The sequence below is a fragment of the Actinosynnema sp. ALI-1.44 genome, assembly GCF_001984155.1.
Lineage (GTDB): Bacteria > Actinomycetota > Actinomycetes > Mycobacteriales > Pseudonocardiaceae > Kibdelosporangium.
Map to the genome: position 1 here is coordinate 173,015 of NZ_MTQO01000042.1, position 57,671 is coordinate 230,685.

10 protein-coding genes, 2 pseudogenes and 1 riboswitch (2 of these 13 running past the window's edge) are annotated in these 57,671 nt (G+C 68.4%); all 12 genes and pseudogenes read right to left on the minus strand.

Annotation, left to right across the window (positions count from 1 at the left end):
* Positions 1-1,170, minus strand: partial view of an AMP-binding protein gene (locus ALI144C_RS17070; RefSeq protein WP_076988113.1) — the 5' portion only. The gene continues 333 nt to the left of window position 1, outside the view; 1,170 of the gene's 1,503 nt are visible here — the first part of the coding sequence; it begins with the start codon at positions 1,168-1,170; the stop codon falls past the left edge of the window.
* Positions 1,167-1,415, minus strand: coding sequence for an acyl carrier protein (locus ALI144C_RS17075; protein ID WP_076988114.1), 249 nt, complete (start codon positions 1,413-1,415; stop codon positions 1,167-1,169). The genes ALI144C_RS17070 and ALI144C_RS17075 overlap by 4 nt, the downstream gene beginning before the upstream one ends.
* Positions 1,402-2,373, minus strand: coding sequence for an ACP S-malonyltransferase (locus ALI144C_RS17080; RefSeq protein WP_076988115.1), 972 nt, complete (start codon positions 2,371-2,373; stop codon positions 1,402-1,404). The genes ALI144C_RS17075 and ALI144C_RS17080 overlap by 14 nt, the downstream gene beginning before the upstream one ends.
* Before the next feature lie 15 nt (positions 2,374-2,388).
* On the minus strand, positions 2,389-3,276 hold the full coding sequence (locus ALI144C_RS55495) for a hypothetical protein (RefSeq protein ID WP_076988116.1): 888 nt from the start codon (positions 3,274-3,276) through the stop codon (positions 2,389-2,391).
* Between the two features lie 172 nt (positions 3,277-3,448).
* A complete protein-coding gene (locus ALI144C_RS17090) occupies positions 3,449-6,520 on the minus strand; it encodes a non-ribosomal peptide synthetase (RefSeq protein WP_076988117.1) in 3,072 nt (1,023 codons plus the stop codon).
* Positions 6,517-7,356, minus strand: coding sequence for a hypothetical protein (locus ALI144C_RS55500; RefSeq protein WP_168211272.1), 840 nt, complete (start codon positions 7,354-7,356; stop codon positions 6,517-6,519). Before ALI144C_RS55500 ends, ALI144C_RS17090 begins: the two co-directional genes overlap by 4 nt.
* Before the next feature lie 115 nt (positions 7,357-7,471).
* A complete protein-coding gene (locus ALI144C_RS17100; RefSeq protein ID WP_076988132.1) occupies positions 7,472-8,368 on the minus strand; it encodes a proline iminopeptidase-family hydrolase in 897 nt (298 codons plus the stop codon).
* Positions 8,369-8,385: 17 nt separating this feature from the next.
* Positions 8,386-17,472, minus strand: a pseudogene (locus tag ALI144C_RS57490) (type I polyketide synthase); the annotation flags it as partial.
* Positions 17,473-17,539: 67 nt separating this feature from the next.
* Positions 17,540-20,485, minus strand: a complete 2,946-nt coding sequence (locus tag ALI144C_RS57495) for an SDR family NAD(P)-dependent oxidoreductase (protein WP_237774179.1) — start codon at positions 20,483-20,485, stop codon at positions 17,540-17,542.
* Positions 20,471-20,535, plus strand: a riboswitch (guanidine-III (ykkC-III) riboswitch). (Overlaps the previous gene by 15 nt.)
* 376 nt (positions 20,536-20,911) lie before the next feature.
* A pseudogene (locus tag ALI144C_RS59065) lies at positions 20,912-28,288 on the minus strand (type I polyketide synthase); the annotation flags it as partial.
* A gap of 10 nt (positions 28,289-28,298) precedes the next feature.
* Complete coding sequence (locus ALI144C_RS56740) at positions 28,299-44,675, minus strand: type I polyketide synthase (protein ID WP_076988121.1); 16,377 nt, start codon at positions 44,673-44,675, stop codon at positions 28,299-28,301.
* 8 nt (positions 44,676-44,683) lie between these two features.
* On the minus strand, positions 44,684-57,671 hold the 3' portion of the coding sequence (locus ALI144C_RS57520; RefSeq protein ID WP_237774184.1) for a type I polyketide synthase. Its footprint extends 8,435 nt past the window's final position; only the last 12,988 of its 21,423 coding nucleotides appear in the window; its start codon lies beyond the right edge, outside the window; the stop codon is at positions 44,684-44,686.

The following is a 57,671-nucleotide window of genomic DNA, read 5'->3' on the forward strand; positions in this document are numbered from 1 at the left end:
GCCGAGGTAGCCGAGGACGTCCCCGTCCAGGCGGCGGACCCGGTCGCCGGTGCGGTACCAGCGTTTGCCGTCGACGTCCTCGAACCGGCCCTGTTCGTCGGCGGGGTCGAGGTAGCCGCCGGTGAGCTGCGGCCCGGTGACGCAGAGCTCGCCTTCGTCGGCGGCGGTGGTGCCGTCCGCGGCGCGCAGCCGGTACTCGTGTCCAGGGTGGACGGCACCGATCGGGACGACGCCGTTGACCTCGACGGCGCCATCCCACCGGTATCCGGTGATGGTCACAGTCAGTTCTGTTGGCCCATAAAGGTTCTCGACCTTGGATGCCGGAGCGGCCACGCTCCAGTCGGCGGCGTCGCCGGTCTTCAGCGCCTCACCGGCGAAGAACGACCAGCGCAGGCCGGACAGCGCGCCGGGTTCGAGCACACCGGCCTTGCGCACGTACGAGATCACGCTCGGCACCGAGAACCAGACGGTGATGCCTTCCTCGGCGAGGAACGCGGGCAAGGACAGCAGCGCGGACGAGGGCAGCGCGACGGCCGTCGCCCCCGCGTCCCATGCCGCGAACAGGTCGAACAGCGCGCAGTCGAAGGTCAGGTCGAAGGTCTGCGAGAACCGGTCCGCCGGGCCGAAGTCGTAGCGCTCCGCCAGCAGCCGGAAGTAGTGCGCGGTGTTGCCGTGGGTGATCCGGACGCCCTTGGGGCGCCCGGTGGATCCCGAGGTGAACAGGATGTACGCCGTGTCGCCCGGTTCGGCCGACGCGGGCTCGGCCAGCGGCGGGCCGACCGGCTCACCCCCAGGAACGAGCACGGGCAGGTCGACGGCCAGCCCAGGCAGGGCCTTGGCGCCCTGCTCGTCCACGATCAGCGCCCGCACCCCCGCGGCCTCGATGGCGGCCAGGTTGCGCACAGCCGGGAACTCCGGGTGCAGCGGTACGACGGCCGCGCCCACGTACAGCGCGGCCAGCACACCGATGTAGGCCTCTGCGCTCTTGTTCGCGAGCACACCGACAGCGGCCGGTGCCTGCCCGCATCGGGCGAGCAGGTCCCCGGCCCAAGCGAGCGCCAGTTGGTGCGCCCGCGTGTAGCTGATGTCGTGGCCGTCCACCCGCAGCGCGGCTCCGTCCCCGGACACGGCCAGCCCGTGGAGGAACCGCGCCTGTAATGCGTGCGTCATAGCGAGGGGGCGAGCGTGCTCGTGATCGTCCGCCAGAGCACGCCCGGGGTGGCGAAGGTCTCCACGTTCAGCGCGCTGTCGGCGAACCGGAAGTTGTACTGCTGTTCCAGCGACACCATCGCACTGACGATCCCCATCGAGTCAAGGCCGTGCTCGCGCAGGTCCAGGTCCTCGGTGAGCGCCTCGTCCGGTGCGAGGAAAACGAGGTGGTCACGCAGTACCTGCTCGAAATTACTGTCCCACATGGGATCCCCATTCCTCTTGGTCGATCGGAGCCGGTCGCTTGATCGGTCTCATGGCGCGCCGCACGTCGATGGGCAGCACCTCGAAGGCGCGCACCGAGCAGTCGGTGCGTCCGAACAGGCTGTCCGGGCCGGACACACACAGCCTGTCCACCGAGAGTTCACGCAGCACCCGCACGACCTGCGGCCAGCGCACCGCTTCGACGACGCCGTCGAGCAGCAGGGTGCGTACGCCGTCGGCGGTCGTGACGATCCGTCCGTCCTGATCGGACACGATCGGCAGCCGCGGGTCGGCGAACGTGAACTCCGCGGCGACCTCGGCTGCCAGTGTCCGGCGCAGGTCGTCGAACGCCGACGAGTGCATCGGCGGCCGCATCGTGTAGAGCGGCAGCCCGCCGATCCCCTTGACCCCGGCGAGGAATCCGTCCAGAGCGGATTCCCGCAACGAGACCATGAAGAAGTCATCGTCGAGGTAGCACGACATGTCGTACCACTCGCCGCGCTCGTCGAACCCGGCGAGCAGCTCGGCCAGTTTGTCCGGCGCCGTGCGCGCGATCGACTGCGTGACGACGTCGCTGTGCCGTTCGCGGAAGTACTCAGCCTCGCGGCGGGCGAACAGCGCGGTCAGCCGGACTGCTTCCTCGAACGGCAACGCACCCGAGTAGGCGGCGACCGTCTTGGCGCCGAAACTGGGACCGGTGCACACCAGCGGCTCGATCCCTTGCGTTTCTCCGGCCCACCGCGCCAATGCGACACAGGTGACGAGGAACGCCAGTTGCGCCGCCTCCGAGTAGTCGTCCTCGTCCGCGATCAGCCGCTCGACGAGCGAGTACCCGGCCACAGCGTCGGCGGCTTTGCGCAGGGGCCGCGCGAAGGGGTTGACCATCAGGAACTTCCCGACCTCGGCGACCCGCATCGGCCCCATGCCCGGGAACACGATGGCGGTGGTGTCGAGTGTCATGGCGAAGCTCCCGTATCAGCTGAGGACGTCGTACTGCCAGAACTCGGTGCCCACCACGACGGGCTCCTCGAACAGCGCTTCTGGGTCGGCGGGGTCGAACTTGCCGGAGTTGCGGTAGCCGAGCAGCGTTCCGTCCGGTTTGGTCACGAGCAGGTCCGGCGCGCCGTCGAGATCGATGTCCGTCAGGCACAGGAAGACGTACTCGTTCCAGCCCTTGGCCACGGTGTACCAGGTGCCTTCGCCCGCTGTGGCGGAGTGCGCGAGGTCGTGGTCGTCGGCGAACTCGAAGATGTCGATGTCACCGTTCTCCCGGCGCACTACGAGGTCCAGCTTGCCGTTGCCGGTGAAGTCAGCCATGGCGAACGGGAAGTCGGTGGGCGCGACGGTGGTGAGCCGGTGCGGGGTCTTGTCGTAGGTGTCGTTGGCCACGATGGCCCCGCCGTGGGGGAACCAGTCGACGTTGCCTTCGTTGACCTCGCGGCTGACGGTGTCGTCCGAGCCGTTGCCGGACACGTCGGCGAGCGCGACGGTCTCCCACACCCGGCCGTCGTCACGACGTCCCGACACGCGGATCGGCGTGTCGCTGAGCGTCTGCAGCCCGTCGAGACCACCGTTGTTCTGGTAGAGGAACAGGCCCCATTCGCCGTCCTCGCCCGGGTTGACGCCTTCCAGGCTGAACGCGATCACGTCCGCGGGGCCGCTGCCGTTCTGGGCGGCGCGCAGGAAGCCGAACCGCTGCCAGCCCATGTCCTTGGCGATCAGCACCGGCTCGCCGAAGGTCGACGTCCCGTCGAACTTCCCGCTGTGCGGCAGTACGAAGACCTCACCGGTGGCGTTCTTGCGCACCAGCAGGTCGGGCTTGCCATCTCCGTTGAAGGAACGGCTCGCACCGTTTCCCAGCATCGCAACCACTAGAGAACGCTCCACTTCGTCAGGCATACGCACGCGCGGCGGACAAGCACGCGAAGACAACATCACAGTCGCGGGAGGACGGTGTCACCTCAACCGAGTCTCACACCGCTACCAGCAAGTTTGAACCCCTACGCCGAACGCTAAGGGGACCCCAGGGTTCGGATCATCCGAACGCCGCCCGCAGCCTCGGCGCGAGCGCGGCCGGTGAGGGCTGTTCGAACAGTTCGGTCAGTTTCGGCCGTACTCCGGTCTCGGTCTCGATCCGCTGCACCAGTTTGGCCCCCAGCAGGGAGTTCCCACCGCTGGCGAAGAAGTTCGACTCCGCGCCGACATCGTTGCGGCCCAGTGTTTCCCGCCAGAGTCCGACGAGGACGTTGACCAACTCGTCGGCGTGGTCCGCAGGTGTGGCGTCGGCCTCGCCCGGGCGTTCACGCTCGTCGGCGAGCCGCGCGAGCGCGGGATAGTCGACCTTGTCGTTGCCGGTCATGGGAAACGCCTCGATCTCGAAGAACTCCGCCGGGACGGACGGCAGTGGGAGCGAGGCACGCGCGTGCTCCCACAGGTCGCCCGGCAGGTCGCCGCCGCGTGGAACCACGAACGCGACCAGCGACGGGTTGTCCGTGGCGGCACCGGCGAGCAGCACCGCCGCCGCGCGCACCCCGGCGTGCGCCAGCAGCACGGCTTCGACCTCGCCGAGTTCGATCCGGTTGCCGCGCAGCTTGATCTGCCGGTCGGCCCGGCCGAGCAGCTCCAGCCTGCCGTCGGGCAGCCAACGGCACAGGTCACCCGTGGCGTAGAACCGGCCGTACTCGGGATGCTCGCCGAACCGCTCGGCGGTCAGCTCGGGACGGCCGTGGTAGCCCTCGGCGACACCGCTGCCCGCGACGCACAGCTCGCCACGAACGCCGACCGGCAGGTGCCTGCCACCGGTACCGGCGACGAAAACCTGGGTGTTGGCCAGGGGTTTGCCGACGTCGACACGGCTGGCCGAGGGATCGACGATGCCGCTGGTGGACCAGATTGTCGTCTCGGTCGGCCCGTACACGTTGCGCACGCGGCACCCGGTGGCGGTCAGTCGCCGTGCCACCGCGAGCGGCAACGGTTCACCGCCGCTGAGCAGTTCCCAGCCGGTGAGCGCGCCCGCCGCGTCGTCGAGCACCAGACGCCACGTGGTCGGAGTTGCCTGCATGATGCCGCTTCCGGCCTGCTCCAGCACTTCCCGCAGGGCACGGCCGTCGGTGCGGGCGTCGTCGGGGGCGACCACGATTCGGCCGCCGGACACCAAAGGAAGGAACAGCTCCAGTGCCGAGATGTCGAAGCTGAACGTAGTCAGCCAGAGCATCGTGGTCCGGTGGTCGGCGTCGAGTGCGTCGGCGAAGTGCCCGATCAGGTTCGCCAGCGCGCCGTGGCTGACCAGCGTTCCCTTGGGCAGGCCGGTGGATCCGGAGGTGTAGATGAGGTACGCGCGGTCCGCTGCCGCGGGTTCGGTGGTGCTCACCTCGGCGGGCGGCGCGGTGTCGACGTCCGGCAGGCACAGCACGGGCAAGTCGCCGGGCACTTCGATTCCGGCCCCCGCCAGGGCGATCCTCGCGCCGGAGTCCGTGAGTTCGTAGGCGATCCGCTGCGCCGGGTGGTCCGGGTCGAGAGGCAGGTACACCGCTCCGGCCAGCCAGACGCCGAACGCGGCGGCGGCGAGTTCGGGGCCGCGGCGGCCGGTGAGCGCGACGACATCGCCAGCGCCGACGCCGTGCTCGGTGAGCTGGTCGCGTACGGCGGCAGCGGCGTTCCACAGTGTCCGGTAGTCGATCCGTCGGTCACCGTCCACAACAGCCACTTCGGCTGGGTTCGCGCTGACCGCGTCGGCGAAGCCGGACAGCACGGTGTTCGGGGTCACCGACCGGGTCGTCGCGTTGGCCGCACCGATCACCGCGCGGTCACGGTCGCTCCACACGTCCAGTTCCCCGACCGGACGGTCGAAGTCCTTCTCCAGGCTCAACAGCAGTGCTTCGTACCGCTCGATCATCGACTCGACGTCGGCGGTGTCGAACACGTCGGTGTAGAACGCCGCACGCACGCGCAGGCCGTCCTGGAGGGAGCTGACGAAGAACTCCAGGTCGAACTTGCTGGCGCCGTTCTCGATGACGAGCTGTTCCACCTGGCGGCCACCGGCGGTCAGCGGCGCGGACCCGCCCATCGGCGCGTAGTTGAAGACGTGCCGGAACAGCAGGTTCCGCCAGGCCGACCCGGCGCGCGGGATCGTCTCCACCAGGTCGTCGACCGGGTAGTCCGCGTGTTCCATCGCGGTGAGGAAGGTCCGGCGGAGCTTGACCACAAGAGCACGGAAGGGCTGCTCGTTGTCGACCGCAGCGCGGATGGTCAGCACGTTGATGTGGTAGCCAAGCGCCCCAACGGTAGTGCGATCTCGCACGCTCACCGGGGAACCGACGGTCAGGTCGGGCCCGGCGCCGTGGGCGGCCAGCAGGACGTAGTAGGCGGCGAGCAGGATCACCGCTTCGGGCGCGCGCAGTTCACGTTGCAGCCGTGCCACGATCGTCTTCACCGCAGGGGAAAGGTCGCGCGTGACGACCTGCCCGGTGAGCGTGACCTGTGACCCGGCGGACCGTTGGCAGCCCAGGTCGAGGTCGGTTCCGGTGAACCCGTCCAGCTGTGCGCGCCAGAACACCTCGCTCTTGGCCGTGGGCTCGGGCTCGGTCCACACACCCATCGGGGTGCACAGCTCGGCCGGTGGCTGGTGGCCGGACACCAGCGCGTCGTAGATCCGGGTGAACTCGTGCAGCAGGATCATCGTCGACACGCCGTCGAAGATGGAGTGGTGCACGGCGAGGCAGAACACGTCGCCGTCCGACCGCGGCACGTATGCCGCGCGCAGCAAAGGCGTGCCGTCACAGCGGAACGGCGCGGCGATGAACGGGCGCAGGTCGTCGTCCACTGTGTCCGCGACTGGATCCAGCACCGCGATCTCGATGTCGAGCGCGGGCAGCAGTTGCTTGGTCAGCTCGGCGTCGGTGGCGTGGAAGACGGTCCGGAGCACTTCGTGCCGGGCCAGCACCACGTTCAGAGTATCGGTCAATGCGGACAGCCGCAGCTCGCCGTCGATCCGGAAAGCCATGGACAGGTTGTTCACGCCGGAGTCGGGCACAAACGTCTCCAGCAGCCACAGCGCGTGTTCCTTGCGGCTCGCCGGAACTGTGCCCGCCTGTGCGACCGCGCTCATCGCTGGTCCACGCGCAGCAGACCGGTGATCGCCTCGGCGACCCGGTCCGACCGCAGCAGCTCGGGGTGCTCCACGTCGACCCGCAGCTCCTTCGCGACCAGCGCGGAGTCCGAGCCGTCGGCGGTGCGGTGGGGGTTGAGTCCGCTCTGCGGGCTGGTGGAGCTGATCGCGGTCGCCGAACGCCACGCCGATTCGACGTCCAGCTGCGCCGCGATGGACAGGTAGGAGATGAAGGCACCGAACATGCCCAGGATCTCGCCGGAGCTCGTCTCGTCGAGGCCCATGTCGGCCAGTGTCTGCTTCGCGACCGGCAGGAACAGGTGGAACAGCTCGGCGGCGAACCGGGTCACGTCCGGCGGCTGGACCTCGGCGAGCCTGGCCGCCTCCGAGCGCAGCATGGTGACCTTGTCCTGGGGGAAGACCCCGGCGAGGTTGCCGATCATCTTCTCGAACTGCCAGTACAGCGTGCCGACCGTCGCCTGCTCCGGGTCGAGCAGGATCAGCGCGGGCGGCTCGTCCTGCCGGGCGGCGATCCGCTCGGCCAGCGCCGCGCCGTAGACGGAACCGACGCAGAACCCGAGGATCCCGCGGACGGTGACGCCGCTCCCGGCGAGCTCGGCGTCCCATCGTTCGATGTAGTCGGAGCCGGTCAGCCCGGACCCGGGGGTCACCTGCGGCGGCACGGTCTGCCAGAACGCCTGGCCTGGCTCAAGCCGGGGTGCCAGATCCGCGAACCCGGCCTCCGGCCTGCCGGTCACCGGGAAGTCGACCGCGAGCACGACGTCACGGTCGCTGCCGCCGGACAGCACAGTCCAGGAGCTGAGTTGGGTCTTCACGAGTACTCCCCAGATTTGGGCGCGACAACAGGCGCGCTGGAAACATAACGACAGACGGGCAAGGCCAGGAACCCCTAGCCGGGGACCCCTACACCACCCCTAGAACCGCGGGTGATCAGGCGATCTCAGCGAGGAATTCGAGCATCAGGGAATCGAACAACTCAGGTTGTTCGACGTGCGGCATGTGGCTGGATTCCGGCAGGACCTCCCACCGCGCGCCTTTGATCTCGTCGGCGAACGGCCGGGCGGTGGCCGGTGTGGCCTCGTCGTGCCTGCCGGTGATCACCAAGGTGGGCACGGTGATGTCCGGCAACTGGTCGACCACGGAGAAGTCCTTGAGCGTGCCGATGACGTGGAACTCGTTGGGGCCGTTCATGGTGCTGTAGACGGTGGGGTCGTCGAACATCTCCATGAAGCTCGCCCGCACCTCCTTCGGCCACGGCTGCACGCGGCAGAGGTGCCGGTTGTAGAACGCCATCGTCGCCTCGAAGTACTCCTTGCTGTCGGTGGTGCCCGCCGCCTCGTGACGGCTGAGCACCGCCTGCACCTCGGCGGGCAGTTCGGCGCGCAGCAAAGCCGTTTCGGCCCGCCAGGTGACCATCGACGCGGGCGAGTTCGCGATCACCAGCCCCCGCAGCCCGGCCGGCTGGGTCGCCGCGTGCGCCGCACCGAGCATGCCGCCCCACGACTGGCCGAACAGGACGTAGTCCTCGATCACGCCGAGCCCGTCGAGCAGGTTGTCCAGTTCGTCGAGGAACAGCTGCGGCGTCCAGAAGTCCTTGCGGTGGTGAGGAAGGTGGGTTGAGCCGCCGTTGCCGAGCTGGTCGTAGTGCACGACCGGCCAGCCGTGCCCGGCCAGTTCGGCCAGGCGCAGCAGGTAGTCGTGGGTGTTGCCCGGACCGCCGTGCAGCACCACCAGCGGCGGTTTGCCCGAGCCGAGGTCACCGGTGACCCGGTACCACGTCTCGTACTGGCCGAAAGGGAGCTTCCCGCTCTTGACCGGAGCATTCATGACAACCTTCTCCCTGTTCACGCCAGCGCTCCGCGGAGGTACTCGGCCAGCGCGTCCGGCGTCGGATATTCGTAGATGACATCGACGGGTATTTCGATCTCGGTGAGCGCGATGAGCCGATTGCGCAGTTCCACCGCGGCCAGCGAGGACAGGCCGAGGTCGAAGAACTCGGTGTCCGGCTCGACCGCCGCGCCCGAGCTGTGGCCCAGCACGGCGGCGATCTCCCCCACCAGCACTTCGAGCAGCACACCGTGCTTGTCCTCGTCGGGCAACGGCACCAGCCGGTCGCAGAGGGCGACCACGGTGGTCTCGACGGCTGGTTCAGTGGCCGGTGCGAGCTCGGTGAGAACTACGTCGGCTTCGTCCGCGAGGGCCGACCGCACGGCCTTGCTCAGCAGTTCGTCCCGCGCGGTGCCCACCGCGATCGTGGTCGCCGGTCGCCCGGCGGCTCGGCGACGTGCGGCCCACGCGCGATGGGCCGCGTTGTCCTCGCTGTCCGAGAACAGCGCGACGGTGCTGAGGCCGTCGGTCAGCTCGACCGGAACGTCCGGTTCGGTGTGCAGCACGGCGGTGATCCAGCCGGTCGCGAGGGCGGCTTCGGCGTCTGCGAGGGTGACCGTCACGCCACGTTCGCGTAGTTCGGCCGCGAGGTCGTCCCCTCCTCCGGCCAGGACCAGGTCAGTGGCCTCGCAGTCGGCAGCCCACCGGGCCACTCGGGCGCCGAGCGCACCGCCTGCGCCGGTGACCAGCACCGGCCCGGTCGCTCGCCACGACGCGGCCGGAGCCTGCGTCTGCTCGAGTTGCCTGGCGAACGCACGCCCGGCGCGGACAGCGATCCGGTGTTCGGTGGTTCCGCTCGCCAGGACTCCAGCGAGCCATGTCGCCGCTCGCTGATCGAGCTGCTGGGGAAGGTCGACGACAGTGGTGGCCCTGTCCCACAGCTCCGCCTGCACGGGGTCCGGGAGGGGTTCGTTCGTACCGACCCGGACCGCGCCTCGTGTCACCGTCCACGTCTCAGCCGCATCGGTTCGCAGCTGGAGTAGCCCGACCGCGTCTGGGTCGGTGACCACGATGACGTCGGCACCGCGGGCGGTCAGCGCCGCGGCACAGTCCTGGATGAACGGGGCGTCCTCGGGTACGACGATCCGCCAGGTCCCGGACAGCGTGGTGGTGGTGTCCGGGATCGCCACCCAGCCGAGGTGGTGGCGGAGCTTCGCGGCGGCGGTGTCGTCGGCCTGCTTGCGCCGCCAGGTCGCCAGGACCGACAGCACAGCCTCGAATTCCACGTTCGTGTCGACGTCGAGCACCTTGGCGAGGGCCGTCGGGTCTTCCCGGTCGACCGCGTCCCAGAAGAGCTGGTCCACACTCGTCACGTCGGCCCGTGGCGCCGGTTTCGGCCAGTAGTGCTGCCGTTGGAAGGCGTACGTCGGCAGGTCGACACGAATAGCCTGGTAGGGCGCGAAGAACGCCTTCCAGTCCACGGTGACGCCGTGGATGTGCAGTCGTGCCAAGGCGTGGACGAGGGCGGTCTCGGTGTCGCGGTCACGGCGGAGCGTCGGCAAGAACGTCGCAGGGACGGTGTCCGGGCCCATCACCGACAGGACCGCGTCCGGGCCGATCTCCAGTACCGTGCCCACCTCGACGGTCAGAGCCCTGACAGCATCCGCGAACCGGACCGGCTCCCGAACCTGACGCACCCAATAACCCGGGTCACTCCACTCATCCGACACCACCGCACCGGTCACGGTGGAAACACACGTAAGACTCGATGCCCCGAACCCGATACCCGAGATCGCGTGCGCGAAGTCCGCCAGCATCGGCTCCATCAGCGCTGAGTGGAACGCGTGACTCACCCGCAACTTCCGGGTCTTCACATTCCCCAACGCACCGACAACCTGATCAACCGCGGACCCGATGCCGGACAACACCACGGAGGCCGGGCCGTTGATCGCCGCGATCGACACACCCTCAACCAACAGCGGGGCCACGGCATCCTCACTGGCGGCGACCGACACCATCGCGCCACCCTCAGGCAAAGCCTGCATCAACTTCGCCCGAGCCGACACCAGCGCACACGCGTCCTCAAGCGACAGAACCCCGGCCACGTGAGCAGCGGCGATCTCACCAACCGAATGGCCCGCGACCGCTTCGGCGTCCACTCCCCACGCCTTCAGCTGACGCCACAACGCCACCTCGACCATGAACAGCACCCGCTGCGCGATCCCGGTAGGGTCCACCACCGCGTCGGGGTCGGTCACGATCGTGGGATCCAGGTCCATCAGGGCGCAGATCTCGTCGACTGCCTCGGTGAACACGGAGAACCGCCCGTACAACCCGGCAGCCATCCCAGCCCACTGCGCGCCCTGACCCGTGAACACGACAGCCACGCGGCCGGAAACCCCACCGGAAACCGGTTCGACGGAGTCCAGGCCCGCCAGCAGCTCGTCGCGTGACGAACCCACCAGCACGGCCCGGTGCTTGAACGCGGTACGGGCGGTGAGCAGTGAATAGGCCACGTCCACCGGAGACACCGCCGGATCGCCGGAAATCCGGGCCTTGAGTCGCGCGGCCTGTTCCCGCAACGCCTCCGGGCTCTTGGCCGACAGGACCCACGGCACCACGACCGGTTCCTGCGGCCGTTCAGCCACAGCAGGGGCAGGGACTTGTTCGAGGATGACGTGCGCGTTGGTGCCGCTGATGCCGAACGAGGACACCGCCGCCCGGCGTGGACGGCCGTCGACGTCCCAGCGGCGCGATTCGGTCAGGAGCTCGACGGCGCCCGCACTCCAGTCGATGTGCGGCGAGGGCTCGTCCACGTGCAGCGTCTTGGGCAGCACGCCGTGCCGCATGGCCTGCACCATCTTGATCACGCCTGCCACGCCCGCGGCCGCCTGGGTGTGTCCGATGTTCGACTTGATCGACCCCAGCCACAGCGGCTCGTCGCGGTCCTGGCCGTAGGTGGCCAGCAGCGCCTGCGCTTCGATCGGGTCACCCAACTCGGTGCCGGTGCCGTGTGCCTCGACGACGTCCACATCGGACGTTGTGAGCCCGGCGCCGGACAGCGCCTGCCGGATGACCCGCTGCTGGGCCAACCCGTTCGGGGCGGTCAGGCCGTTCGACTCACCGTCGGAGTTGACCGCGGAGCCCCTCAGCAGCGCCAGCACCTCGTGTCCGTTGCGCCGCGCGTCGGAAAGCCGCTCCAGCACGACGATCCCGACGCCCTCACCCCAGCCCGTCCCGTCGGCCGCAGCGGCGAACGACTTGCACCGACCATCCGCGGCGAGGCCGCCCTGCCGCCCGAAGTCGGCGAACGCACCCGGGGTGGACAGCAAGGTGACGCCACCGGCAAGCGCGAGCGAGCACTCGCCCCGGCGCAACGCCTCGGCCGCGAGGTGCAGGGCGACCAGCGAAGACGAACACGCCGTGTCGACGGTCAGCGCCGGTCCCTGCAAGCCCAGTGCGTAGGCGACCCGGCCGGACAGCACACCGCCCGACGTGCCCGTGCCGATGAACCCGGCAGCGTCGCCGGACACACCACCCAGCTGTGTCAGGTAGTCGTGGTACATCAGGCCGCCGAACACCGCGGTGTCGCTGCCGCGCAGGGTGGCCGGGTCGATTCCGGCCCGTTCGAAGGCTTCCCACGCGGTTTCGAGGAAAAGCCGGTGCTGGGGGTCCATCACGAGTGCTTCGCGCGGGCTGATCCCGAAGAACCCGGCGTCGAACCGGGCCGCGTCGTAGAGGAACCCGCCTTCCCGGCAGAAGTCGCCAGCCATCGGCGGCAGGTCCCAGTTCCGGTCGGTGGGGAACGCCGAGATCGCGTCACCGCCCGCTTCGACGAGCTGCCACAACTGGTCCGGCGAGGCGACCCCGCCGGGGAAGCGGCAGGCCATCCCGACGATGGCGAGGGGTTCGCCGGGACCGGCCGAACGCCGGGTGGTCGTGGCGACGCTTCCCCCGGCCCCGGACAGCTCCCTGACCAGGTAGTCGGTGAGGGCCAGCGGTGTCGGGTAGTCGAAGACCAGGGTGGCCGACAGCCGCAGACCGGTCATCGAGTTGAGCAGGTTGCGGAAGTCCACGGCGGTGAGGGAGTCGAAGCCGAGGTCGCCGAACGGGCTGGCCGGGTCGATCGCGTCGACGGAGTGGCCGAGCACCGCGGCGGCGTGCTCGCGGATGAGGCCGAGCACGATCCGGTGCTGCTGCGCGGCGGGCGCCGTGGCGAGCTTGTCCCGCAGCGACGCGGCACCGGCCGCGGCGCTGTCCACCAGCCTGCGGTTCGGGGTCGGCACGATCCCTTCGAGCAGCGGTGGCAGCAGGCCACGTGACGCCATGCCACGCAGAGCGGCCAGATCCAGGTGGACGGGCGCCAGTACGGGCATTCCCGTCGCCAATGCCTGATCCAGCAGCGAACACCCTTCGTCGTCGGACAGCCCGACGACCCCGGACCGCGCCATCCGCGCCAGGTCGGCGTCGGCCAGTTTCCCGGTCAGTTCGCTCAGCCGGGCCCACATGCCCCACGCCAGAGCCGTCGCGGGCAGGCCGTCGGCCCGGCGCCGCGCGGCCAGTGCGTCCACAAAGGAGTTGGCAGCGGCGTAGTTCGCCTGGCCCGCGGGGCCGAACGTGCCCGCGAGAGACGAGAACACCACGAAGGCCGAGACGTCGGGGCATAGCTCGTGCAGGTTGAGCACGGCGTTCACCTTCGGACGCAGCACCGGGTCGAGGCGTTCCGGGGTGAGCGACGTGAGCAGGGCGTCGTCGAGTGCTCCCGCTGTGTGCACCACGGCGCGCAGGGGCCGGTCGGCGGGGATCTGTGCGAGGACCGCGGCCAGCGCGTCCCGGTCGGCCACGTCGCAGGCCACCAGCGTCACCGAGGCACCGAGGTCGGTCAGGTCGTCGACCAACGCGGCGGCAGCCGGGGACTCCTTGCCGCTGCGGGACAGCAGCAGCAGATCGCGGGCGCCGTGCGTTCCGGCGAGGTGCCGTGCCACCAGGCCGCCGAGGGTTCCGGTGGCTCCGGTGATCAGCACCGTGCCGTCTTCGACGTCCCAGTGCGCAGCCTCTGTCGGCTGTGTCCGGACGAGCCGGGGCACGTGCCGGGTTCCGTTGCGGACCGCGGCCTGCGGCTGCTCCCCGGCGAGGTCGGCGGGACCCGGTGTGGTCGTGTCGAGGTCTAGCAAGGCGAACCGGCCCGGGTGCTCGGTCTGCGCACTGCGGAGCAAACCCCAGAGCGCAGCGGTGGCAAGGTCGAGCGGTCCGATGTCCGTGGGCACGGCGTTGTGGGTGACGACCACCAGCCGCGCGGGGTCGAACCGTTCGTCGGCGAGCCAGGCCTGTGCCAGTTCGAGCACCGATGCGGTGATCGCGCGCACCGAGTCGGCCAGCTCGCCTTCCGGTGCCTCCGGCGTGACGAACACCTGTTGCGGCAGTGCACGTCCGTTGTCCACCGCGGTACCGAGTGCCGTGAGGTCGGTGAAGGTCTGGGCGCCGAGGCACGCGGCCAGGCCGAACGGGTCACGACCGACCACGACCGAGTCGATCTCGTTCGCGACCGCGTCCACGGGCTTCCACTCGACGTGGAACAGGTTGCCGCGCTGCCGGACCTCCTGCGGGCCGGGCGCCTGCCGCAGCACGAGGGAGTCGATCGCGGCGACCGGCTCACCGGCGTGGTCGGCCACGCTGATCGAGAGCGCGTTCCCTCCGGTGGGCGAGATCCGGACACGCAACGATGTGGCACCCGTCGCGTACAGGGCCACGCCACGCCACGCGAACGGCAGCCAGGGACCGGTGCTCTCGTTGCCGTCGCCGGTGCTGGCGATCGGCTGCACGGCGGCGTCGAGCAGCGCGGGGTGCAGGCCGAACCGGGACGCGTCGACACCTGCGGGCAGGGCGACCTCGGCGAAGACTTCCTCGCCACGGCGCCAGATTTCGCGGACGCCACGGAAGGCGGGGCCGTATTCGACGGTCATCGCGGCGAACCGCTCGTACAGCTCCGCCGCTGCCAGGGGTTCGGCGTCCGCTGGCGGCCATTCGGCGAGGTCGGCGTTCGCGCTCGGCGCGTCGGGGGCCAGCACGCCGGTGGCGTGCAGGGTCCAGGTCTGTTCGGTGAGGGGACCGTCGGTCGACGACCGGATCCGCACCGGGCGGTGCCCGTGCTCGTCCGGGGCGTCGACCCAGACCTGCAACTGGACCGCTCCTGGTTCGGGGAGTACCAGCGGTGCTTGGAGAGTGAGCTCTGCCAAGGTGGGGCAGCCCACTTCGTCACCGGCACGGATGGCCAGGTCGACGAGGGCTGTCCCGGGGATCAACAGGTGCCCGGCCACGCGGTGGTCCGCCAGCCACGGCAACTGGTCCACCGACACACGCCCGGTCAGCAGCACCCCGCCGGTCCCGGGGATCGAGACGGCCGCACCCAGCAGCGGGTGCTCCACCACAGCCAGCCCCAGCCCCGAGGCGTCTCCGCCGGGGCCACCTGCGGAGGGCCAGAACCGCTGACGCTGGAACGCATACGTCGGCAGCGGCACGCGCCGCGCATCGGGCCACTGGGTGAGGTATTCGGCCCAATCCACCGGCACACCCGCGGCCCACAGTTGCCCCGCCGAACGCAACACCTGGGTCATGTCGCCCTGGTCACGCCGCAATGTCCCTGCCACCACGCCGTTGTCGGCGATAGTGTCGCTGATCGCGGTGGTCAGCACCGGATGTGCCGAGGACTCGACGAAGGTGGTGTAGCCCTGCGAGTGCAATTCGGTGATTGCTGCGGAGAACTGCACTGTGCGGCGAAGGTTGTCCACCCAGTACTGGGCGTCCATCTCCTGACCCGACAACCACTCACCAGTCACCGTGGACACCACAGGAACCGCACCCTTGACCGGCGTGATCGGCCGCAAGATTTCCAGCAACTCATCGCGGAGGGTTTCCACCTGAACGGAGTGCGAGGCATAGTCCACTTCGATCCGGCGTGCCCGCACACCCCGCCGCTCACAGTCGCTGATCATCTGGTCGCAGGCCGCGACCGTGCCGGAAACCACGATCTGCTCAGCGCCGTTGACAGCTGCGATCGACGCGCCCGAAGCCACACACACTTCTTGCGCGATTTCCAGCGGACACGACAGCGAGACCATCCCGCCTTTGCCCGCCAGCTTCAAGATCGCCCGACTGCGCAACGCCACAACACGAGCGCCATCTGCAAGTGACAACGCACCCGCGACACACGCAGCAGCGATCTCCCCTTGAGAATGGCCAACCACAGCAGCAGGAACCACACCCAACGAGCGCCACAGCTCAGCCAGCGACACCATGACTGCCCACAACACCGGCTGCACCACGTCGACACGAGCCAAGGCCGCCGGATCGGCCACCACCTCACGCAGCGACCAGTCAACATGCTGTGCCAGCGCCTCAGCGCAATCCTGCATCCGCGCGGCGAACACCGGAGACGATTCCCACAACGCGTCAGCCATCCCGACCCACTGCGAACCCTGACCCGGGAACACCAACACAACCCGGCCACCCGGCCCGGCAGCGGTGGGAACCACGTCATCGAGAGCCGCCAGCAGCTCGTCCCGCGACGAACCCGCGACCACAGCGCGTGATTCCAGCACAGCGCGCGACGACACCAGCGAGTAGGCGACGTCCGCAATGGACAGATCGGGACGCTCAGCCACGAAGGACTGGAGACGGGCCGCCTGTGCCCGAACGGCCTCCGCGTTCTTCCCGGAAAGGATCCACGGCACCGCACCGGAAACCGGCGCGGGCGCCGCACCGGGAACCTCGGGCGCCTCCTCCAGGATGACGTGTGCGTTCGTGCCACTGAAACCGAACGAGGAAACACCGGCCCGGCGCGGACGCCCCGGAGATTCCCATACCCTCGGTTCGGCGAGGAGTTTCACCGCTCCTGCCGACCAGTCCACGTGTTCCGTGGGCTCATCGACGTGCAAGGTCCGCGGGAGGTGCCCGTGGCGCATCGCCTGAACCATCTTGATCACGCCAGCCACACCAGCAGCCGCCTGGGTGTGCCCGATGTTCGACTTGATCGACCCCAACCACAACGGCTCAGCGCGATCCTGACCATAAGTGGCCAACAGGGCCTGCGCCTCGATCGGGTCACCCAAGGGAGTGCCCGTGCCGTGCGCCTCCACCGCGTCCACTTCGGACGGCGCGATCCCGGCACTGGCCAGCGCCTGCCGGATCACCCGCTGCTGCGACGGGCCGTTCGGCGCCGTGAAGCCGTTCGACGCGCCATCCTGGTTCACCGCCGACCCGCGCACCACCGCCAGGATCTGGTGGCCCAGGCGTTGCGCGTCGGAGAGCCGCTCCAGCAGGAGCAGCCCGACGCCCTCGCCGAAGCCGGTACCGGTGGCGTCCGCGCCGAACGCACGGCAACGGCCGTCCATCGCCAGGCCGCCGAGGTGGCCGAAGTCGATGAACTGGCCAGGGGTCGAGATCACCGCGACGCCACCGGCGACCGCGAGGGAACACTCGGCCGACCGCAGCGACCGCATCGCCTGGTGGATCGCGACCAGCGACGACGAACACGCCGTGTCCACAGTGACCGCGGGACCCTCGAACCCGAAGGTGTAGGAGACGCGACCGGACAGCGCCGCGCCGCCGACGCCGGTCATCAGGTAACCCTTGGCCTCGCTGGTGATGCGCTGCACCACGGTCAGGTAGTCGGCGCTGCTGGCGCCGACGAAGACACCGGTTCGGCTGCCGCGCAGCGAAGTGATGTCGATCCCGGCGTCCTCGAAGACCTCCCACGAGGTCTCCAGGACCAGCCGCTGCTGCGGATCCATGGCCAGTGCCTCACGCGGCGAGATCCCGAAGAACGCGGGGTCGAAGTCCACCGCGTCGTAGACGAACCCGCCCGCGTCCAGCAGCGGGGACGGCTGGCCGTCGACGCGGGCCTGGAACTGGTCCAGGTTCCAGCCCCGGTCACGCGGCAGGGTCGAGATCGCGTCCCGCCCGCTGTGCACCAGGTCCCAGAGCCGCCCGGGATCGGTGATCCCGCCGGGGTAACGGCAGGCCATGCCGACGATGGCGACCGGCTCGTTCGGGGCATCCTCGGCCTCCTTGAGCCGCTGGCGGGTCTGGTGCAGGTCCGCGGCGACTTTCTTCAGGTAGCCGACGAGCTTGTCGTCCTCGGTCATCTGCTTGTCGTCCCTCTGTCGGCGGCCATCAGGAGATGCCGAGTTCGTTGGTGATGAAGTCGAGGACCTCGTCGGTGGACGCGGTTTCGAGGCGTGTGGACACGTCCTCGTCCGCAGGGGTGACGGTCGACTCCTGCCAGCTCGCGAGCAGGTCCTGCAACCGGGCGGTGATGGCGAGACCCGTTTCGGCGTCGACCCGTAGACCGGCCAAGGTGGACCGCATCCGGTCGAGCGAGCCGAGCGCTGCCGCCGCCGGATCGGCCGCCGCGGGCGCCAGTTGCCGTTTCAGCTCGGCCGCGAGCGCGGCGGGGGTCGGGTAGTCGAACACGAGTGTCGCGGGCAGCCGCAGACCGGTCGTGGCGTTGAGCCGGTTGCGGAACTCGACGGCGGTCAGCGAGTCGAAGCCGACCTCGCTGAACGCGCGTTCGGCCTGGATGGCGTCCGTGCTGCTGTGGCCGAGCACGGTCGCGACGTTTCGGCAGACGAACGACAGCAGCGTCGCGTCGAGTTCGTCCGGCGACAGGCCGGTCAGGCTCTGCTGGAAGGTTTCCGCGCCCCGCGCATCGGTGTGCACGGTCCGGCGCGCGGTCGATGTCACCAGGCCGCGCAGCAACGGCGGCACGGCGTCGGCTGGCATGTCCCGCAGCTGCCGAGTGTCCAACCGGATCGGCACGAGCAGCGCGTCGTCCATGTCGAGCGCGCGGTCGAACAGCCCGAGGCCCTCGTCCATCGGCAGCGCGGCCACGCCGGACCGCGAGATCCTTGCGACGCCGTCGTCACCGAGGTGCCCGGTCATCGCACTGGCGTCCGCCCACAGGCCCCACGCCAGCGATGTCGCGGGCAGGCCCTGGGTGCGGCGGCGCTGCGCCAAGGCGTCCAGGAAGGTGTTCGCCGCGGCGTAGTTGCCCTGTCCGGGACCACCGAAGACACCGGCCGCCGCGGAGAACAGCGTGAACGACGCCAGGTCCTGGCCTTCGGTCAGCTCGTGCAGGTTCCACGCCGCGTCCACCTTGGGACGCATCACGACGTCGAGCCGTTCCGGGTTCAGCGACGAGATCACGCCGTCGTCGAGCACACCGGCCGCGTGGACCACCGCTGTGAGCGGGTGTTTCGCGTCCACCGAATCGAGCAACTCGCTTAGCGCGGCCCGGTCGGCCGCGTCACAGGCCGCCACCCGCACGTCGGCGCCGAGCGCGGTCAACTCCTCGGCCAGTTCGGGAGCGCTGCCGGTGCGGCTGGTGAGCAGGAGGTTGCGGGCGCCGTGCCGGGTGACGAGCTGCCGGGCCACGGCAGAACCGAGCGTCCCGGTGCCGCCGGTGATCAGCACAGTGCCGTCCGGGTCCAACGCGCGCGGCACGGTCAGCACGATCTTGCCCGTGTGCAGGCCCTGGGTCATGTGCCGGAACGCGTCGGCCGCGTCCCGGATGTCCCACGTGGTCACCGGCAACGGCTCGAGCGCGCCCTGTTCGATGAGCGCGAGCACTTCCCGCAGCACCACCGCGGTGGCGGGCGGGCCGATCTCGCTGAGGTCGAACGTCCAGTACTCGACACCGGGGTACCACCCCGCGATCTCGTCGGGGTCCCGGACGTCGACCCGGCCGAGCTCGACGAATCGCCCGCCGCGCGGCAGCAGGCGCATCGAGGCGTCGACGTACTCCCCGGTCAGCGAGTTGACCACGAGGTCGAACCCGTCGCCACCGGTCGTCTCGGCGAACTCCGCTTCGAAGTCGAGGGTTCGTGAGGAGGCGATGTGGTCCTCGTCGAGCCCGGCGGCCCGCAGCGCGGCCCACTTGCGGGGGCTCGCTGTTCCGTACACGTCGGCGCCGAGGTGCCGGGCGAGTTGCACGGCTGCCATGCCGACCCCGCCCGCGGCGGCGTGGATCAGCACCGACTCCCCTGCCTGGAGGTCCCCCAGGTCGACGAGCGCCTGGTAGGCGGTGGCGAAGACGATCGGCGAGGCGGCGGCCTGCTCGAAGGTCCAGGAGTCGGGCATCTTGGCGAGCATGCGCCGGTCGGCCATGGCAACGGTCGCGAAGGCGTACGGGAACATGCCCATCACCCGGTCACCAGGGGCGAGGTCGGTCACCGCCGAACCGACCTCGAGCACGACGCCTGCGGCTTCTCCGCCGATACCACCCGTGCCGGGGTAGATGTCCAACGCGATCAGCGAGTCGCGGAAGTTCATGCCCGCGGCGCGCACGGCGATCCGCACCTGGTGTTCGGTCAACGGCTCGAACGCGCGCTCGTTCGGCACCAGCACCAGGTTGTCGACCGTGCCCCGCTCGGAGAGGTCCAACCGCCAGTCCTGGACACCCGGCGGCGGCACCAGCCGCCCCGACGAGGTCGCCCTGGCCAGCCGGGGCGCCTGATAGCGGGTACCGCGGCTGACCAGGTCGGGTTCCACGTCGGTCGGCGCCGCGGTCAGCACACCCGGGCTGGTTGGCGCCGAGTCAAGGTCGAGCAGCGCGAGACGTCCAGGGTTCTCCGAACGGGCGCTGCGCACGAGGCCCCAGACCGCGGCGGACGCCAGGTCGGGTGCGCCCCCACCCCGGCCCGTGCTCACGGCGTTGCGCGTGACGACGACGAGCTGTGCCTGCTCGAACCTTTCGTCCGCCAGCCATTCCTGGATCAGCCGCAACACCCGCGCGGTGGCCGAGCGCACCGCACCGGGGACCTGTCCGCTCTCGTCTGCCGTCGACACGAAGACCCGTTGCGGGATTCCGGCGTCCGCGAGTGCGGTGAGGTCCGGGTACGCGGTGACGCCGAGGACTGCCGCGAGCCCGAGCGGGTCCGCCCCGACCACGGCCACCGGGCCGGAGTCGGTCACCGGCTCGTCGGCCAGAGTCTCCCAGGTGAGCCGGAACAAGTGGTCCTGCCCCGAATCGACCTCCGGCAGCGCACCCATGGGGCGGAGTGCCAGTGCGGCCACCGAGGCCACGGGCTCTCCGGCGTGGTCGGCGATGTCCACGGACACCGCGTGGTCCCCGGACGCGACGAGCCGTACCCGTGCCGAGACGGCTCCGCTTGCGTGCAGCGAGACACCTTGCCAGGCGAAGGGAAGCCAGGGTCCGCCCACGCCGTCGCTCGACGCTGCCATCGGGTGCAGTGCGGCGTCGAACAGGGCGGGGTGCAGAGCGAAGCGGGAGACGTCAGTGCCTTCGGGGAGTTCGACCTCGGCGAAAGTCTCGTTGTCGCGACGCCAAACCTTGCGCATGCCTGCGAAGACCGGGCCGTAGGAGATCCCGATCTCCTCGAACCGCCCGTACAACTCGGCCGGTGCCACGGCAACCGCTCCGGCTGGTGGCCATTCGCGTAGCGCCTGTGGGACAGCGGGTGCGGTGCCGAGGATTCCGATGGCGTGCTGGGTCCACGGGGTGGTCGGGTCGTCGAGCCGGTGCGCCCGCGAGTAGATCCGGACCGGTCGTTGTCCGTGCTCCTCGGGGTCGTCGACCCAGACCTGCAACTGCAACGCCCCGGTTTCGGGGAGCACCAGCGGTGCTTGGAGAGTGAGCTCTTCGAGGGTGGGGCAGCCGACTTCGTCACCGGCACGGATGGCCAGTTCGACCAGGGCCGTGCCTGGGACCAGCAGGCGCCCGGCGACACGGTGATCAGCCAGCCACGGCACCAAGTCCACTGACACGCGCCCGGTCAGCAGCACCCCACCGGTCTCCGGAATCGGAACGGCCGCTCCCAGCAACGGGTGCTCCACCACACCCAGGCCGAGACCCGAGGCATCTCCCCCAGGACCGCTCACGGTGGGCCAGAAACGCTGACGCTGGAACGCATACGTGGGCAGATCGACTCGAGTCGGCTTGTGAGGGGCGAGGAAAGCCGCCCAATCCACCGATCCGCCCGCGGCCCACAGTTGCCCCGCCGAACGCAGCACCTGGGCCATGTCACCCTGGTCACGCCGCAATGTCCCGACCACCACACCGTCAGCGATCGTGTCGCCAATTGCCGTGGTCAGAACCGGATGCGCCGAGGACTCAACGAAAGTCGAGTAGCCCTGAGCTTGCAAGTCCGCAATAGCTGCGGAGAACTGCACCGTGCGCCGAAGATTGTCCACCCAGTACTCGGCGTCCATCTCTTCGCCCGACAACCACTCACCCGTCACCGTGGACACCACAGGAACCGTGCCCTTGACCGGCGTGATCGGCCGCAAGACATCTAGCAACTCATCGCGAAGACCTTCTACCTGAGGCGAGTGCGAGGCATAGTCCACCTCGATCCGGCGTGCCCGCACCCCCCGCCGCTCACAGTCGCTGATCACATGATCGCACGCCGCGACGGTCCCAGAGACCACGATCTGTTCAGCCCCGTTGACAGCCGCGATCGACGCACCCGCGGCCCCGCACACCTCTTGCGCGATTTCCAGCGAGCAAGACAGCGAGACCATCCCACCCTGACCAGCCAACTTCAAGATCGCCCGACTGCGCAACGCCACAACACGAGCACTATCACTCAATGACAGTGCACCAGCAACGCAAGCAGCCGCGATCTCACCCTGAGAATGGCCAACCACAGCAGCAGGAACCACACCCAACGAACGCCACACCTCAGCCAACGACACCATCACAGCCCACAACACCGGCTGCACCACATCAACACGAGCCAACGCCACCGAATCAGCCACTACCTCACGCAACGACCAATCAACGTGGGGCGCCAACGCCTCCCCACATTCCCGCATCCGCACGCCGAACACCGGAGAGGACTCCCACAGAGCATCAGCCATCCCCACCCACTGCGAACCCTGACCAGGGAACACCAACACAACCCGGCCACCTGCCCCGGCAACCGCAGCAGGGTCGTCCAGCAGCGCGTTCAGACTCGCCAGCAGCTCATCGCGGGACGAACCCACTGCCACCGCACGCGACTCCAACGCCGCACGCGAAGAAACCAGCGAATACGCGACATCCGCGACCGACACGTCAGGCCGATTTTCCACAAAGGACATAAGCCGCTCGACCTGGGCCCGCAGAGCATCCGAAGTCCTACCGGACAACAACCACGGCACCGCACCACTGGAGACCGGCACGTCCGCCACAACCTCAGCGGGCGCCTCCTCCAGGATGACGTGAGCGTTCGTACCGCTGAAACCGAAAGAGGAAACACCGGCACGACGCGGGTGGCCTGAAGGCTCCCACGCCCGTGACTCGGACAGGAGCCGCACCGCGCCAGCCGACCAGTCCACGTGCGGGGTCGGCTCGTCCACGTGCAGGGTCTGCGGCAGGACACCGTGCCGCATCGCCAGCACCATCTTGATCACACCGGCAACACCAGCAGCCGCCTGGGTGTGCCCGATGTTCGACTTGACCGACCCCAACCACAACGGCTCAGCGCGATCCTGACCATAAGTGGCCAGCAGAGCCTGCGCCTCGATCGGATCGCCCAGAGTGGTGCCGGTGCCGTGTGCTTCCACCACATCCACTTCGGACGCGGGAACACCGGCATTGGCCAGGGCCTGCCGGATCACCCGCTGCTGCGACGGACCGTTCGGGGCCGTCAACCCGTTCGACGCGCCGTCCTGGTTGATCGCCGAACCCCGCACCACAGCCAAAACCTGATGCCCGTTGCGCTGAGCATCCGACAACCGCTCCAGCAGGACCACACCAACGCCTTCGGACCAGCTCGTACCGTTCGCGTCGGCGGCGAAGGCCCGGCAACGGCCGTCCGGGGCAAGCCCGCGCAGACGGCTGAACTCGATGAACGCACGCGGAGTGGTCATCGCGGTGACGCCGCCCGCGGCGGCGAGCGTGCACTCGCCGGTGCGCAGCGCCTGGATCGCCTGGTGGATCGCGACCAGCGACGACGAGCACGCGGTGTCCACCGTGACCGCGGGCCCCTCGAACCCGAAGGTGTAGGAGACGCGGCCGGAGGTGACGCTGTAGGCGTTGCCGGTTCCGATGAAGCCGCCGAGACCGTCCCCGCCGGAGTTGAAGAGCATCGCGTAGTCGTTGTTGTTCATGCCGGTGAACACACCGGTTCGGCTGCCGCGCAACGAGGCCACGTCGATCCCGGCGTCCTCGAAGACCTCCCACGAGGTCTCCAGGACCAGCCGCTGCTGCGGATCCATGGCCAGTGCCTCACGCGGCGAGATCCCGAAGAAGTCGGCGTCGAAGTCGGCGAGGCCGTCGATGAAGCCGCCGTCCCGGACGTACGAGGTGTCCGCGGAGTCGGGGTCGTCGTCGAAGAGGCGGTCGAGGTCCCAGCCGCGGTCGTTCGGCAACGGGGTGATGCCGTCGCCGCCTGCGACCAGCAGGTCCCACAGTTCGCTCGGCGTGGTGACACCGCCGGGGAAGCGGCAGGCCATCCCGATGATCGCGATCGGTTCGTCACCCATGGCGGTCGTGGGGGCCACGGTGTGGTCGGCCGGGGCGTCGTCGAACAGCAGCTCACGCAGGAAGGCCGCGAGGGCGAGCGGGGTCGCGTGGTCGAAGATCAGGGTCGCGGGCAGCCGCAGCCCGGTGGCGGTGTCGAGCTGGTTGCGGAATTCGACCGCGGTCAGCGAGGTGAATCCGAGGTCGGTGAACGCCCGCGCCGGGGCGACGGCGGAGGAATACTCCAGCACGGCGGCGATCTGGCCGCAGACCAGGTCCAGCAGTGCGCGTTCGCGCTCAGGGTCGGTCAGCCCGGTCAGCCGCTCCCGCAATGCCCGCGCGGTGGGCGTGTCCGCCGCTGCGGGGCCGCGCTTCACCTGGGCGCCGGGCAGTTCGTCGAACACGGGGATCGTGCGTCCCGCCGCGAACGCGGGGGCGAACCGGGACCAGTCGGCGTCGACGATCGCGACGGCGGTTTCCCGTGCCAGCAAGGCGGCTTCGAGCTCCGCGACGGCACGAGCCGGGGACAGCGGTGTCAGGCCCAGGTTGTCGATGGTCGCGCTGACCGTGGTGTCGTCGGCCATGCCGTCGGCCCAGGGGCCCCACGCGATCGCTGTGGCGGCGAGGCCGTCTGCCCGGCGCTGCCGGGCCAGGAGGTCCAGGGCGGCGTTGGCCGCGGCGTAGTTGGCCTGGCCGACGTTGCCGAGCACTCCGGCGATCGAGGTGAACAGGACGAACATCGTCAGGTCGTGGCCCGCGGTCAGCTCGTGCAGGTTGTGCGCCGCGGTGATCTTCGCTGAGGCCACGGCGTCGAGCCTGGCCGGGGTCATGCCGTCGAGCAGGCCGTCGTCCAGCACACCCGCGGAGTGCACGACGCCGGTCAGCGGGTATCGCTGGGGAATCGCGTCGAGGACGGCGGCCAGCCGGTCGCGGTCGGCGGCGTCGCAGGCGGCGATCGTGACTTCGGCTCCGAGGCTGGTCAGTTCGGCGGCCAGCTCGGCCGCGCCGGGGGCGTCCTGGCCGCGTCGGCTCAACAGCAGCAGGTGTTCGGCGCCGTTGCCCACGAGCCAGCGTGCGACGTGTGCGCCCAGCGCTCCCGTGCCGCCTGTGATGACCGTGGTTCCCGGCGCGGTCCACCGGCCCTCGTTGGCGACGCGCGGTGCCCGGACAAGCCTGCTGCCGAACAGACCGGACGGCCGGACCGCGACTTCGGGTTCGCCACCGGCGAGCGCCTCACGGAGGCGCCGAGCGGACACCGCGTCGACCGTGCCGGGCAGGTCGATCAGACCGCCCCAACGGCGGGCGTGCTCAAGGGCGGCGACGCGGCCGAGGCCCCAGATCTGGGCCTGGGCGACGGCCGTCGGCCGCTCGGTCTCACCGACCGCGACGGCACCGGACGTGACCATCCACAGTGGAGCATCCAGATCCCCGAGTGCCTGCACCAGGACCATCGACAGGACCAATCCGGTGGTCACCGCGCCGTGCGGCCGTTCGTCGAGCCCGAGGAACGACACCACACCGGCGAGTTCGGCGTCACCCACCACGGCCCGGATTTCGGCCGCGACGGTCTCCCGATCGGCGTCCTGACCGAGGACCAGGCGGATCGCGGAATCACCGAAGGTGTCGGCCCATTCCCCGCCCGCTCCGCTGTCGACCACGAGCCACCGGCCGGTCGCAGTCCCGGCAGCGGTGACCGGGCGCCACACCATCCGATAGCCGAGCCCTTCGCGCAGGCTGGCCTCGCCGAGCAGCTGATCGGGGGTGAAGAAGGGACTGTCGATCCAGTAGCGCTCACGCTGGAAGGCATAGGTGGGCAGGTCGACGCGACGAGTGCCGGAGAAGTAGGCGTCCCAACGGATGGGGACGCCACGCGTGTGCAGGCGCGCGACGGCGGTGGTCAGTGCTTCGAGGTCGTCCCGATCAGCCCGCAGCACCGGCACCAACTCGGCCTCGCCGGGTTCCGCGAGGCAGTCCTGTCCCATGCTGGCCAGTACGGCGTCCGGGCCCAGCTCGACGAACGTCCGCACCCCGTCGGCCTCCAGCGCACGGACACCGTCTGCGAACCGGACTGTCTCGCGGACGTGCCGCGCCCAGTACCCGGGCGACGTCAGTTCACCTGGTTGCGCGAGCGCGCCAGTGACGTTGGAGACGATCGGCAGCATCGGCTCGGCGAAGGACAGGCCGGACAACACCGCGCCGAACTCCGCGAGCATCGGCTCCATCAGCGGCGAGTGGAACGCGTGGCTCACCCGCAGCCGCCGGGTCTTGTACCCCGCCGACGCGAGCTCGTCGGCGATCTCGGTGACGGCTGTGCCCGCCCCGGAGATCACCAGGGACGCTGGCCCGTTGACCGCGGCGATGGCCACGTCGGACCGGCCTGCCAACAGCAGGGCGACCGCGTCTTCCGGTGCCGCCACCGACACCATCACCCCGCCGTCGGGCAGTCGAGCCATCAGTTCGCCGCGGGCCTTGACCAGGGTGCACGCGTCAGCCAGTGACAACACACCGGCGACGTGCGCGGCGACGAGTTCGCCGATGGAATGCCCGGCGACGTGGTCCGGCGTGATCCCCCAGGACTCGACGAGCCGGTAGAGCGCGACCTCGGTGGCGAACAACGCCGACTGGGCGTTGTCGGTGCGGTCGAGGTCACCCGCGGTGAACACCAGTTCCCGGTCCAGCCCGAGCAGTCCGCACGCCTCGTCGAAGGTTTCGGCGAAGACGGGGTGGCGCTCGTGCAGCTCGCGGCCCATCCCGGTGCGCTGGCTGCCCTGACCGGTGAACAGGAACGCCACTTTGCCCGTTGCGCCAGTGCTTCCACGCACGACACCGGGCGCCGCTGCACCACCAGCCACCGCGGCGAGCCCAGCCCGCAGGTCGGCCAGGGTGGTACCGACCACGACCGCTCGGTCTTCCCAGGAAGTCCTTGTCGTCGCCAGGGAAGCGGCCACGTCGGCCGGGCACAACGTCTCGTGTTCGGCGAGGAAGGCGTCCAGCCGCACGGCCTGGGCGCGCAACGCCTCCGGCGTCCGCCCGGACAGGACCCACGGCACGATCGAGGACGGCGTGTCGGCCGGTGTGTCCTCATCGGACTCGGGCACCTGTTCGACGATCACGTGGGCGTTGGTGCCGCTGAACCCGAACGACGAGACCGCCGCCCGGCGCGCCCGCCCGGTGTCCGGCCACGCCACCGGTTCGGTGACCAGCTCGACCAGTCCTGCCGACCAGTCCACGTGCGGTGACGGCTCGTCGACGTGGAGGGTCTTGGGCACCACGCCGTGCCGCATCGCCATGACCATCTTGATGACGCCCGCGACCCCGGACGCCGCCTGGGTGTGACCGATGTTCGACTTGACCGACCCGAGCAGCAGCGGACGATCGGCCGGGCGGTCCTGCCCGTAGACCGCCAGCAGGGCCTGGGCCTCGATCGGGTCGCCGAGCACAGTGCCGGTGCCGTGGCCGTCGACGACGTCGACCTGGTCCGCGGTCAGGGTGGCGTCGACGAGCGCCTGCCGGATCACCTGTTGCTGGGCGGGTCCGTTGGGCGCGGTGAGGCCGTTCGACGCGCCGTCGGAGTTCACCGCCGAGCCCCGGATGACGCCCAGCACCGGGTGACCGTTGCGTCGAGCGTCGGAAAGCTTTTCCAGCAGCAGGACCCCAGCACCCTCGGCCCAGCCGGTGCCGTCCGCGGCCCCGGCGAAGGACTTGCACCGGCCGTCGGCCGACAGCGCGCGCTGACGGCTGAACTCCACGAACGTCGCCGGGCTCGCCATCACGGTCGTGCCACCGGCCAACGCGAGCGGGCACTCACCACGCCGCAACGCCTGCACCGCGAGATGCAGCGACACAAGCGAAGACGAGCAAGCCGTGTCGACGGTGATCGCCGGGCCCTCGAAACCCATCGTGTACGCGAGCCGTCCGGACACCAGGCTGCCGGAACTGTTGGAGCCGAAGTAGTCGTGGTACATCACACCGGAGAACACCCCGGTCCGGCTGCCGTGCAACGAAACCGGGTCGATCCCGGCGCGTTCCAACGCCTCCCAGCTGATCTCGAGCAACAGCCGCTGCTGCGCGTCGACGGTCGGGGCCTCCCGGGGGCTGATCCCGAAGAACGCGGGATCGAACTCCGCCGCGTCGTGCAGGAAACCGCCCTGCCGGGTGTAGGAGGTGTACTCCCGCTCGGAATCCGGGTCGTACAGCCGGTCGAGGTCCCAGCCACGGTCGCCCGGGAACTCGGTGATGGCGTCCCCGCCGGACTCGACCAGCTGCCACAGGTGCTCCGGCGAGCTGATGCCACCGGGATAACGGCAGCTCATGGCGACGATCGCGATCGGCGCGGTGGCGCGTTCCTCCGCCGCTCGCAGCCGCTCCCGCGTCTGCTGCAGGTCGGTCGTCGCCCGCCTGAGGTACTCGCGGAGCTTGTCCTCATTCGCCATCGGTGTTGCCTCTCCTTGCCCCAGTGTCTGCACGTCAGGCGTCGCCGTCGATGAAGGCGAACATCTCGTCGTCGGTGGCGGTCGCCATCCGCCCCGCGACGGCGTCGGCGGTTTCGGGTGCGCTGCTGAACAGTGCGAGCAGGTCCCGCAACCGGCCGGTGATCCGGTCCCGCGCGATCACGTCGTCGATGCCCGCCAGCGCCGACTCCAACCGGTCGAGATCGGCGAACGCGGTCAGCGCGGACGGCTGCCCGGTCTGCGCGCCGACGAGTTCGGCGTGCAGGTACCGGCCGAGCGCCTCGGCGGTCGGGTAGTCGAAGATCAGCGTGGCCGGAAGCCGGAGCCCGGTCTGCCCGGTGAGCCGGTTGCGGAACTCGACGGCGGTCAGCGAGTCGAATCCGAGGTCGTTGAAGGACGCTGCCGCGTCGACGCTGACGTGCCCGAGCACATCCCGTACCGCGGACAGCACGAGGTCCAGCACCGTGGCAAAGGCTTCCTTCTCCGGCATCGCACCAAGCCGTGCGCCCAAATCCGCGCTCGACACCGCTGCGGACGCCGTCCGTCGCCGGGCCGCGCTGGGCAGAACTCCGGTGAGCACAGGCGGCAGCAACCCAGCGTCGGCGTGTGCACGCAACGCGGCGATCTCCAGCCGCACCGGCACCGGTCGCGCGTCCGGCATACCGAGCGCGGCGTCGAAGAGCGCGACACCTTCGGCCGAGGACAACGCGCCCATTCCGGAGCGGGCCATACGTTTCTCGTCCGCGTCGGACAGGCCGCCGGTCATCGCACTGGTTTCGGCCCACCGTCCCCACGCCAGCGCAGTGGCCGAAAGACCAGCGGCCTTGCGATGACTGGCCAGCGCGTCGAGGAACGCGTTCGCCGCCGCGTAGTTCGCCTGCCCCGGACCGCCGAGCACACCGGAAACCGAGGAGAACAGGACGAAAGCGCGCAGCGGCAGGTCAGCGGTGAGCTCGTGGAGGTTCCACGCGGCGTCGACCTTAGGGCGCAGGACGGTGTCGAACCGCTCCGGCGTGAGCGAGGCGAGCACGCCATCGTCCAGCACGCCCGCGGTGTGCACAACGGCCGTGATCGGGTGCTCCACACTGTCCAGCAGCGTCCGCAAGGCGTCCCGGTCCGCCACGTCAGCGGCCGCGACAACGACTTCCGCGCCGAGGCCGGTGAGATCGTCCACGAGTTCGCCTGCGCCTGGGGCGTCCGACCCGCTGCGGCTGACGAGCAGGAGCCGTCGCACGCCGTACTCGCTGACCAGGTGCCGGGCGAACCGCCTGCCGAGAACACCGGTCGCACCGGTGACCAGCACTGTGCCGTCGGTGTCGAGTTCGATCCGGGACGGCCGTCCGGCCACCTTGACCAGCCGTGGCACGAGGACTTCCGAGCCACGCACGGCGACCTCCGGCTCACCGGAGGCGAGGACCGCGCTGAGAACGTCCGCTGTCAGACCCTTTTCGTCGATGTCGACGAGCACGAACCGACCGGGGTTCTCGGACTGCGCGGACCGCACGAGCCCCTGTACCGCAGCCGAAGCCAGGTCGTCTGCCTTGGTCACGACGACCAACGGCACAGTCTCACCGCGGTCCTCGGCAAGCCACGCCTGCAGAGCCGCCAGTGTCCGGTGCGTCAGCGTGTGTGCCGATGCTGCCGGGTCTTGTTCGCTGGCAGCGAGCGAGAGGAACGCAGCGTTGGGTGGTTCGTCGACTGTGGACAGTGTGTCCGCAAGGCCGAGGTCATCGACCTCGAACAACCCGACCGCGACCGGATCTCCGGCGGCGTGCGTGCTGGGACGCCATTCGACCCGGTACATCGGCTGCGGGGCGTGTTGCAGCTGTCCGAGCGGGAGCGTCCTGGTCAGCAGCTCGTCCACTGTGGCCAGTTCGGCACCGGTGCTGTCAGCGAGCAGCAGCGTGCCGTCAGCCCGGGCATGAACCCGCAGGCCGGACGCGCCGCTGGCTTTCAGCGCCACACCTCGCCAGGAGAACGGCAGCGACGGACCCGGCTCACCGGTCTCCCCCGCCTTCAGCAGGAGGGTGTGGAGTGCGGCGTCGAGCAGCGCCGGGTGGATACCGAAAGCCTCGGTGTGACCGGAGTCGTCGAGCGTGACCTCGGCGAAGAGGTCTTCGCCGCGACGCCATGCCTGCCGCAGTCCCTGGAACACCGGCCCGTAGGTCAAACCGTGGTCGGCGACCTGGTCGTAGAAGCCGTCCACCTCGATCCGGGTGGCTCCGGCAGGCGGCCACTCCGTCAGGCCCTCCCCCATACCCGCGGCACCGTTGCCGAGAGTTCCGGTGGCGTGGTGGGTCCATTCCGGCTGGTCTTCCGGTCGGGAGTAGATGTCGATGCCGCGACGGCCGTTCTCGTCGGGTTCGCCGAGCGTGACCTGGAGGTGCACAGCACCGGACAACACGAGCGGGGTCCGCAGGGTCAGTTCCTCGATCAGGTCACACCCGACCTCGTCACCAGCTCGCACAGCCATTTCGACAAACGCCGCACCCGGGAACAGAACCATCCCGGCGACCACGTGATCACCGAGCCACGGCTGCTCCCGCAACGAGATTCGGCCCGAGAGCGTTACACGGTCCAAGTCCGCCGACGTCATCACCGCACCCAGCAGCGGGTGCTCCACAGCACCCAGGCCCGCAGTGGCCACGTCACCGCGCAGCGGTGCTGCGGACGGCCAGTAGTGCTGTCGTTGGAAGGCGTAGGTGGGCAGGTCGACCCTGTTCGGCTTGTAGGGGGCGAAGAACGCCTCCCAGTCGACGGTCACGCCGTGGGTGTGCAGCCGCGCCAACGCCTGGACCAGGTCGATCTCCGTGTCGCGATTGCGCCGCAAAGTCGGGACAAAGGCCACATCGGGGACGTTGTCCGGCCCCATCGCCGACAACACCGCATCCGGCCCGATCTCCAAAACCGTGCCCACACCCGCCGCAAAAGTCGCGATGGCATCCGCGAACCGAACCGGCTCACGAACCTGACGCACCCAATAACCCGGGTCACTCCACTCATCCGAGACCGCGGCACCGGTAACCGTGGAAACCCCGTTGAGAATCGGTGTCCCGAACTCGATACCCGAAATCGCGTCAGCGAAGTCCGCCAGCATCGGCTCCATCAACGCCGAGTGGAACGCGTGACTCACCCGCAGCTTCCGGGTCTTCACATCCAACCCGGCGAGTACCTGGTCAACCGCGGACTCGATGCCGGACAGCACCACTGAAGCCGGGCCGTTCACTGCAGCGATCGACACACCATCGACCACCAGCGGAGCCACGGCGTCCTCGCTGGCGGCAACGGACACCATCGCGCCACCCTCGGGCAAGGCCTGCATCAACTTCGCCCTGGCTGAGACCAGAACACAAGCATCTTCCAGCGACAACACCCCGGCCACATGAGCAGCCGAGATCTCACCCACCGAATGCCCCGCAACAACCTCAGCCTTCAGGCCCCATGCCTGCAACTGCCGCCACAACGCGACCTCGATCATGAACAGCACCCGCTGTGCGATACCGGTCGGGTCCACCACGGCATCCGGGTCAGTCACCACAGCGGGACTCAGGTCCATCAGGGCGCAGATCTCGTCCACAGTCCGGGTGAACACCGGGAACTTGCCGTAGAGACCTGCGGCCATGCCCGCCCACTGAGCGCCCTGACCCGTGAACACCACACCAACCCGGCCAAACCCACCAACCACATCCACACTCGCAAGGCCCGCCACAAGATCCTCACGTGTAGGGCCTACAACAGCGGCCCTCTGATCCATGACCCCACGCGTAGTCGCTAGCGAGTAGGCCACATCCACCACGGACAACCCAGGACGGTCCTCCACAAACGACCTCAACCGCAGAGCCTGCGCCCGAACCGCCTCCGAGCTCTTGCCCGACAGAATCCACGGCACCACACCAGAGGAAACCGGCCCCGGCACCACAGGCGTATCCGGAGCCTGCTCCAAGATGACATGAGCATTGGTGCCACTGATCCCGAACGACGACACGCCCGCGCGGCGTGGCCGACCGTTGGTGTCCCAAACACGCGACTCAGTCAGCAACTCGACATTGCCCTCAGACCAATCCACATGCGGCGTCGGCTCATCGACATGCAACGTCCGCGGCAACACACCATGCCGCATCGCCTGCACCATCTTGATCACACCAGCAACACCAGCAGCCGCCTGCGTGTGCCCGATATTCGACTTGATCGATCCGAGCCACAGCGGCTCGGTGCGATCCTGGCCATAGGTCGCCAGCAGAGCCTGCGCCTCGATCGGGTCACCCAAGGTGGTGCCGGTTCCATGCGCCTCCACAGCATCCACATCAGACGCTGACACACCAGCATTGGCCAAGGCCTGGCGGATCACGCGCTGCTGCGACGGACCATTCGGAGCGGTCAAACTACTGGAAGCACCATCCTGGTTGACCGCCGAACCCGCGACAACAGCCAGAATCGGGTGCCCGTTCCGCTTCGCGTCCGACAGCCGCTCCACCAGCAGCATGCCCACGCCTTCGCCCCAGCCGGTGCCGTCCGCCGCAGCCGCGAAGGGTTTGCAACGACCATCGGGTGCCAACCCACGCTGACGGCTGAACCCGACGAACACTCCTGGGGTCGCCATGACCGTCACACCACCGGCCAACGCGAGATCGCACTCGCCCTGCCGCAGGGCTTGCGCAGCCAGATGCAGGGCCACCAGTGAGGACGAGCAGGCCGTGTCCACCGTCACCGCAGGACCCTCGAACCCGAAGGTGTAGGACACACGGCCGGACAACACACCGCCCGTCGCACCGGTCCCGACGAACCCTTCACCGGACTCGATCGCGTTACCGACCACCGAGGCATAGTCGTAGTGCATCACCCCGGCGAACACCCCAGTCTTGCTACCCCGAACCAACCTCGGGTCGATCCCAGCACTCTCAAAAGCCTCCCACGACGTCTCCAGCAACAACCGCTGCTGCGGATCAGTCGCAACCGCCTCACGCGGAGACAAACCGAAGAACCCAGCATCGAACTCCGCAGCGTTGTGCAGGAAACCACCCTCACGGGCATACGACGTCCCAGGGTGATCAGGATCCGGGTGATACAAGCCCTCGACATCCCACCCACGATCCGTGGGGAACAACGACACAACATCACCCCCGCCACACAACACAGACCACAACTCCTCAGGCGAACCGACGCCACCCGGATACCGGCAGGCCATCCCCACAATCGCGATCGGCTCCCCTACAGTCGCGGACTCCGCCCCCACAACCAACCCCAGACCACCCCTACCCACCACCAGCTTTTCAACCAGCAAACCGGCCAGCGCCTCAGGATTGGGGTAGTCGAACACCAAGGTCGCGGGTAGACGGACGCCGGTAGCGGCACTCAGCCGGTTACGCAACTCCACCGCAGTCAACGAGTCGAAACCGATCTCGCCGAACGACTGCGCCGGGTCGACCTGCTCGGACCGTGTGAACCCCAGAACCGCAGCGGTCTCCGCGCACACCATGTCCATCAACACCGCATGCGCCCCAACAGCATCCAAACCGGACAAACGGGTAGCAAGTTCAGTGTCATGGGATCGGCTCACCCGGCGGGTCGGGCGGCGCACCAACCCCCGCAGCAATGCAGGAACCTCGGCAGCCCCGGCCGTGAACCCGGCGAGGTCCAGGTGAGTGGGAACCCACACCCCGCCAGCGCTGGCTAGCTCAAAGAGAGCCATGCCCTCCTCATCCGACAACGCGCGTCCAAGTCGGCGGCGGTCGCTCTCGTTGAGCGAATCGGCCATACCTCGCTGCCACAGACCCCACGCCAACGACGCCGCAGGCAAACCTCGGCCAATCCGATACGCGGCAAGAACGTCAAGGTACGCATTCGCCGCCGCATAATTCGCCTGCCCAGCATTGCCGAACACACCCGCAGCCGACGAGAACAACACAAACCGCGACAAATCCAGACCCAAGGTGGCCTCATGCAGATTCCACGCAGCGTCGGCCTTCGGCGCCAGAACCGCCTCAACCTGCTGCGGAGTAAGAGATTCCACAACCCCGTCATCCAGCACACCAGCCGCATGAACCACCGAGGTCACCGGCAGACCCACAGGCGCCAGCCCGAGGACCATCTCGACGTGCTCGCGGTCGGCCACATCCGCCGCCGCGACAGACACCTGCACACCACGGCCACGAACCCACTCGACCAGCTCAGCCATCCCCGGCGCATCACCACCCCGACGACTCACCAACACCAAACCCGGCACACCCTGCTCAACCAGATGGCGAACGACCACGCCACCCAGTGCGCCCGACGCACCCGTAATCAAAACGGACCCGTCGCCCCAACCGCCGCCTGCATTCGCAGTAACTGAATTCAGGCGAGCTGAATACAGAACACCACCACGCAGGACGAGTTGGGGTTCACTGGTGGCCACAACCTCGGCAAGATCGAGAGTGTCCAGGGCCTCTGGGGTGTCGGTGTCCAGCAGAACGAACCGGCCCGGGTGCTCCGACTGCGCCGACCGCACCAAACCCCACACGGCAGACCCAGCCAGATCAACGATCTGGTCACCGTCCAGCGCGGCGACCGAACCACAAGTCGCCACCACCAGAACACCCTCACCAGAACGCAACCACTCCTGCAACTCTCCCAGAGCCCACACCGTACGAGCCCGCACATCAGAATCACCAGTCGCACGCAACAAGTTGCCAGTGACATCGCCAGCCACCGCAGAAACCGGCGACCACGACACCGCAAACAGCGACTCGGTGCGCACGGAGGCCTGTAGAGACGCAGCGTCGAGCACACGCGTGACCAACGAATCCACTGTAGCCAGTTCCGCACCGGTGCTGTCAGCCAGAAGCAGAGCGCCATCGGCACGAACATGCACCCGCACACTCGATGCCCCACTGGCCGTCAACGACACACCACTCCACGAGAACGGCAACGACGGACCCGCATCGGCCGCCTTTCCGTCCCTCAAAAGAAGAGTGTGCAGCGCAGCGTCCAGCAAAGCCGGATGAATCCCGAACGCCCGCACATCCCCGTCGGCCGAATCGTCGAGGGCAACCTCGGCGAAGAGTTCTTCGCCGCGACGCCATGCCTTCCGCAGTCCCTGGAACACCGGCCCGTAGACCAAACCATGGTCGGCGACTTGGTCGTAGAAGCCGTCCACGTCGATCCGAGTGGCACCGGCAGGCGGCCACTCGACCAGCCCTTGCCCCACACCGGCAGCGCCATTGGTCAACGTGCCGCTCGCATGCAGAACCCACTCCCGCTGAACACTGTCCGCAGGACGCGAGTAGACATCGATACTGCGCCGACCGGTCTCGCCTGGTTCGCCAACGATAACCTGTACGTGCACCGCACCGGCGTCAGGCACAACAAGCGGGGTCTGCAAAGTCAGTTCTTCGACCAGGGTGCACCCGACCTCGTCACCAGCCCGCACAGCCATCTCAACGAACGCAGTCCCCGGCAACAACACCACACCAGCGACCACATGATCAGCAAGCCACGACTGTTCGCGCAACGAGATCCGGCCCGACAGCACCACACGGTCCGACTCCGCCGACGCCATCGCCGCACCCAGCAATGGGTGCTCCACCACGCCCATACCCAGTCCGGACGCGTCGCCGCGCGACCGCCCCGCGGTAGGCCAGAACCGCTGCCGCTGGAACGCATACGTCGGCAGCTCAACCCGGGAAGGTTTGTAGGGAGCGAAGAAAGCCTTCCAGTCGACGGTCACGCCGTGGGTGTGCAGCCGCGCCAACGCCTGCACGAGCTCGGTTTCGGTGTCGCGGTTGCGGCGTAGCGTCGGGATGAAGGCCACGTCACCGGAAACGTTGTCCGGACCCATCGCCGACAACACCGCATCCGGCCCGATCTCCAACACCACGCCCACACCCGCAGCGAGAGTCGTGATGGCATCGGCGAACCGAACCGGCTCACGAACCTGACGCACCCAATACTCCGGATCACTCCACTCACTTGTGACCGCCGCACCGGTCACCGTAGAAACCCCAGCGAGACTCGGTATCCCGAAATCGATACCCGAAATCGCGTCAGCGAAGTCCGCCAACATCGGCTCCATCAACGCCGAATGGAACGCATGACTCACCCGCAGCTCGCGAGTTTTCACACCTCCGGCAGCCAATGCGTCCGCCACTGCGGTGACCGATGCTTCAGGGCCAGAGAGCACCACCGACGTCGGCCCGTTGACCGCGGCGATCGACACACCATCGACCAACAACGGAGCCACGGAGTCCTCACTGGCGGCAACGGACACCATCACGCCACCCTCGGGCAAGGCCTGCATCAACTTCGCCCTGGCCGAGACCAGAACACAAGCGTCCTCAAGAGACAACACCCCGGCCACATGAGCAGCCGAGATCTCACCCACCGAATGACCCGCAACAACCTCAGCCTTCACACCCCAAGCCTGCAACTGCCGCCACAACGCGACCTCGATCATGAACAGCACCCGCTGCGCGGTACCGGTCGGGTCCACCACGGCATCCGGGTCGGTCACCGCCGACGGCTCGAGGCCCATCAGAGCGCAGATCTCGTCCACGGCCTCCGTGAACACGTCGAACTTGCCGTACAGGCCAGCAGCCATCCCGGCCCACTGCGCACCCTGACCCGTGAACACCACACCAACCCGACCAGACTCACCAACCACACTGACACTCGCAAGGCCCGCCAGAAGATCCTCACGCGTAGGGCCTACAACAGCGGCCCTCTGATCCATGACCCCACGCGTAGTCGCTAGCGAGTAGGCCACATCCACCACGGACAACCCAGGACGATCCTCCACAAACGCCCGCAACCGTAGAGCCTGCGCCCGAACCGCCTCCGAGTTCTTGCCCGACAGCACCCACGGCACCACACCGGAGACATTCGGTGCCTCCGCCGCAAGGCTGTTAGGAGCCTGCTCCAGGATGACGTGTGCGTTGGTGCCACTGATCCCGAACGACGACACACCAGCCCGACGCGGCCGACCGTCGGTGACCCAAACACGCGACTCAGTCAACAGCTCGACATTGCCCTCAGACCAATCCACATGCGGAGTCGGCTCATCGACATGCAACGTCTGCGGCAACACACCATGCCGCATCGCCTGCACCATCTTGATCACACCAGCAACACCAGCAGCCGCCTGCGTATGACCAAGATTCGACTTGACCGAACCCAACCACAACGGGTCACCGCCGCGATCCTGGCCATACGTCGCCAACAACGCCTGCGCCTCAATCGGATCACCCAACGTGGTACCAGTGCCGTGAGCCTCGACAACGTCGACGTCCGAAGCAGCAACACCGGCATTCGCCAAAGCCTGACGAATCACCCGCTGCTGCGACGGACCATTCGGCGCCGTCAAACCATTCGACGCACCATCCTGATTGATCGCCGAACCCCGCACCACCGCCAAAACCCGATGCCCCAACCGCTGAGCATCGGACAACCGCTCCACCACGAGCATGCCGACACCCTCACCCCAACCGGTGCCGTCAGCAGTGCTGGAGAAAGCCTTACAACGACCGTCAGCGGCCAAACCACGCTGCCGACTGAAATCGACGAACGCCGTAGGCGTGGCCATGACGGTGACGCCCCCGGCCAACGCCATGGTGCACTCACCGCTACGCAACGACTGCATCGCCCAGTGCAATGCCACCAACGACGACGAACACGCCGTGTCCACCGTCACCGCAGGACCCTCGAACCCGAACGTGTACGAAATACGGCCCGACACGACACTGCCGGAGTTGCCCGACCCCACGAAACCGTCGATCGCGGTGTCCGATTCGTCTTCCAGACGGCTGCCGTAGTCGTGGTAGGTCAGGCCCGCGAACACACCGGTCCGGCTGCCACGCAGCTCGTCGAGGTCCAGACCGGCTCGTTCCAGTGCCTCCCAGGAGACTTCGAGCAGCAGCCGCTGCTGCGGGTCCATCGCGAGTGCTTCACGCGGGGAGATCCCGAAGAACGCGGGGTCGAAGTCACCGGCGTCCTGCAGGAAGCCGCCTTCGCGGGTGTAGGAGGTGCCCGGGTGGTCGGGGTCCGGGTGGTACAGGTTCTCGACGTCCCAGCCCCGGTCGGTGGGGAACGGGGTGATCCCGCCTTCGCCGCGGACGACCAGGTCCCAGAGTTCGTCCGGGGTGCGCACGCCGCCGGGCAGGTTGCAGGCCATGCCGATGATGGCGATCGGCTCGTCCGACGCGGTCACCGTCGGCACTGTCGCCACCGGGGCCGCCGTGGCCCGCTCGTCACCGATCAACTGGGTGACGAGTTCCGTGGCGAGCGCGGTGGCGTTCGGGAAGTCGAAGACCAGGGTGGCCGACAGACGCAGACCCGTCGCCGCTTGCAGCCGGTTGCGCAGTTCGACCGCGGTGAGCGAGTCGAAACCCAGGTCCTTGAAGGCCAACCGGGGCGAGATCTGGTCGGCCGACCCGTAGCCGAGCACGGCTCCGGCCTGTGCCCGGACGAGGTCCATGACCAGCTCGACCCGGCCTGGCTGGTCGAGTACTTCGAGGCGGCGCCGCAACGCGTCGAACGAACCGGGTCCCGCTTCGACGGTACGGCGGTTCGCGCCGCGTACCAGCCCGCGCAACAACGCGGGCGTCGCGGCGGAAGCCGGTGGGAGTCGCAGGTTCATCGGGATCACGACCGGGTCACCGAGCGCCAGTGCGGCGTCGAACGCCGCCAGGCCCTCGGCTTGGGACAGGCCACTGGACCCGACCCGGCTCACGTCCCGCTCGGTCATCTGGCCGGTCATCTCGCTGGCGTCGGCCCACAGGCCCCAGGCCAGCGAGGTCGCCGGGAGCCCGGCGGCACGGCGTCGCGACGCGAGGGCGTCGACGAAAGCGTTTGCCGCCGCGTAGTTGGCCTGCCCACCGGTTCCGAAGGTCCCGGCCGCGGAGGAGAACAGCACGAAGTGCGTGAGGTCCAGCCCGGTGGTGAGCTCGTGCAGGTTCCAGGCCGCGTCCACCTTCGGCCGCAGGACCGCGTCGATCCGCTCCGGGGTCATCGAACCGAGGACGCCGTCGTCGAGCACGCCCGCCGAGTGCACGACACCACGCAACAACCAGCCTTCCGGTAGTCCTTCGAGGACACCGGTCAGGGCCGCGCGGTCGGCCGCGTCACATGCCGTGACGGCTACTTCGGCGCCGAGCGAGACGAGCTCGTCCCGGAGTTCGGTCATGCCCGGTGCGTCGATGCCGCGTCGGCTGAGCAGGACAAGACGGCTGACACCGTGTTCGCGGACGAGATGCCGCGCGATGACACCGCCCAGCACGCCGCTCGCACCCGTCACCAGGTACGCGCCCTGCTTGTCGTAGTCGGACGGCGTGGTCAGGACCAGTTTGCCGGTGTGCTTCGCCTGGCTGAGCTGACGGAACGCTTCCGGCGCTTGCCGGACGTCCCATGCCGTGATCGGCAGCGGCCGCAACGCGCCCACCTCGAACAGCCGCATCAGTTCGGCCAGGATCTCGCCGAGCCGTACCTTCCCCGCGTCCAGCACGTCGAATGCCTGGTACCGCACGCCGGGATAGGCCACCGCGACGTCGGCCGCGTCCCGGATGTCGATCTTGCCCATTTCGACGAACCGGCCGCCCCGGGGCAGCAGCCGCGCCGACGCGTCCACGAACTCACCCGTCAGCGAGTTCAGGATCACGTCGACACCCGCGCCCCCGGTGGCAGCGCGGAACTGCTCCTCGAAGCCCAGGTCACGCGACGACGCGAGCCGTTCGCCCGACACACCGCATGCGTTGGCTGTGGCCCACTTGCCCCGGCTCGCGGTGCCGAAGACGGTGGCACCGAGGTGGTGGGCGAGCTGGGTGGCGGCCATACCGACCCCGCCGGCGACGGCGTGGACCAGCACGGATTCGCCTGCCCGCAGGTCCGCGAGGTCGACCAGTCCGTAGTAGGCGGTCGCGAACACGACGGGCACGGACGCGGCGGTCACGAACGACCAGTCGTCCGGGATCTTCACCAGCAGGTGGTGGTCGGTGACGGCGACGGTGCCGAACCCGCCGCCCATGATGCCGGTGACGCGATCGCCCGGCACGAGCCCGGTGACGCCTGGACCGATGTCGAGCACCACGCCCGCGGCCTCGGCGCCGAGGTCCCCTGGATCACCCGGGTACATGCCCAGCGCGTTGAGCGCGTCCCGGAAGTTCATCCCGGCGGCGTGGACCTCGATTCGCACCTCGCCGTCGCCGAGCGGCTCGGCGGCCTCGGTGAAGGGGAACAGGCCGAGGTTCCCGAGCGAGCCGCGCTCCGACACCCCGAGGTGCCAGTACTCGTCGGCAGGGGGTACGAGCCCGTCGCCCGAGGCGGCCCGGGCCAGCCTCGGCGCGTACGTGACGCCCCCGCGCAGGGCGAGTTCCGGTTCGCCGGTCGCGAGTGCGGCAGGCAGGGGTGTGCTGTCGTCGTCGAGATCGACGAGCACGATCCGCCCGGGGTTTTCGGTCTGCGCCGTCCGCACCAGGCCTATGACAGCGGCCTGGGCGAGGTCACGGATGTGCTCGCCGGGCTGGGCGGGCACCGCGCCGGTGGTGAGAACGACCAGTCGGCTGCTGTCGAAGCGCTCCTCCGCGAGCCAGTCCTGAAGGAGGCCGAGCATCTCGGTGGTGGCGGCGCGGACGTTGGCCGCCATCGAGTCGTCGCCGGACGTGCGGACCACGGCGAACACGAACTCGGGCACGACGTCGAGGTCGCGGAGCGCGTCCAGGCCGGTGCTGGTTTCGAGGTTCGGGAAGGCCGCGGTGAGTCGTGCGTCGCTGCCGGAAATGACCGCGCAGGAGACTGGCTCTGCTTCTCCGAGCGGAACTTTCACCCAGTTCACCGTGAACAGCGACTCGGACCGGGCCGGGCCGTCCAGTCCGCCTTCGGCCAGCGGACGCACGGTGAGCGAGTCGGCCGAGGCCACCGGGGCGCCTGCGGTATCCGCGACCAGGACGGCGTACCGGTCGGTGCCTTCCGGGGTCAGTTTCACCCTGAGCGCGGTGGCACCGGTCGCGTACAAGGCGACACCGGCCCAGGCGAACGGCAGACTGAGAGTCCCGCCTGTGGACTTGGTGGTCAGCAAGGGGTGCAGGGCCGCGTCGAGCAGGGCGGGGTGCAGTGCGTAGCGGGAGGCGTCGGTGTCCTCGGGGAGGGCGACTTCGGCGTAGAGGTTGCCGTCGTGTTCCCACGCGCTTCCTAGACCTTGGAAAACCGGCCCGTACGCCAGGCCAGCGGACGCGGTGTGTTCGTAGAAGCCATCAAGATCGATCGGCGTCGCGCCTGCCGGTGGCCACGCGTCGAGCGGTTGCGGGGTGGCGGGAGTGGTGTCTGTGAGGGTCCCGGTGGCGTTGTGCGTCCACGCGGTGGTCGGGTCGTCGGGCTGGTGCGCCCGGGAGTAGATCCGGACCGGGCGGCGGCCGTGCTCGTCGGGGGCGTCGACCCAGACCTGCACCTGCATCGCCCCGGACTCCGGCAACACCAACGGCGCCTGAAGGGTGAGCTCATCGAGGCTGGGGCAGCCGATTTCGTCACCGGCGCGGATGGCCAGCTCGACCAGGGCTGTCCCCGGCAGCAGGAGATGCCCGGCGACACGGTGATCAGCCAACCAGGGCAACAGATCCACGGACAGGCGACCGGTCAGCAGGACGCCACCGGTTTCGGGGATCGAGACGGCCGCACCCAGCAACGGGTGCTCCACCACACCCAGGCCCAGCCCGGACGCGTCTCCGCCAAAACCACCGGCAGCGGGCCAGAACCGTTGCCGCTGGAACGCATACGTCGGCAGTGACACCCTGCGCGCCTCGGGCCAACCGGTGCTGAGATACCCGGCCCAATCCACCGGTACGCCCGCAGCCCACAGCTGCCCCGCCGAACGCAGCACCTGCGCCAGGTCACCCTGGTCACGCCGCAACGTCCCGACCACCACACCGTCAGCGATCGTGTCGCCAATTGCCGTGGTCAGAACCGGATGCGCCGACGACTCAACGAAAGTCGAGCAGCCCTGAGCCTGCAAATCCGCAATAGCTGCGGAGAACTGCACCGTACGCCGAAGATTGTCCACCCAGTACTCGGCGTCCATCTCTTCGCCCGACAACCACTCACCCGTCACCGTGGACACCACAGGAACCGTGCCCTTGACCGGCGTGATCGGCCGCAAGACATCTAGCAACTCATCGCGAAGACCTTCTACCTGAGGCGAGTGCGAGGCATAGTCCACCTCGATCCGCCGCGCCCGCACCCCCCGCCGCTCACAGTCGCTGACCACCTGATCGCACACCGCGACAGTGCCGGAAACCACGATCTGCTCAGCACCATTCACCGCCGCGATCGACGCGCCAACACTCGCACAGACTTCCCGCGCGATCTCCAGCGGACACGACAGCGAAACCATCCCGCCTTGACCCGCCAACTTCAAGATCGCCCGACTGCGCAACGCCACAACACGAGCACCGTCCTCCAGTGACAGCGCACCCGCGACACACGCAGCAGCGATCTCACCCTGGGAATGGCCCACCACAGCAGCAGGAACCACACCCAACGAACGCCACACCTCAGCCAACGACACCATCACAGCCCACAACACCGGCTGCACCACATCAACACGAGCCAACGCAACAGAATCAGCCACTACCTCACGCAACGACCAATCAACATGCTGTGCCAGCGCCTCAGCGCAATCCTGCATCCGCGCCCCGAAAACCGGTGAGGACTCCCACAGGGCCTCGGCCATCCCGACCCACTGCGAACCCTGACCCGGGAACACCAACACAACCCGGCCACCCGGCCCAGTAGGCGCGGTAACCGCTGCGGGATCGTCCAGCAGGGCAGCCAGGCTCGCCAGCAGCTCATCCCGCGACGAACCCACCGCCACAGCGCGTGATTCCAACGCCGCACGCGAAGAAACCAGCGAGTAGGCGATGTTCGCGACAGACAGGTCAGGCCGCTCTTCCACAAAGGACATAAGCCGCTCAGCCTGAGCCCGAACCGCTTCCGGGGTCTTGCCCGACAGCACCCAAGGCACCACACCACCGGAAACCGGCACATCCGCCACACCCTCAGCGGGCGCCTCCTCCAAAATGACGTGCGCGTTCGTACCGCTGATACCGAAGGAGGAAACGGCTGCCCGGCGCGGGCTGCCGTCGGTCTCCCAAACACGTTGCTCGGTCAACAGTTCCACCGCACCGGCCGACCAGTCGACGTGCGGCGTCGGCTCGTCCACGTGCAGCGTCCGCGGCATTACGCCGTGGCGCATGGCTTGAACCATCTTGATCACACTGGCAACTCCAGCAGCCGCCTGGGTGTGCCCGATGTTCGACTTGATCGACCCCAACCACAACGGCTCAGCGCGATCCTGACCATAAGTGGCCAGCAGAGCCTGCGCCTCGATCGGGTCACCCAGCGGAGTCCCTGTGCCATGGGCTTCGACCACGTCGACCTGGTCGGCGGACAACCGGGCGTTCGCCAGAGCCTGGCGAATCACCCGCTGCTGCGACGGACCGTTCGGGGCCGTCAACCCGTTCGACGCGCCGTCCTGGTTGATCGCCGAACCCCGCACCACAGCCAGAACCTGATGCCCATTGCGCTGAGCATCCGACAACCGCTCCAGCAGGATCAGGCCCGCGCCCTCCGCCCAGCCGGTGCCGTCCGCCGCGGCCGCGAACGGCTTGCAGCGGCCGTCGACCGACAGGCCGCGCTGACGGCTGAACTCGACGAAGATCTGCGGGGTGGTCATCACGGTGACCCCGCCCGCCAACGCAAGCGTGCACTCGCCGGTGCGCAGGGCCTGCGCCGCCAGGTGCAGGGCAACCAGCGACGACGAACACGCCGTGTCCACCGTCACCGCAGGACCCTCGAACCCGAAGGTGAAGGACACGCGGCCGGTCGCGATGCTGCCGCCGACCCCCATGAAGCCCTCGGCCAGGTTGTCGCCCTGGCCGACCACTTCGGCGTAGTCCTGGTACATCACACCGGCGTAGACGCCGGTCCGGGTGCCCTTCAGCGTGGTCGGGTCGATTCCCGCGTCCTCGAACGTGTCCCACGCGGTTTCCAGCAGCAGCCGGTGCTGCGGGTCCATCGCGACGGCCTCGCGGGGCGAGATCCCGAAGAACCCGGGGTCGAACTCCGCCGCGTCGTGCAGGAACCCGCCGTGCCGGGTGTAGGCCGTGCCGAGGTGGGCGGGGTCCGGGTCGTAGAGCGCCGAGAGGTCCCAGCCCCGGTCGGTGGGGAACTCGGAGATCGAGTCGCCGTTCGAGGTGACCAGATCCCACAGCTGCTCCGGGGTCCCGACGCCGCCGGGATAGCGGCAGGCCATCCCGACGATCGCGATCGGCTCCCGCGCGGCGGCCGCCAGCTGCCGATTCTGCTCGCGGAGGCGCCCCGTTTCCTTCAGCGACGCCCGAAGCGCGTCAACGACCTTCTCCGGCGAGTTCCCCATGTGCTCTCTCACACTTCCCAGTTCGCGTCTCGTGCCCCGGCGTCTTCAAGCGCCAGCTGGATCAAGGCGTCGGTGTCCATGCCGTCAATCGAATCGGTCACATCGAAGTCCACAACGGACTCGTTGCCGGTGCCACCGGCCATCCCGAGCAGCACGTCGAACAGTCCCGCTTCACGCAGCCGCTTCATCGGGATGTTCGCCAGCAGCTCGCGGACGGTCGTCTCGGCCTCGTCCACGCCGTCCGACGGCACCAGCTCACCGGCGATCCAGGTGGCGAGCGCACTCGGCGTCGGGTAGTCGAAGACGAGTGTCGCCGGGAGACGGAGACCAGTGGACTCGTTGAGCCGGTTGCGCAGTTCGACCGCGGTGAGCGAGTCGAAACCGAGTTCGGTGAAGCTCTTGGCCCGGTCGATCGCCTCCGGGCCGTTGAAGCCCAACGTGACAGCCACCTGTGTGCACACGGCCGCGAGGGTGACGTCGACGCGCTCGGCTTCGGGCGTGACCCGCAGCTTGTGCAGCAAGCTTTCCGTGAGTTGCGGCCTGCGTGCGACCGTACGGACCAGACCACGCAGCAGCGGCGGCAGCACACCGTCGTCGGCGAGTTGCCGCAGCTGCCGCAGGTCGAGTGCGACCGGGACCGCCACAGCCGTGTCCGCGTCGGTGGCGATGTCGAACAGTCGCGTGCCCTGTGCGTTGGTCAGCGCCTCGACGCCCGACCGCGACATCCTGCGGACGTCCTTGTTGTCGAGGTGCGCGGTCAGCGTGCCGCTCTCGGCCCACAGTCCCCAGGCGAGTGACGTCGCGGGCAGCCCCGCTGCGCGGCGCTGGTGCGCCAGTGCGTCCAGGAACGTGTTCGCCGCCGCGTAGTTGGCTTGCCCGGCACCGCCCATGAGCCCGGCGGCGGACGAGAACAGCACGAAGTGCGTGAGACCCGAGGTGAGCTCGTGCAGGTTCCACGCCGCGTCCACCTTCGGCCGCAGCACGGTGTCGAGCCGCTCCGGCGTCAGGGAACCCAGGACGCCGTCGTCCAGCACACCGGCTGTGTGCACGACCGCGGTCACTGGGTGCGCGGGATCCACAGCGGCCAGCACAGAGGCCAGCGCATTTCGGTCGGCCACGTCACACGCCGCCACTGTCACCTCGGCACCGAGCGATTCCAACTCCTTGACCAGCGGCTCCATCTCCGGCGCCGCGATGCCGCGACGGCTGACCAGCAGCAACCGCCGGACGCCCCGATCGGCCACCAGGTGCCGGGCGAAAACGCCGCCGAGCACACCGGAAGCACCGGTCAGCAACACCGTGCCCGCGGGATCCCAGGTGCGGGGTTCCTCGGTCGGCGCCGCTGCCTTGCCCAACCGGAGCGCGTACGATTCGCCGCCGCGAAGAGCAATCTGGTTCTCCTCCAGCGTCACGACGCCAGGCAAGGTCTGCCAGGAGACATCGTCCCCATCGACGAGCAGGATCCGGCCGGGGTTCTCGGACTGCGCCGAACGCAGCAGACCGAGCGCCGCGGCACCGGCCAGGTCGCGGATGCCCTCGTCGGCACGGGTCGCGACCGCGCCCCTGGTCACCACGACCAGCCTGCTGTCCGCGTTCGTTTCGTCAGCGAGCCAGTCCTGCGTGAACCGGAGCACTTCACCGACAGCGGCGCGCACGGCAGCGGGCACATCGCTGTCACGCTCGGACAGCAAGGGCAGCACCACGATTTCGGAGGCGACGCCGTCCAGGCTGATTCCAGCCTCGGCAAGCCCGGCGACCATCGCTTCGTCATGGTCGCCCACCAGCGCCCATGCGCTCGCCGGTGCACTGTCCTCTCCGGACACGCGCTGCCACACCGGCTCGAAGACCGGGTCACTCGCCTCCAGGTGCGCCGCAGCGAGCGGACGGACCACGAGCGAGTCCACGGACGCGACGGGAAGCCCGGTGTCATCGGTGATCTCGAGCCCGGCTCCGCTCCCAACCGCCGACACCTTCACCCGCAGGGCCCGTGTGCCCGTCCCGTGCAGGGACACGCCGTTCCACGCGAAGGGAAGGTTGGGTTTTCCGGTTTCCGCTGCGAAGGAGCCCAGCGCGATGCTGTGCAAGGCCGCGTCGAGCAGCGCCGGGTGCATGTCGTAGCCGGAGACGTCGGTGTTCTCGGGGAGGGCGACTTCGGCGTAGAGGTCTTCGCCGTGTTCCCACGCCGCCCGCAAGCCCTGGAACACCGGCCCGTACTCCAGGCCCGCGTCCGCCGTGCGCTCGTAGAAGTCACCGAGGTCGACCGGCTTCGCCCCTGACGGCGGCCACACGAGCAGTGCCTGTCGGGTAACGGATGTGGCGGCGGTGAGGGTCCCCGAAGCGTTCAGCGTCCACGCAACCGTGGGGTCGTCAGCCTGCTGGGACCGGGAGTAGATCCGTACCGGGCGCCGCTCTTGCTCATCCGGGCCGTCCACCCAGACCTGCACCTGCACCGCCCCGGACTCCGGCAACACCAACGGCGCCTGAAGAGTGAGCTCTTCCAAGGCCGGGCAGCCGACTTCGCCGCCTGCCCGCACGGCCATCTCCACGAGCGCCGTCCCCGGCACCAGCACATGCCCGGCGACGCGGTGATCCGCCAGCCACGGCGCCAAGTCCACCGACACACGGCCGGTCAGCAGCACCCCGCCGGTCTCGGGAATCGAGACGGCCGCACCCAGCAACGGATGCTCCACCGCCCCGAGCCCCAGCCCGGACGCATCGCCACTGGAACTGCCAGGGGCAGGCCAGTAGTGCTGTCGTTGGAAGGCGTAGGTGGGCAGGTCGACCCTGTTCGGCTTGTAGGGGGCGAAGAACGCCTCCCAGTCGACGGTCACGCCGTGGGTGTGCAGCCGCGCCAACGCCTGGACCAGGTCGATCTCCGTGTCGCGATTGCGCCGCAAAGTCGGAATGAAGACGACGTCGTCGGAGACGCTGTCCGGCCCCATCGCCGACAACACCGCATCCGGGCCGATCTCCAGAACCACATCGGCAGTCAGAGCCGATACCGCATCCGCGAACCGAACCGGCTCACGAACCTGACGCACCCAGTAGCCCGGGTCACTCCACTCACTTGTGACCACCGCACCGGTCACTGTAGAAACCCCAGCGAGACTCGGTATCCCGAACTCGACACCCGAAATCGCGTCAGCGAAGTCCGCCAACATCGGCTCCATCAACGCCGAATGGAACGCATGACTCACCCGCAACTTGCGAGTCTTCACGCCCTCCTCCGCCAGAACCGCAGCAACTTGATCGACTGCGATCTCAGGACCGGACAGCACGACCGAGGCCGGACCGTTCACCGCAGCAATCGAGACACCCTCGATCAGAAGCGGAGTCACGATGTCCTCGCTGGCGGCAACGGACACCATCGCGCCACCCTCAGGCAAGGCCTGCATCAACTTCGCCCTGGCCGAGACCAGAACACAAGCGTCCTCAAGCGACAACACCCCGGCCACATGAGCAGCCGAGATCTCACCCACCGAATGCCCCGCAACCACCTCAGCCTTCACACCCCAAGCCTGCAACTGCCGCCACAACGCGACCTCGATCATGAACAGCACCCGCTGCGCAGTCCCGGTCGGGTCCACCACGGCATCCGGGTCGGTCACCACCGACGGCTCGAGGCCCATCAGAGCGCAGATCTCGTCCACAGTCCGGGTGAACACCGGGAACTGGCCGTAGAGACCTGCGGCCATGCCCGCCCACTGAGCGCCCTGACCCGTGAACACCACACCAACCCGACCAGACCCACCAACCACATCCACACTCGCAAGACCCGCCACAAGCTCCTCACGCGTAGGGCCTACAACAGCAGCCCGCAGATCCATGGCCGAACGACAAGTCGCTAGCGAGTAGGCCACATCCACCGAGGACAACTCAGGGCGGTCCTCCACAAACGACCGCAACCGCAGAGCCTGCGCCCGAACCGCCTCAGGGGTCTTGCCCGACAGAATCCACGGCACCACACCAGCGGCAACCGGCACCGGCACCGGCACCACAGGCGTATCCGGAGCCTGCTCCAGGATGACGTGGGCGTTCGTGCCACTGATCCCGAAGGACGACACGCCAGCCCGACGTGGCCGACCGTTGGTGTCCCAAACACGCGACTCGGTCAACAGCTCGACATTGCCCTCAGACCAGTCAACGTGCGGCGTCGGCTCATCGACATGCAACGTCTGAGGAAGCACACCATGCCGCATCGCCTGCACCATCTTGATCACACCAGCAACACCAGCCGCAGCCTGAGTATGACCAAGATTCGACTTGACCGACCCCAACCACAACGGGTCACCGCCGCGCTCCTGGCCATACGTCGCCAACAACGCCTGCGCCTCAATCGGATCACCCAACGTGGTACCAGTGCCGTGAGCCTCCACAACATCGACTTCAGACGCGGCCACACCGGCATTCGCCAAGGCCTGACGGATCACGCGCTGCTGGGAGGGGCCGTTCGGAGCGGTCAGACTGCTGGACGCACCGTCCTGGTTGACCGCCGAACCCGCGACAACCGCAAGGACCGGATGTCCGTTCCGCTTCGCGTCGGAGAGGCGCTCCAGCAAGAGCATGCCCACACCCTCCGACCAGCCCGTGCCGTCCGCCGCGGCTGCGAAGGGCTTGCAACGACCATCAGCAGCCAGGCCACGCTGACGACTGAACCCGATGAACACCCCCGGGGTCGCCATCACGGTCACACCACCAGCCAGGGCCATGGTGCATTCACCCGTGCGCAGGGCCTGTGCAGCCAGGTGCAGGGACACCAGCGACGACGAACACGCAGTGTCCACCGTCACCGCAGGACCCTCGAACCCGAAGGTGTAGGACACACGGCCGGACAAGACGCTGCCCGTCGCGCCAGTGCCTACGAATCCTTCGCCGTCGATCGCGTTACCGACCACCGAGGCATAGTCGTAGTGCATCACCCCGGCGAACACCCCAGTCTTGCTACCCCGAACCGACCCCGGGTCGATCCCAGCGCTTTCAAAAGCCTCCCACGACGTCTCCAGCAACAACCGCTGCTGCGGATCGGTCGCAACCGCCTCACGCGGGGACAAACCGAAGAACCCAGCGTCGAACTCCGCAGCGTTGTGCAGGAAACCACCCTCACGGGCATACGACGTCCCAGGGTGATCAGGATCCGGGTGATACAAGCCCTCGACATCCCACCCACGATCCGTGGGGAACAACGACACAACATCACCCCCGCCACACAACACAGACCACAACTCCTCAGGCGAACCGACGCCACCCGGATACCGGCAGGCCATCCCCACAATCGCGATCGGCTCCCCTACAGTCGCGGACTCCGCCCCCACAACCAACCCCAGACCACCCCTACCCACCACCAGCTTTTCAACCAGCAAACCGGCCAGCGCCTCAGGATTGGGGTAGTCGAACACCAAGGTCGCGGGCAGTGACACTCCCGTCACAGCACTCAACCGGTTACGCAACTCCACCGCAGTCAACGAGTCGAAACCGATCTCGCCGAACGACCGCGCCGGATCCACCTGACTCGCCCGCGCGAACCCCAGCACGGTCGCTGTCTCGGCACACACGATGTCCAACAAAAGTGCATGCGCCGCAACATCGTCCAAACCGGACAAACGGGCGGCAAGCTCGGTGTCGACCTGACGGGCGCTGGTCCGCCGGACCGGCCGACGCACCAACCCCCGCAGCAATGCGGGAACCTCCACGTCTCCGGCCGCGAACCCGGCGAGGTCAAGGTGGGTCGGCACCCACACCCCGCCAGCGCTGGTCAGCTCGAAGAGCGCCATGCCTTCTTCGTCTGACAACGCACGTCCTGTACGAGCGAGACGACGCCGGTCGCTCTCGTCGAGTGTGTCGCCCATGCCGCGCTGCCACAGACCCCACGCCAACGACGCCGCAGGCAGGCCCCGCCCGATCCGATAGGCGGCGAGAGCATCCAAGTACGAGTTCGCCGCCGCGTAGTTCGCCTGCCCAGCATTGCCGAACACACCCGCGGCCGATGAGAACAACACAAACCGCGACAACCCCAGGCCCAGGGTGGCCTCATGCAGATTCCACGCCGCATCAACCTTCGGCCCGAAGACCTTGCCGACCTGCTCAGCAGTAAGGGACTCCAGCATCCCGTCGTCCAGCACACCAGCCGCATGAACCACCGAGGTCACCGGCAGACCCACAGGCGCCAGCCCGAGGACCATCTCGACCTGCGCACGATCAGCCACATCCGCCGCAGCCACCACCACCTGCACACCACGGTCACTGGCCCACTGAACCAACTCAGCCATGCCAGGGGCATCACCACCACGACGACTGACCAACACCAAACCGGGCACGCCCTGCTCCACCAAGTGCCGGACCACCACACTGCCCAAGGCACCGGACGCACCCGTCACCAGAACAGAACCCTCACCCCACCCACCGCCCGCGCTCGCGGATACAGAATTCAGGCGAGCTGAATACAGAACACCACCACGCAAAACAAGCTGCGGCTCGCCAGTGGCCACGACCTCAGCGAGATCGAGACTGTCCAGATCCGCAGGGGTGTCGGTGTCCACCAGAACGAACCGGCCCGGGTGCTCCGACTGCGCCGACCGCACCAAACCCCACACGGCAGACCCAGCCAGATCAACGATCTGGTCACCGTCCAATGCTGCGACCGAACCTGAGGTCGCCACCACCAGAACACCCTCACCAGAACGCAACCACTCCTGCAACTCTCCCAGAGCCCACACCGTACGAACCCGCACATCAGAATCACCAATCGCACGCAACAACGTGCCACCGACATCCCCAGCCACCACAGACACCGGCGACCACGACACCGCAAACAAAGAATCCACACGCGCCTGCAAGGACGCAGCATCAAGCGCACGCGTGACCAACGAATCCACCGTGACGATCGGGGCACCCGTGGAATCTGCCAGGGCGATCGACCCGTCGGCGCTCAGGCGTACCCGAGCATGAGTCGAGCCAATCGCGTGAACGGCAACACCCGACCACACAAACGGCAACGAAGGCCCCTCAACGCCATCGGAAGACCGCACCACCAACGAATGCAACGCAGCATCCAACAAAGCCGGATGAACCCCGAAACCCTCCACATCACTGGAATCCTCAAGCGCGATCTCGGCGAACACATCCCCACCACGACGCCACACCGCCCGAACACCCTGAAACACCGGCCCATACGCCAACCCACCCACAGCAAGGCCCTCGTAGAAACCATCCAGCGACACCGACTCGGCACCGGCAGGCGGCCACTCCACCAGCCCTTCCCCAACACCAGCACCACTGGCCAGCGTGCCAGTCGCATGGTGCGTCCATTCCTGCTGAACACTGTCCTCAGGCCGAGAATACATGTCGACGCCACGACGACCGGTCTCGTCTGGTTCTCCAACGACGACCTGCACATGCACCGCACCGGCATCAGGCACAACAAGCGGGGTCTGCAAAGTCAGTTCCTCGACCAGGTCACACCCGACCTCATCACCCGCCCGCACCGCCATTTCAACGAACGCGGTTCCGGGCAGCAGCACGACTCCGGCCACCAAGTGATCAGCAAGCCATGCCTGTTCGCGCAACGAGATCCGACCGGACAGCACCACACGGTCCGAGTCCGCCGACGCCATCACCGCACCCAACAACGGATGCTCAACCGCACCCAGTCCCGCGGTCGCCACATCACCACGAGATCGCCCAGCGATAGGCCAGAACCGCTGCCGCTGGAACGCATACGTCGGCAACTCAACCCGAGACGGCTTGTAAGGCGCGAAGAACGCCTCCCAATCCACAGTCACCCCGTGGGTGTGCAGACGAGCCAACGCCTGCACAAGCTCGGTTTCGGTGTCACGGCCACGACGCAAGGACGGAATGAAGGCCACGTCGCCGGAAACGTTGTCCGGCCCCATCGCCGACAACACCGCATCCGGCCCGATCTCCAAAACTGTGCCCACATCCGCCGCAAGAGTCGCGATGGCATCCGCGAACCGGACAGGCTCGCGAACCTGACGTACCCAGTACTCGGGGTTACCCCACTCGTCAGTGACCACAGCACCGGTCACAGTCGAAACCCCGCTGAGACTCGGTGTTCCAAATTCGATATCTGAGATCGCGACAGCGAAGTCCGCCAACATCGGCTCCATCAACGCCGAATGGAACGCATGACTCACCCGCAACCGGCGAGTCTTCACACCTCCCGCAGCCAAAGCGTCCGCCACTGCGGTGACCGATGCTTCAGGGCCAGAGAGCACCACCGAGGACGGCCCGTTGACCGCAGCGATCGACACACCATCCACCAACAACGGGGTAACGGTCTCCTCGCTGGCGGCAACGGATACCATCGCGCCACCTTCAGGCAACGCCTGCATCAACCGAGCACGCGCAGACACCAGAACACACGCGTCCTCAAGCGACAACACCCCAGCGACATGGGCGGCAGCAATCTCACCGACTGAGTGCCCCGCGACAACCTCAGCCTTCAGGCCCCACGCCTGCAACTGCCGCCACAAAGCCACCTCAACCACGAACAACACCCGCTGTGCGACCCCAGTCGGATCAACCACCGCCTCCGGATCAGTCACCACCGACGGGTCAAGACCCATCAGGACACAGATCTCGTCCACGGTTTCGGTGAACACCGGGAAACGGCCATACAACCCAGCAGCCATCCCAGCCCACTGCGCACCCTGGCCCGTGAACACCACACCAACCTGGCCGGAACCCCTGACCGCATCGACGGAGTCCAGCCCAGCCAGAAGCTCGTCCCGCGCAGAACCCACCACAGCGGCACGCTGTTCCAGGGACGCACGAGAAGTCAGCAGCGAGTACGAAACGTCCACAGCGGACAGCTCAGGTCGATCGCCGACGAAGGACTTCAAACGCAGTGCCTGTGCCGCCACCGCTTCCGGCGTCCTACCCGACAGGACCCACGGCACCACACCAGCGGCAACCGGCTTCCGCTCAGCCACCGCGCGACTGCCGGGAGCCTGTTCCAGAATCACGTGTGCGTTCGTGCCACTGATCCCGAACGACGACACAGCAGCCCGGCGCGGACGACCCGAAGGCTCCCAAACACGCGACTCGGTCAGCAGTTCGACGTTGCCCTCGGCCCAGTCGACGTGTGGTGTCGGCTCATCCACGTGCAGCGTTCGGGGCAACACACCGTGCCGCATCGCCTGCACCATCTTGATCACACCGGCAACACCAGCGGCCGCCTGGGTGTGCCCGATGTTGGACTTGATCGACCCCAGCCACAACGGATCCCCGTCGCGATCCTGGCCGTACGTCGCCAGCAAGGCCTGTGCCTCGATCGGGTCACCCAGCGTCGTGCCAGTACCATGCGCCTCCACCACGTCCACATCGGACGCGACAACACCGGCGTTCGCCAGGGCCTGGCGGATCACCCGCTGCTGGGAAGGACCGTTCGGCGCTGTGAGCGTGCTGGACGCGCCGTCCTGGTTGACCGCGGAACCCCGGACAACCGCGAGGATCGGGTGGCCCAGTCGCCGTGCGTCGGAGAGGCGCTCCACCAGGAGCATGCCGACGCCCTCGCCCCACCCTGTCCCGTCCGCGGCGCCCGCGAAGGACTTGCAGCGGCCGTCGGCGGCCAGGCCGCGCTGACGGCTGAACTCGACGAACGTGTTCGGAGTGGCCATCACCGTCACACCACCGGCCAAGGCCATGGTGCACTCGCCGTTGCGCAAAGCCTGCGCAGCAAGGTGGAGGGCCACCAGCGAGGACGAACACGCCGTGTCCACCGTGACGGCCGGGCCTTCCAGGCCGAACGTGTAGGCGACCCGGCCCGACAGGATGCTGCCCGCGGACCCGGAGCCGACGAAGCCCTCGGATGAGTCCTTCGCCTGGGTGACGACCTGGCTGAAGTCGTGGTACATCACGCCGGCGAACACGCCGGTCCGGCTGCCGCGGACCGACTTCGGGTCGATTCCGGCCCGTTCGAAGGCCTCCCAGGTGGACTCCAGCAGGAGCCGCTGCTGCGGGTCCATCGCGGTTGCCTCGCGGGGGGAGATCCCGAAGAACTCGGAGTCGAACTCGTCCGCGCTGTGGAGGAATCCGCCCTCACGGGTGTAGGACGTGCCCAGGTGGTCGGGGTCGGCGTCGTAGAGCGCTTCGAGGTCCCAGCCGCGGTTGTCCGGGAACAGCGAGATCGCGTCCCGTCCTTCCGCCAGAAGCTGCCAGAGTTCCTGCGGCGAGGTGACGCCGCCCGGGTACTGGCACGCCATGCCGATGATCGCGATCGGCTCGTCGGCGCTCGCCTTGACACGGACCGGGGCCTCGGTGCGCTCCTCGGCTCCGACCAGCTCACGCTCGAGGAAACTCGTCAGCACATCGGGATTGGGGTAGTCGAAGATCAGCGTCGCGGGCAGCCGGACGCCGGTCGCGGCACTCAACCGGTTGCGCAGGTCCACCGCGGTCAACGAGTCGAAACCGATCTCGCCGAACGAGCGCGCCGGATCCACCTGCCCGGCCCGTGCGAAGCCCAGCACCGTGGCGGTTTCCGCGCACACCAGCTCCAGCAGCAGAGCGTGTGCCTCGGCGGAACCCACCCTGCTCAGCCGGGTGGCGAGCTCGGTGTCCGCTTGACGGGCACGACTGGTCCGGCGGACAGGCCGACGCACCAAACCCCGCAGCAACGCGGGAACTTCGGCGGCTCCGGCGGCCAGGTCGACATGCGCCGGAACCCACAGCCCGTCGGCACTGGTGGCGTCGAAGAGGGCCATGCCCTCCTCGTCCGTCAGGGCGCGTCCGGTGCGAGCGAGACGCCGCAAGTCACCTTCGCTGAGCGTGTCGCCCATGCCGCGCTGCCACAGACCCCAGGCCAGGGAGGTTCCCGGCAGGCCTCGCGCGACCCGGTGCGCGGCGAGTGCGTCCAGGAAGGTGTTCGCCGCCGCGTAGTTGCCCTGCCCGGCGTTGCCGAACACGCCCGCGGCCGACGAGAACAGCACGAACCGCGACAACTCCAGGCCCAGAGTGGCCTCATGCAGGTTCCACGCCGCGTCGACCTTCGGCGCAAGCACCTCATCGACCTGCTGCGGGGTGAGGGATTCCACGATCCCGTCGTTCAGCACACCGGCGGCGTGCACCACCGAGGTCACCGGCAGACCGGCAGGCGCCACCCCCAGGACCATCTCGACCTGCTCGCGGTCAGCCAAATCCGCGGCCGCGACAGTCACCTGCACACCACGGTCACTGGCCCACTGGACCAGCTCAGCCATGCCAGGGGCGTCGCCACCCCGACGGCTGACCAGCAGCAGGCCCGGCACGCCCTGCTCAACCAAGTGGCGCACCACCACGCCACCCAGGGCACCCGATGCGCCCGTGACCAGGACTGAACCCTCACCCCAACCACCATCAGCAGCCGGGGAAGCAGGGGTCAGGCGAGCCGCGTACGGAACACCACCGCGCAGCACGAGCTGAGGCTCATCAATGGCCACGATCCCGGCGAGGTCGAGTGTGTCGAGCGCCTCAGGAGTGTCGGTGTCGAGCAGGACGAACCGGCCTGGGTGCTCGGACTGCGCCGACCGCACCAGACCCCACACGCCCGAGCCCGCGAGGTCGTCAACCTGGTCGCCGTCCACTGCGGCAACCGACCCAGTGGTCGCCACCACCAGCACGCCCTCGCCGGAGCGCAGCCACTCCTGCAATTCGCCCAGCATCCACACTGTGCGGTCACGTACCGACCCCGCGTCAGAGGCACGCAGCAGCGTGGCAGCACCATCTCGACCAGCTGCGGCAGAGACAGGAGTCCACGTCAGGGTGTAGAGGGACTGCGGGGCGCGGTGGCGGAGCTGGCCGGGAGCGAGCGTCCTCGACAGCAGGGAGTCCACTGTGGCCAGTTCCACACCTGTGCTGTCAGCCAGCAGCAAGGCGCCGTCAGCGCGGGCATGCACCCGCAGACTGGACGCACCGCTGGCCTTGAGCACAACGCCGCTCCACGAGAAGGGCAGCAACGGACCTTCCTCGTTCGCTTCGTCTTCCTTCAGCAGAAGCGGGTGCAGGGCGGCGTCGAACAACGCGGGGTGAATCCCGAACGCACGCGCTTCACTGCTCAGGGAATCCTCGATGGCGACCTCCGCGAAGAGGTCGTCGCCTCGTCGCCATGCCGCCCGCAGCCCCTGGAACAACGGCCCGTACGCCAGACCGTGCTCGGCAACGCCGTCGTAGAACCCGTCCACGGAAACCTGCTCGGCCCCGGTCGGTGGCCAGTCCGTCAGGCCGTCCCCCACTCCGGCGGTGCCGGTGGTGAGGGTGCCGGTGGCGTGGTGGGTCCACTCTGGCTGGACGGTGTCCGCAGGGCGGGAATAGATATCGATGCCGCGCCGCCCAGCCTGGTCGGGTTCGCCGATGGCGACCTGGAGGTGCATCGCACCGGCGTCCGGCAGGACAAGCGGGGCCTGCAAGGTCAGTTCCTCGATCAGGTCACACCCGACCTCGTCACCAGCCCGCACAGCCATTTCGACAAACGCTGTACCCGGCAACAGAACCATCCCGGCGACCACGTGATCACCAAGCCACGGCTGCTCCCGCAAAGAAATGCGGCCCGAGAGCGTCACACGGTCCGAGTCGGCCGAGACTGTGACCGCGCCCAACAGCGGGTGCTCGACCGCGCCCAATCCCGCAGTGGCCACGTCACCGCGCGATCGCGACACGGACGGCCAGTACCGCTGCCGCTGGAACGCGTAGGTCGGCAGCTCGACCCGAGCCGGGCGGTACGGTGCGAAGAACGCCTCCCAATCCACCGACGCCCCGTGGGAGTGCAGCCGCGCCAACGCGTGGACCAGGTCAGTTTCGGTGTCACGGCCCCGGCGCAGGGTCGGGATGAAGACCACGTCGTCGGAGACGTTGTCCGGTCCCATCGCCGACAACACCGCGTCCGGCCCGACCTCCAGAACCACGCCAGTGTCAAGAGTCTTGACAGCATCAGCAAACCGCACCGGCTCACGAACCTGACGCACCCAATAACCCGGATCACTCCACTCATCCGTGACCACCGCACCG

Bases quoted from the DNA above. Each gene is read 5' to 3' on its own strand.
- ALI144C_RS55495 (WP_076988116.1), bottom strand. From the start codon at position 3,276: ATGCTGGGAAACGGTGCGAGCCGTTCCTTCAACGGAGATGGCAAGCCC.
- ALI144C_RS17080 (WP_076988115.1), bottom strand. From the start codon at position 2,373: ATGACACTCGACACCACCGCCATCGTGTTCCCGGGCATGGGGCCGATG.
- ALI144C_RS56740 (WP_076988121.1), bottom strand. From the start codon at position 44,675: ATGGGGAACTCGCCGGAGAAGGTCGTTGACGCGCTTCGGGCGTCGCTG.
- ALI144C_RS17075 (WP_076988114.1), bottom strand. From the start codon at position 1,415: ATGTGGGACAGTAATTTCGAGCAGGTACTGCGTGACCACCTCGTTTTC.
- ALI144C_RS17090 (WP_076988117.1), bottom strand. From the start codon at position 6,520: ATGAGCGCGGTCGCACAGGCGGGCACAGTTCCGGCGAGCCGCAAGGAA.
- ALI144C_RS17100 (WP_076988132.1), bottom strand. From the start codon at position 8,368: ATGAATGCTCCGGTCAAGAGCGGGAAGCTCCCTTTCGGCCAGTACGAG.